General features: G+C 70.0%; 83 protein-coding genes (2 of these 83 running past the window's edge). 58 read left to right on the forward strand and 25 right to left on the reverse strand.

All coding sequences use genetic code 11. The annotated features are described in order from the left end of the window. Positions 1 to 1,063, reverse strand: the 5' portion of a protein-coding gene (locus ABT061_RS15600) for a tyrosine-type recombinase/integrase (protein ID WP_350917168.1). Its footprint begins 122 nt before the window's first position; the window shows 1,063 of its 1,185 coding nt (coding positions 1-1,063); its start codon is at positions 1,061 to 1,063; its stop codon lies beyond the left edge, outside the window. Between the two features lie 115 nt (positions 1,064 to 1,178). On the opposite strand from ABT061_RS15600, the gene ABT061_RS15605 reads away from it, so the two are divergent. Continuing rightward, positions 1,179 to 1,574 (forward strand): hypothetical protein, encoded by a 396-nt coding sequence (locus ABT061_RS15605; protein ID WP_350917171.1) that lies wholly within the window; start codon positions 1,179 to 1,181, stop codon positions 1,572 to 1,574. A gap of 22 nt (positions 1,575 to 1,596) precedes the next feature. Here the strand turns inward: ABT061_RS15605 and ABT061_RS15610 are convergent, their stop codons facing one another. Beyond that, a complete protein-coding gene (locus tag ABT061_RS15610) occupies positions 1,597 to 2,082 on the reverse strand; it encodes a hypothetical protein (RefSeq protein WP_350917174.1) in 486 nt (161 codons plus the stop codon). Between the two features lie 205 nt (positions 2,083 to 2,287). Here ABT061_RS15610 and ABT061_RS15615 point away from each other — a divergent pair, with 205 nt between their 5' ends. From ABT061_RS15615 to ABT061_RS15875, 52 genes are all read left to right on the forward strand, one after another. After that, on the forward strand, positions 2,288 to 2,749 hold the full coding sequence (locus ABT061_RS15615) for a helix-turn-helix domain-containing protein (protein WP_350917177.1): 462 nt from the start codon (positions 2,288 to 2,290) through the stop codon (positions 2,747 to 2,749). Positions 2,750 to 2,768: 19 nt separating this feature from the next. Further along, the gene (locus ABT061_RS15620) at positions 2,769 to 2,963 is read left to right on the forward strand and encodes a BldC family transcriptional regulator (protein WP_350917180.1); all 195 of its coding nucleotides are present in this window, start codon (positions 2,769 to 2,771) and stop codon (positions 2,961 to 2,963) included. Further along, a complete protein-coding gene (locus ABT061_RS15625) occupies positions 2,960 to 3,364 on the forward strand; it encodes a hypothetical protein (RefSeq protein ID WP_350917183.1) in 405 nt (134 codons plus the stop codon). The genes ABT061_RS15620 and ABT061_RS15625 overlap by 4 nt, the downstream gene beginning before the upstream one ends. Further along, the gene (locus ABT061_RS15630; protein ID WP_350917186.1) at positions 3,361 to 3,708 is read left to right on the forward strand and encodes a hypothetical protein; all 348 of its coding nucleotides are present in this window, start codon (positions 3,361 to 3,363) and stop codon (positions 3,706 to 3,708) included. The genes ABT061_RS15625 and ABT061_RS15630 overlap by 4 nt, the downstream gene beginning before the upstream one ends. Continuing rightward, entirely contained in the window at positions 3,705 to 4,085 is a 381-nt protein-coding gene (locus ABT061_RS15635) for a hypothetical protein (protein WP_350917189.1), read from the forward strand. The genes ABT061_RS15630 and ABT061_RS15635 overlap by 4 nt, the downstream gene beginning before the upstream one ends. Further along, positions 4,078 to 4,413 (forward strand): hypothetical protein, encoded by a 336-nt coding sequence (locus tag ABT061_RS15640; RefSeq protein WP_350917191.1) that lies wholly within the window; start codon positions 4,078 to 4,080, stop codon positions 4,411 to 4,413. The genes ABT061_RS15635 and ABT061_RS15640 overlap by 8 nt, the downstream gene beginning before the upstream one ends. Then, complete coding sequence (locus ABT061_RS15645) at positions 4,410 to 4,586, forward strand: hypothetical protein (RefSeq protein WP_350917194.1); 177 nt, start codon at positions 4,410 to 4,412, stop codon at positions 4,584 to 4,586. Before ABT061_RS15640 ends, ABT061_RS15645 begins: the two co-directional genes overlap by 4 nt. Next, positions 4,583 to 5,596: a YqaJ viral recombinase family nuclease gene (locus ABT061_RS15650; protein ID WP_350917197.1), complete on the forward strand. Its 1,014-nt coding sequence runs from the start codon at positions 4,583 to 4,585 to the stop codon at positions 5,594 to 5,596. Before ABT061_RS15645 ends, ABT061_RS15650 begins: the two co-directional genes overlap by 4 nt. Beyond that, the gene (locus ABT061_RS15655; RefSeq protein ID WP_350917200.1) at positions 5,593 to 6,375 is read left to right on the forward strand and encodes an ERF family protein; all 783 of its coding nucleotides are present in this window, start codon (positions 5,593 to 5,595) and stop codon (positions 6,373 to 6,375) included. The genes ABT061_RS15650 and ABT061_RS15655 overlap by 4 nt, the downstream gene beginning before the upstream one ends. Beyond that, the gene (locus ABT061_RS15660) at positions 6,372 to 6,614 is read left to right on the forward strand and encodes a hypothetical protein (protein WP_350917203.1); all 243 of its coding nucleotides are present in this window, start codon (positions 6,372 to 6,374) and stop codon (positions 6,612 to 6,614) included. Before ABT061_RS15655 ends, ABT061_RS15660 begins: the two co-directional genes overlap by 4 nt. Continuing rightward, positions 6,604 to 6,891 (forward strand): hypothetical protein, encoded by a 288-nt coding sequence (locus tag ABT061_RS15665; protein WP_350917206.1) that lies wholly within the window; start codon positions 6,604 to 6,606, stop codon positions 6,889 to 6,891. The genes ABT061_RS15660 and ABT061_RS15665 overlap by 11 nt, the downstream gene beginning before the upstream one ends. After that, positions 6,891 to 7,022 carry a hypothetical protein gene (locus tag ABT061_RS15670; protein WP_350917209.1) on the forward strand — a complete coding sequence of 44 codons (132 nt, stop codon included), beginning with the start codon at positions 6,891 to 6,893 and terminating at the stop codon, positions 7,020 to 7,022. Before ABT061_RS15665 ends, ABT061_RS15670 begins: the two co-directional genes overlap by 1 nt. A gap of 49 nt (positions 7,023 to 7,071) precedes the next feature. Then, positions 7,072 to 7,344 carry a hypothetical protein gene (locus ABT061_RS15675; RefSeq protein WP_350917212.1) on the forward strand — a complete coding sequence of 91 codons (273 nt, stop codon included), beginning with the start codon at positions 7,072 to 7,074 and terminating at the stop codon, positions 7,342 to 7,344. Then, positions 7,344 to 7,616 (forward strand): hypothetical protein, encoded by a 273-nt coding sequence (locus ABT061_RS15680; RefSeq protein ID WP_350917215.1) that lies wholly within the window; start codon positions 7,344 to 7,346, stop codon positions 7,614 to 7,616. Before ABT061_RS15675 ends, ABT061_RS15680 begins: the two co-directional genes overlap by 1 nt. Continuing rightward, positions 7,613 to 8,065, forward strand: a complete 453-nt coding sequence (locus ABT061_RS15685) for a hypothetical protein (RefSeq protein ID WP_350917218.1) — start codon at positions 7,613 to 7,615, stop codon at positions 8,063 to 8,065. The genes ABT061_RS15680 and ABT061_RS15685 overlap by 4 nt, the downstream gene beginning before the upstream one ends. After that, positions 8,049 to 8,555 (forward strand): VVA0879 family protein, encoded by a 507-nt coding sequence (locus tag ABT061_RS15690; protein WP_350917221.1) that lies wholly within the window; start codon positions 8,049 to 8,051, stop codon positions 8,553 to 8,555. The genes ABT061_RS15685 and ABT061_RS15690 overlap by 17 nt, the downstream gene beginning before the upstream one ends. Positions 8,556 to 8,703: 148 nt before the next feature. Beyond that, entirely contained in the window at positions 8,704 to 9,918 is a 1,215-nt protein-coding gene (locus ABT061_RS15695) for a DNA-methyltransferase (protein WP_350917224.1), read from the forward strand. Beyond that, on the forward strand, positions 9,915 to 10,130 hold the full coding sequence (locus ABT061_RS15700) for a hypothetical protein (RefSeq protein ID WP_350917227.1): 216 nt from the start codon (positions 9,915 to 9,917) through the stop codon (positions 10,128 to 10,130). The genes ABT061_RS15695 and ABT061_RS15700 overlap by 4 nt, the downstream gene beginning before the upstream one ends. Before the next feature lie 193 nt (positions 10,131 to 10,323). Continuing rightward, on the forward strand, positions 10,324 to 11,496 hold the full coding sequence (locus tag ABT061_RS15705; RefSeq protein WP_350917230.1) for a hypothetical protein: 1,173 nt from the start codon (positions 10,324 to 10,326) through the stop codon (positions 11,494 to 11,496). Beyond that, positions 11,493 to 12,101, forward strand: coding sequence for a zinc finger domain-containing protein (locus tag ABT061_RS15710; protein ID WP_350917232.1), 609 nt, complete (start codon positions 11,493 to 11,495; stop codon positions 12,099 to 12,101). Before ABT061_RS15705 ends, ABT061_RS15710 begins: the two co-directional genes overlap by 4 nt. Further along, positions 12,101 to 12,331 carry a hypothetical protein gene (locus ABT061_RS15715; protein WP_350917235.1) on the forward strand — a complete coding sequence of 77 codons (231 nt, stop codon included), beginning with the start codon at positions 12,101 to 12,103 and terminating at the stop codon, positions 12,329 to 12,331. Before ABT061_RS15710 ends, ABT061_RS15715 begins: the two co-directional genes overlap by 1 nt. Further along, positions 12,328 to 12,846 (forward strand): hypothetical protein, encoded by a 519-nt coding sequence (locus ABT061_RS15720; RefSeq protein WP_350917238.1) that lies wholly within the window; start codon positions 12,328 to 12,330, stop codon positions 12,844 to 12,846. Before ABT061_RS15715 ends, ABT061_RS15720 begins: the two co-directional genes overlap by 4 nt. Before the next feature lie 253 nt (positions 12,847 to 13,099). Further along, the gene (locus ABT061_RS15725) at positions 13,100 to 13,492 is read left to right on the forward strand and encodes a DUF7694 domain-containing protein (protein WP_350917241.1); all 393 of its coding nucleotides are present in this window, start codon (positions 13,100 to 13,102) and stop codon (positions 13,490 to 13,492) included. A 57-nt stretch (positions 13,493 to 13,549) separates the two neighbouring features. Then, positions 13,550 to 13,810, forward strand: a complete 261-nt coding sequence (locus ABT061_RS15730; protein ID WP_350917244.1) for a hypothetical protein — start codon at positions 13,550 to 13,552, stop codon at positions 13,808 to 13,810. Continuing rightward, a complete protein-coding gene (locus ABT061_RS15735) occupies positions 13,807 to 14,904 on the forward strand; it encodes a DNA cytosine methyltransferase (protein ID WP_350917247.1) in 1,098 nt (365 codons plus the stop codon). The genes ABT061_RS15730 and ABT061_RS15735 overlap by 4 nt, the downstream gene beginning before the upstream one ends. A 63-nt stretch (positions 14,905 to 14,967) precedes the next feature. Beyond that, positions 14,968 to 15,888, forward strand: a complete 921-nt coding sequence (locus tag ABT061_RS15740) for a hypothetical protein (RefSeq protein WP_350917250.1) — start codon at positions 14,968 to 14,970, stop codon at positions 15,886 to 15,888. A gap of 158 nt (positions 15,889 to 16,046) precedes the next feature. After that, positions 16,047 to 16,313: a hypothetical protein gene (locus tag ABT061_RS15745; protein WP_350917253.1), complete on the forward strand. Its 267-nt coding sequence runs from the start codon at positions 16,047 to 16,049 to the stop codon at positions 16,311 to 16,313. Positions 16,314 to 16,743: 430 nt separating this feature from the next. Next, entirely contained in the window at positions 16,744 to 16,986 is a 243-nt protein-coding gene (locus ABT061_RS15755; RefSeq protein ID WP_350917259.1) for a hypothetical protein, read from the forward strand. After that, entirely contained in the window at positions 16,931 to 18,430 is a 1,500-nt protein-coding gene (locus ABT061_RS15760; RefSeq protein WP_350917262.1) for a terminase large subunit domain-containing protein, read from the forward strand. The genes ABT061_RS15755 and ABT061_RS15760 overlap by 56 nt, the downstream gene beginning before the upstream one ends. Then, positions 18,430 to 18,627: a hypothetical protein gene (locus ABT061_RS15765; RefSeq protein ID WP_350917265.1), complete on the forward strand. Its 198-nt coding sequence runs from the start codon at positions 18,430 to 18,432 to the stop codon at positions 18,625 to 18,627. The genes ABT061_RS15760 and ABT061_RS15765 overlap by 1 nt, the downstream gene beginning before the upstream one ends. Then, positions 18,624 to 19,802: a phage portal protein gene (locus ABT061_RS15770; protein ID WP_350917268.1), complete on the forward strand. Its 1,179-nt coding sequence runs from the start codon at positions 18,624 to 18,626 to the stop codon at positions 19,800 to 19,802. The genes ABT061_RS15765 and ABT061_RS15770 overlap by 4 nt, the downstream gene beginning before the upstream one ends. Further along, the gene (locus ABT061_RS15775) at positions 19,799 to 20,587 is read left to right on the forward strand and encodes an HK97 family phage prohead protease (RefSeq protein ID WP_350917271.1); all 789 of its coding nucleotides are present in this window, start codon (positions 19,799 to 19,801) and stop codon (positions 20,585 to 20,587) included. The genes ABT061_RS15770 and ABT061_RS15775 overlap by 4 nt, the downstream gene beginning before the upstream one ends. A 156-nt stretch (positions 20,588 to 20,743) precedes the next feature. Then, on the forward strand, positions 20,744 to 22,165 hold the full coding sequence (locus ABT061_RS15780) for a phage major capsid family protein (RefSeq protein WP_350917274.1): 1,422 nt from the start codon (positions 20,744 to 20,746) through the stop codon (positions 22,163 to 22,165). Positions 22,166 to 22,174: 9 nt separating this feature from the next. Next, positions 22,175 to 22,525 (forward strand): hypothetical protein, encoded by a 351-nt coding sequence (locus ABT061_RS15785; RefSeq protein ID WP_350917277.1) that lies wholly within the window; start codon positions 22,175 to 22,177, stop codon positions 22,523 to 22,525. Positions 22,526 to 22,538: 13 nt separating this feature from the next. Further along, entirely contained in the window at positions 22,539 to 22,814 is a 276-nt protein-coding gene (locus ABT061_RS15790) for a hypothetical protein (protein WP_350917280.1), read from the forward strand. Then, positions 22,814 to 23,356: a head-tail connector protein gene (locus ABT061_RS15795; RefSeq protein ID WP_350917283.1), complete on the forward strand. Its 543-nt coding sequence runs from the start codon at positions 22,814 to 22,816 to the stop codon at positions 23,354 to 23,356. The genes ABT061_RS15790 and ABT061_RS15795 overlap by 1 nt, the downstream gene beginning before the upstream one ends. Beyond that, a complete protein-coding gene (locus tag ABT061_RS15800) occupies positions 23,356 to 23,796 on the forward strand; it encodes a hypothetical protein (RefSeq protein ID WP_350917286.1) in 441 nt (146 codons plus the stop codon). Before ABT061_RS15795 ends, ABT061_RS15800 begins: the two co-directional genes overlap by 1 nt. 3 nt (positions 23,797 to 23,799) lie before the next feature. Beyond that, on the forward strand, positions 23,800 to 24,210 hold the full coding sequence (locus ABT061_RS15805) for an HK97 gp10 family phage protein (protein WP_350917289.1): 411 nt from the start codon (positions 23,800 to 23,802) through the stop codon (positions 24,208 to 24,210). 8 nt (positions 24,211 to 24,218) lie between these two features. Further along, positions 24,219 to 24,566, forward strand: coding sequence for a hypothetical protein (locus ABT061_RS15810; RefSeq protein ID WP_350917292.1), 348 nt, complete (start codon positions 24,219 to 24,221; stop codon positions 24,564 to 24,566). Further along, a complete protein-coding gene (locus ABT061_RS15815; protein ID WP_350917295.1) occupies positions 24,563 to 24,799 on the forward strand; it encodes a hypothetical protein in 237 nt (78 codons plus the stop codon). The genes ABT061_RS15810 and ABT061_RS15815 overlap by 4 nt, the downstream gene beginning before the upstream one ends. Beyond that, positions 24,799 to 25,284: a phage tail tube protein gene (locus tag ABT061_RS15820; RefSeq protein WP_350917298.1), complete on the forward strand. Its 486-nt coding sequence runs from the start codon at positions 24,799 to 24,801 to the stop codon at positions 25,282 to 25,284. Before ABT061_RS15815 ends, ABT061_RS15820 begins: the two co-directional genes overlap by 1 nt. Beyond that, entirely contained in the window at positions 25,281 to 25,766 is a 486-nt protein-coding gene (locus tag ABT061_RS15825) for a hypothetical protein (protein ID WP_350917301.1), read from the forward strand. Before ABT061_RS15820 ends, ABT061_RS15825 begins: the two co-directional genes overlap by 4 nt. A gap of 447 nt (positions 25,767 to 26,213) precedes the next feature. Further along, positions 26,214 to 29,633 carry a phage tail tape measure protein gene (locus ABT061_RS15830; RefSeq protein ID WP_350917304.1) on the forward strand — a complete coding sequence of 1,140 codons (3,420 nt, stop codon included), beginning with the start codon at positions 26,214 to 26,216 and terminating at the stop codon, positions 29,631 to 29,633. A 7-nt stretch (positions 29,634 to 29,640) separates the two neighbouring features. Then, on the forward strand, positions 29,641 to 31,953 hold the full coding sequence (locus ABT061_RS15835; protein ID WP_350917307.1) for a carbohydrate binding domain-containing protein: 2,313 nt from the start codon (positions 29,641 to 29,643) through the stop codon (positions 31,951 to 31,953). Between the two features lie 11 nt (positions 31,954 to 31,964). Next, positions 31,965 to 32,198, forward strand: a complete 234-nt coding sequence (locus tag ABT061_RS15840; RefSeq protein WP_350917310.1) for a hypothetical protein — start codon at positions 31,965 to 31,967, stop codon at positions 32,196 to 32,198. Positions 32,199 to 32,207: 9 nt separating this feature from the next. Continuing rightward, positions 32,208 to 32,693, forward strand: a complete 486-nt coding sequence (locus tag ABT061_RS15845) for a hypothetical protein (protein WP_350917313.1) — start codon at positions 32,208 to 32,210, stop codon at positions 32,691 to 32,693. A 2-nt stretch (positions 32,694 to 32,695) separates the two neighbouring features. Further along, positions 32,696 to 33,103, forward strand: coding sequence for a hypothetical protein (locus ABT061_RS15850; protein WP_350917316.1), 408 nt, complete (start codon positions 32,696 to 32,698; stop codon positions 33,101 to 33,103). Next, the gene (locus ABT061_RS15855; RefSeq protein WP_350917319.1) at positions 33,103 to 33,420 is read left to right on the forward strand and encodes a hypothetical protein; all 318 of its coding nucleotides are present in this window, start codon (positions 33,103 to 33,105) and stop codon (positions 33,418 to 33,420) included. Before ABT061_RS15850 ends, ABT061_RS15855 begins: the two co-directional genes overlap by 1 nt. 15 nt (positions 33,421 to 33,435) lie before the next feature. Then, positions 33,436 to 35,097, forward strand: coding sequence for a hypothetical protein (locus tag ABT061_RS15860; protein WP_350917322.1), 1,662 nt, complete (start codon positions 33,436 to 33,438; stop codon positions 35,095 to 35,097). 13 nt (positions 35,098 to 35,110) lie between these two features. Next, positions 35,111 to 35,956 carry a peptidoglycan recognition protein family protein gene (locus ABT061_RS15865; protein WP_350917325.1) on the forward strand — a complete coding sequence of 282 codons (846 nt, stop codon included), beginning with the start codon at positions 35,111 to 35,113 and terminating at the stop codon, positions 35,954 to 35,956. Between the two features lie 131 nt (positions 35,957 to 36,087). Next, positions 36,088 to 36,324: a hypothetical protein gene (locus ABT061_RS15870; RefSeq protein WP_350917328.1), complete on the forward strand. Its 237-nt coding sequence runs from the start codon at positions 36,088 to 36,090 to the stop codon at positions 36,322 to 36,324. A gap of 85 nt (positions 36,325 to 36,409) precedes the next feature. Then, positions 36,410 to 36,676: a DUF8825 domain-containing protein gene (locus ABT061_RS15875; protein WP_350917331.1), complete on the forward strand. Its 267-nt coding sequence runs from the start codon at positions 36,410 to 36,412 to the stop codon at positions 36,674 to 36,676. Between the two features lie 61 nt (positions 36,677 to 36,737). Here ABT061_RS15875 and ABT061_RS15880 read toward each other — a convergent pair whose 3' ends face one another. Beyond that, positions 36,738 to 37,292 carry a hypothetical protein gene (locus ABT061_RS15880; protein ID WP_350917334.1) on the reverse strand — a complete coding sequence of 185 codons (555 nt, stop codon included), beginning with the start codon at positions 37,290 to 37,292 and terminating at the stop codon, positions 36,738 to 36,740. Between the two features lie 376 nt (positions 37,293 to 37,668). Between ABT061_RS15880 and ABT061_RS15885 the strand changes: the two genes are divergently transcribed. Continuing rightward, on the forward strand, positions 37,669 to 38,010 hold the full coding sequence (locus ABT061_RS15885) for a hypothetical protein (RefSeq protein WP_350917336.1): 342 nt from the start codon (positions 37,669 to 37,671) through the stop codon (positions 38,008 to 38,010). A gap of 98 nt (positions 38,011 to 38,108) precedes the next feature. Here ABT061_RS15885 and ABT061_RS15890 read toward each other — a convergent pair whose 3' ends face one another. The 20 genes from ABT061_RS15890 to ABT061_RS15985 form a co-directional block, all read right to left on the reverse strand. Then, positions 38,109 to 39,125: a tyrosine-type recombinase/integrase gene (locus tag ABT061_RS15890; protein WP_350917339.1), complete on the reverse strand. Its 1,017-nt coding sequence runs from the start codon at positions 39,123 to 39,125 to the stop codon at positions 38,109 to 38,111. A 123-nt stretch (positions 39,126 to 39,248) separates the two neighbouring features. After that, positions 39,249 to 39,491, reverse strand: a complete 243-nt coding sequence (locus ABT061_RS15895; protein WP_350917342.1) for a hypothetical protein — start codon at positions 39,489 to 39,491, stop codon at positions 39,249 to 39,251. A 26-nt stretch (positions 39,492 to 39,517) separates the two neighbouring features. Then, positions 39,518 to 40,162, reverse strand: a complete 645-nt coding sequence (locus tag ABT061_RS15900; RefSeq protein WP_350917345.1) for an NUDIX domain-containing protein — start codon at positions 40,160 to 40,162, stop codon at positions 39,518 to 39,520. Further along, entirely contained in the window at positions 40,162 to 40,419 is a 258-nt protein-coding gene (locus ABT061_RS15905; RefSeq protein ID WP_350917348.1) for a hypothetical protein, read from the reverse strand. Before ABT061_RS15905 ends, ABT061_RS15900 begins: the two co-directional genes overlap by 1 nt. 29 nt (positions 40,420 to 40,448) lie before the next feature. After that, a complete protein-coding gene (locus ABT061_RS15910) occupies positions 40,449 to 40,631 on the reverse strand; it encodes a hypothetical protein (protein ID WP_350917351.1) in 183 nt (60 codons plus the stop codon). Positions 40,632 to 40,685: 54 nt separating this feature from the next. Then, a complete protein-coding gene (locus tag ABT061_RS15915) occupies positions 40,686 to 41,066 on the reverse strand; it encodes a RapZ C-terminal domain-containing protein (RefSeq protein ID WP_350917354.1) in 381 nt (126 codons plus the stop codon). Continuing rightward, complete coding sequence (locus ABT061_RS15920; protein ID WP_350917357.1) at positions 41,063 to 41,218, reverse strand: hypothetical protein; 156 nt, start codon at positions 41,216 to 41,218, stop codon at positions 41,063 to 41,065. The genes ABT061_RS15915 and ABT061_RS15920 overlap by 4 nt, the downstream gene beginning before the upstream one ends. Positions 41,219 to 41,318: 100 nt before the next feature. Beyond that, positions 41,319 to 41,615, reverse strand: coding sequence for a DUF7739 domain-containing protein (locus ABT061_RS15925; protein ID WP_350917360.1), 297 nt, complete (start codon positions 41,613 to 41,615; stop codon positions 41,319 to 41,321). A 19-nt stretch (positions 41,616 to 41,634) separates the two neighbouring features. Then, positions 41,635 to 41,994 carry a hypothetical protein gene (locus ABT061_RS15930; RefSeq protein WP_350917363.1) on the reverse strand — a complete coding sequence of 120 codons (360 nt, stop codon included), beginning with the start codon at positions 41,992 to 41,994 and terminating at the stop codon, positions 41,635 to 41,637. A gap of 170 nt (positions 41,995 to 42,164) precedes the next feature. Next, the gene (locus tag ABT061_RS15935) at positions 42,165 to 44,096 is read right to left on the reverse strand and encodes an FtsK/SpoIIIE domain-containing protein (protein WP_350917366.1); all 1,932 of its coding nucleotides are present in this window, start codon (positions 44,094 to 44,096) and stop codon (positions 42,165 to 42,167) included. Further along, entirely contained in the window at positions 44,093 to 44,404 is a 312-nt protein-coding gene (locus ABT061_RS15940; RefSeq protein WP_350917369.1) for a hypothetical protein, read from the reverse strand. Before ABT061_RS15940 ends, ABT061_RS15935 begins: the two co-directional genes overlap by 4 nt. Next, complete coding sequence (locus tag ABT061_RS15945) at positions 44,404 to 44,553, reverse strand: hypothetical protein (protein ID WP_350917372.1); 150 nt, start codon at positions 44,551 to 44,553, stop codon at positions 44,404 to 44,406. Before ABT061_RS15945 ends, ABT061_RS15940 begins: the two co-directional genes overlap by 1 nt. Next, positions 44,550 to 45,548, reverse strand: coding sequence for a hypothetical protein (locus ABT061_RS15950; protein ID WP_350917375.1), 999 nt, complete (start codon positions 45,546 to 45,548; stop codon positions 44,550 to 44,552). The genes ABT061_RS15945 and ABT061_RS15950 overlap by 4 nt, the downstream gene beginning before the upstream one ends. A 91-nt stretch (positions 45,549 to 45,639) precedes the next feature. Next, a complete protein-coding gene (locus tag ABT061_RS15955; RefSeq protein ID WP_350917378.1) occupies positions 45,640 to 45,939 on the reverse strand; it encodes an HU family DNA-binding protein in 300 nt (99 codons plus the stop codon). Between the two features lie 74 nt (positions 45,940 to 46,013). Continuing rightward, a complete protein-coding gene (locus tag ABT061_RS15960; RefSeq protein WP_350917381.1) occupies positions 46,014 to 46,169 on the reverse strand; it encodes a hypothetical protein in 156 nt (51 codons plus the stop codon). A gap of 12 nt (positions 46,170 to 46,181) precedes the next feature. After that, a complete protein-coding gene (locus ABT061_RS15965) occupies positions 46,182 to 46,490 on the reverse strand; it encodes a hypothetical protein (protein ID WP_350917384.1) in 309 nt (102 codons plus the stop codon). Beyond that, positions 46,487 to 46,618, reverse strand: a complete 132-nt coding sequence (locus ABT061_RS15970; RefSeq protein WP_350917387.1) for a hypothetical protein — start codon at positions 46,616 to 46,618, stop codon at positions 46,487 to 46,489. The genes ABT061_RS15965 and ABT061_RS15970 overlap by 4 nt, the downstream gene beginning before the upstream one ends. Next, positions 46,615 to 46,740 carry a hypothetical protein gene (locus ABT061_RS15975; protein ID WP_350917390.1) on the reverse strand — a complete coding sequence of 42 codons (126 nt, stop codon included), beginning with the start codon at positions 46,738 to 46,740 and terminating at the stop codon, positions 46,615 to 46,617. The genes ABT061_RS15970 and ABT061_RS15975 overlap by 4 nt, the downstream gene beginning before the upstream one ends. Beyond that, on the reverse strand, positions 46,737 to 46,991 hold the full coding sequence (locus ABT061_RS15980) for a hypothetical protein (RefSeq protein WP_350917393.1): 255 nt from the start codon (positions 46,989 to 46,991) through the stop codon (positions 46,737 to 46,739). Before ABT061_RS15980 ends, ABT061_RS15975 begins: the two co-directional genes overlap by 4 nt. Before the next feature lie 48 nt (positions 46,992 to 47,039). Further along, entirely contained in the window at positions 47,040 to 47,294 is a 255-nt protein-coding gene (locus ABT061_RS15985) for a helix-turn-helix domain-containing protein (protein ID WP_350917396.1), read from the reverse strand. 176 nt (positions 47,295 to 47,470) lie between these two features. On the opposite strand from ABT061_RS15985, the gene ABT061_RS15990 reads away from it, so the two are divergent. Next, positions 47,471 to 48,220 (forward strand): GntR family transcriptional regulator, encoded by a 750-nt coding sequence (locus ABT061_RS15990; protein ID WP_350917399.1) that lies wholly within the window; start codon positions 47,471 to 47,473, stop codon positions 48,218 to 48,220. Positions 48,221 to 48,248: 28 nt separating this feature from the next. Then, positions 48,249 to 49,004 (forward strand): protein phosphatase 2C domain-containing protein, encoded by a 756-nt coding sequence (locus ABT061_RS15995; RefSeq protein WP_350917402.1) that lies wholly within the window; start codon positions 48,249 to 48,251, stop codon positions 49,002 to 49,004. Positions 49,005 to 49,135: 131 nt separating this feature from the next. On the opposite strand, the gene ABT061_RS16000 is transcribed toward ABT061_RS15995, so the two are convergent. Next, positions 49,136 to 49,342, reverse strand: a complete 207-nt coding sequence (locus tag ABT061_RS16000) for a hypothetical protein (protein WP_350917405.1) — start codon at positions 49,340 to 49,342, stop codon at positions 49,136 to 49,138. A gap of 97 nt (positions 49,343 to 49,439) precedes the next feature. On the opposite strand from ABT061_RS16000, the gene ABT061_RS16005 reads away from it, so the two are divergent. Further along, positions 49,440 to 49,676: a GntR family transcriptional regulator gene (locus ABT061_RS16005; RefSeq protein ID WP_350917408.1), complete on the forward strand. Its 237-nt coding sequence runs from the start codon at positions 49,440 to 49,442 to the stop codon at positions 49,674 to 49,676. Positions 49,677 to 49,733: 57 nt separating this feature from the next. Here the strand turns inward: ABT061_RS16005 and ABT061_RS16010 are convergent, their stop codons facing one another. Beyond that, positions 49,734 to 50,252 (reverse strand): hypothetical protein, encoded by a 519-nt coding sequence (locus ABT061_RS16010; protein ID WP_350917411.1) that lies wholly within the window; start codon positions 50,250 to 50,252, stop codon positions 49,734 to 49,736. 214 nt (positions 50,253 to 50,466) lie between these two features. Between ABT061_RS16010 and ABT061_RS16015 the strand changes: the two genes are divergently transcribed. Next, positions 50,467 to 50,690, forward strand: partial view of a GntR family transcriptional regulator gene (locus ABT061_RS16015; RefSeq protein WP_350917414.1) — the 5' portion only. The gene runs 184 nt beyond the window's last position; only the first 224 of its 408 coding nucleotides appear in the window; the start codon lies at positions 50,467 to 50,469; the stop codon falls past the right edge of the window.

Below are 50,690 nucleotides of genomic sequence, written 5' to 3' on the forward strand. Positions count from 1 at the left end.
ACGAAGCGTGACCGAGCAGGTCCTTCACCCGATACAGGTCGACCCCCTGCTGCACGAGCCAGCTGGCCGCCGTGTGCCGGCAGTCGTGCGGGTCGTAGCGCGGCACTGGCTCGACCCGCTGTTCCTTCGGCACCCCCCGGTTCGCCTCACGGATCTTCTCGTTCGCGCTATCGATCGCCTCGTACCAGACGACCCGCCAGTTCGCCCCCGACAACAACGCCCGCTCCTCAGCCCCCGGCGACCGACGCCGGGTGACGAAGAGAAACGCGTCCCGGCCCCGCTCTCCCAGCAGGGGCGCCATCCGGTCCAGCACCCATCGCGGCACCGGCACCTCCCGGCGCGAAGAGGAGTTCTTCGGATACTCCTTCCACTTCCCGTGCTGGCTGACCACGCCGCGGATCGAGACCTTTCCTCGAAGCCAGTCGACCGGGTTACCCGTGTCGTCGGCGCGCTCAGCCCCGCAGACGCCAGCGGCCTCGCCCCACCGAGGTCCGGCGTAGCACATGAGGTCGGTCATCACCCCGTGTCCCTCGGGCAGCTGCTCGACGATCGCGGCAACCTGTGCGGGAGTGAACCACGACGGCAGCTTGGCCACCGTCGCGGGCAGGACCACCCGCTGGCACGGCGACGCCGGGATGACCCCCTCCAAGGCAGCGTCCCCGAGCATGCTCGCCAGCAGGTTGTAACTCCGTCGGATCGCATACCGGCCGTCACCCCGCTTCTCCATCTTCCGCACCCACTCCTGGACGTTGATGCGGCCGATGTCGCCCATCCGCCACTCCTTCCAGTGCGGCAGGATCCGCAGCCGGAACTGAGCGTCGTCTCCGCGGCGGGTCTCATCCTCTACAACGCGGGCCGCCCACCAGGTGTCGTACCACTCCCCCACCGTGATCCGACCAGCGCGCGGGTTGACCTTGTGGCCTTGAGCAATCTTCGCTTCCTGCTCCTTCGCCCAGTTCTGGACGACGGACTTCAGCTTGTGGGATTCGGTGATGCGTCTACCGCCCGGCAGGTCCACGGTGGCCTGCCACAGACCAGAGGGCAGACGTCGATATCTGGCCATGTCGGCCTCCAGCTATCGGGAGTGAGGGAGGGGAGGACATCGATTATGCGAAATTGCGGCCGATCTCGTCGGAGGCCCGCATGAGCAGGGCGGGCAGCTCAGGCCGCATCAGGGAATGATCCACGAGCAGGTCTACGACATTGCCGCGAACATCGGCATACAGGAGGTCACGGCCCGCCCCGATGTCCGAGACTCGGTGGATACGGAGATCGAACACGGGGCGACGGTTGGGTTGGGTGAACCATTGCCGCCCCGTGAGGAGCCTCTCGCCCACGCGGCCGAGCTCGGCCGCGAGAGGCTCCTCAAGGAGACCATCATCCACGAATACGGTGATATCTCCCTTTACGGCATGAACTATTACTGGCTGCACGCCAGGAATAATTTTGCGCGACAAAAGACAATACGTAACTTTTCCGGGCACTCGCGTCACCGCCACGACATTGTGGTTGAACTGAATGTCCAATCTGTCGCGCAACACAATGTGTTGTCTGCCAGAGCAGCCACCGAGTAAGCGGAATGTATCCAACAAGTTACTAACTGTCCTTGTTAGCCAGACGCCGAGCCATCTCCGCCGCCATCTCCGCGACCAGCCGCCGACCCGCCTCATCCAGCCCCGCCGGAGCCGGAATCACGATCACATCCCCGCCGGCCAGCTCGACACGAGCCGCCTCACCCTCCAGACCGGGCCACCGCGCCGCGGCCAGGCGGCGGATGCTGGTCAGGTGCCGGCGGTAGGCGTCCTCGTACGCTTCCGTGCCGTCCTCGGCCTCGCCGCGCGCCATCCCCGCAGCCAGAGCGCGTAGACGCCACTCCTCTGGCCGTCCGGTGCGCTCCTCGGTCAGGTCGATCAGCCACTGTCTGCGCAGCCGGCCATCGCTCTGCGGATCGCGGGAACGCAGCTCCAGCTGGCGGAAAGACTCAGGCCCCCCGCCCCGGCCTGGCCTGCTCTCCAGGTAGCTCAACACGTAGGTGGCGAGGCTCTCTCGAGCCTCGCCTGACTGCTGTGGTTGCGACGGCATCTCGTCGCCTCTCTGTCGCCCTCGCCTGGTCTGTCGTCCGTCTCGGACACCAGATGTCAACTGCCTGTGTAGTCCTGAGACAGCCAGACAACAATATGAAGCAATGAAAGCAGATCGAGTAAGCCACATACGGAATCGCTGGACAACCGAATCCGGCAGCACCTAAAGTGTCTGCGTGCCCAGACAACACTAGGAGCGTCAAGACATGGCACGACGACCCACGATGATCCTCCGCAGCAGCGCCGCCCTCCGGCAGGCCATGCAGGCGGCAGGTCACGACACCGTGAGCCTCGCATCCCAGGTCAAGAGGTCCAAGTCGCTGATCGGGTACCTGTACTCCGGCACCCGAACCTCCACCAGCGAGGAGACAGCCCACGCGATCGAGGACACCCTCAGCGTGGACCGAGAGACACTTTTCCGCCCATTTATGTCTGCGTCTTCAGACACCAAAGGAGAGGACATGGAGACCCTGCTCAAGCCCAAGGACGCCGCCGGCCAGCTCGGCTGTTCCGAGTCGCACGTCCGCCGCCTCATGGCCGCTGGCGAGCTCGCCTTCAGCGACATCGCCATGCCCGGCGCCCGCAGATCGAAGATGCGCGTCCCGTCGACCTCCGTCCTCGACTACATGCGCCGCCAGGCCCAGCCTCACCCGACCCGCACCGCCTAACCCGAACAGAAGGAATCCCATGTCCCACCAGCCCACTCCCCTCCTCACCGGCGCGGAAGTCGCCCGGATGTTCCGCGTCGATCCCAAGACCGTAACCAGGTGGGCCGACCGCGGCCGCCTCAGCTTCATCCGCACCCTCGGCGGACACCGCCGGTACCGGGAGCCCGAGGTGCAGGCGCTGCTCCGCGGCGAGCAGCCCGGAGGCCAGGCATGAGCACCTCCCTAATCACCGTGCGCCTGCCGCGCCTCATGCTCGACCTGCTCGTGCCCGAGGGCTCGACCTTCGCCGAGGCGTGGGTCGTCCTGCTGGGTGACCGCGAGCAGACCGGCACCACGTCCGACGGGCGGCCGGTGTACGGCGCCGTCACCAGCTGGTCCCCGGTCCTGCCGCTGCCTGATGAGGCCGAGGCGACCGCGTTCGCCCTGCGGATGGGCGAGTCGTCGCTCGGTGGCATCGAGCCCGACGATTGGATCTGGTCGCCGGTCAGCGACGAGTGCCCCGCCCTGGTGGAGCTCTACGGCGTCGTCGACGGGCACGACGAGCAGACCGAGGTGGCCATCGCGCCGCTGACGGCGCTGCTCGCCGGCGAGCCCCAGGACGGGGGCCAGTCGTGAGCGCCCCCGCCCTGGAGGCCGTCACGAAGCTGGCCGCCCGCCAGGTCCTGGCCGGCGCCGCCGACGTGCTGGACCGCGACTACCCGGCCGCCCGGCTGACGGCGGTGACGCTGACCGGAGCTCTCCGCCAGGCCGCGCTGCACCTGCTGCCCGACGCGGCCATGAGCGACATCTACCAGCTGGCGTACGACGCCGGCGACGTGCTGGGCGCACACCTCCGCAGCCGGGGCGCCGACCCGGCCTTGCTGCTGGAGCGGTGGTCGACGCCGCACGCGACCGCCGAGGTCATCGAGGACCTGCGCGCCGCCGCCAACACCACCACCGAGAGCGGAGACCAGGCATGACCACCACCGCCACCCTCACCGTGACCGCCCTGCAGCAGTGCGCCACCCGCGTCCTGGCCACCCTGCTCGGCGAGGAACTGCCCGCCGCAAGCTGGACCGTGACGCCGTACATCATCGACGCGCCTGAGCTTTCCGGGCAGCTCGACAGTTACCACCGCTCGCTCGCCGACAGGCGCACCGAGATCGAGGCGTGGGGCAACGCCCTGGGGACACCCCCCGTGCTGCGGCGGCTCCAGGCCCCCTCGTCGACGCACGCCGGGAGCCTCCGGGTCCTCGCCGAGCGCGCCGGCGTACAGGTCGACGTGTGGGTTGCCCTCACCGCTGAGGACCTCGCCGAGCTCGACACCGAGCAGGTCCCGGCGGTGTCCGGTGGCTGAGATCCGCATCCCCACCGGCCCTATCGAGCACGAGCCGTGGGACGCGATCCGCACCTCCCCCGGTGAGTCCCTGACCGCCGCCTGCCGCACCGCCCTGCTGGTCGAGATGGGCGGCATGGAGGTCGGCAGCTGGGATGACGAGCTTCTGGGCTGGCTCGCGAACCAGGACCCGTCCGTCGTCGCCACGGTGTGCTCCTGGCTGCGGCGGGTTCGCACCCTCCCGCCCCCGAGCGCACCGACCGTGCGCGGCGGCCCCGAGCTCGACGACGCCACCGAGGCCGAGTACCGCGCCGAGCAGGCCGACTACACCCCCAAGGAGCAGTCGTGAGCACGTACCCCTACCAGGTCGGCGAGACCATCGACCTCACTCTCCGCGGCGCCCGGATCACCGAGGTCGGCACCAACTACGTCGACATCGAGCTGGCCGACGGCGAGGAGATGTGTATCCAGCCGCACGCCGAGGGCGTCGAGATCCGCCGTCTCGCGGACGGTGCCCAGTGACCATCACCGCACCTGCTGCCCGCCGCGTCACCCCGACCGCCCGCCTCATCCTCCCCGCCTCCGCCGACCGCGCCGACTGGCTCGCCGCCCGCCGCCTCGGCATCGGCAGCTCCGACGTCGCCGACCTCCTCGAAGTCGGCTACAAGACCCCCTCGCACGTCTACTACGACAAGCGCGGCATGCCCCTCGAAGACGAGGCAGGCGAGCCCGCCCTGTGGGGCAACCTGCACGAGGAGACCGTCGCCCGCGAGTGGGCCCGCCGCAACCGCTCGGTGGTGCGCCGGGTCGGCCTGGTCGCCCACGACGAGCAGCCGTGGATGATGTGCACCCTCGACCGCCGCGTCACCGAGTGCCCGCTGAACCGCGACCAGCACGAGCAGTGCGCTCTCGAGGTCAAGACCCGCAACGCCTGGGTCGCCTCGAAGTGGCGCCGCGCCGTCCCTGACGACGTCCTGGCCCAGACCCTCTGGCAGATCCGCGTCACCGGCTACGACCACATCCACGTCGCCGTCCTGATCGGCGGGTCCGATTACCGGCAGTCCGTCGTGCGTCGCAAGGGCAACGAGCAGTTGATCGCCGACATCGCCACGGTGGCCGGCCAGATGTGGCAGCGCATCAAGGACGGCACCCCGCCGCCGCCGTCGGGCAACCCTGACCGGCTGGTCGAGCTGTGGGACCAGCTCAACCCGACCCGCGAGGGCGTGGCCGACCTGGACGCCACCGACGCTCACGAGCAGCTGCTGGCCTACGAGTCCGGGCGCCTGCGCGAGAAGGCCGGCAAGGCCGAGAAGGACGCAGCCAAGGCCAACCTCGTGGCCCTGCTCGGCGGCGCCGAGATGGGCGCGTTCGGCAACGACTACGCCTACGGCTACAAGGCCAACTCCAGGCAGTCGGTCGACATGAACCGGCTGGCCGAGGAGTTCCCCGACGCCTACGAGGCGTGCGTGAGGGAGACGACCTCGCGCCGCCTGGACATCGCCAAGGACTACCGCCTGACGGAGGCACTGTGACCAGCCTGCAGGAGCGCGCCGCACAGATGGCCCGCACCACCGACCAGCCCGCCGAGCCGCCGTCGGCCGCGCGGCCGGACTACGACGAGCCGCGCGTGGACGAGCCACTGCCCGACATCGACGTCGAGGTGCCCGAGGGCGGCCCCGCCCAGGTGCCCGTGCACGTCGCATGGGCGAACGTGATGGGCCAGGTCCGCGCGGTGGCCAAGGAGGACAAGGTTACCGAGGGCCCCCGCTTCGTTTATCGCGGCGTGGACCGCGCACTGAACGTCTTCGGCCCCGTCTGCCGGGCGCACGGCGTGCTCGTACTGCCCCACCGAGTGGAAGCGGCCTATCGGGACACGAAGACGTCCACGGGTAAGCCCACCCGCGAGTGCACCGTGCTGGTCACCTACCGGATCTACGGGCCGATGGGCGACCACCTGGAGACGCAGGCCGCAGGCGAGTCGCTGGACACCGGCGATAAAGGCTCGGCGAAAGCGCAGGCGGTCGCGCTGCGGACGCTGCTGTTCCACGCCGGGCTGGTGCCGACGCAGGACCCGGACCCGGACTCTCACAACATCGAGCGCGGCGAGGCCGTAGTGCGGTCAGCGGCCTCCTACGTCGAGGAGATCTGCAACCCGCGCACCAGCGTGCAGCGCCTGCTCCAGATCAAGTACGAGCTGACACAGACCGGCCAGATGGGCGCGCTCGTCACGAACGAGACCGGCGATGACGAGCAGATCGGCGCGATGGTCAACCGCATCGGCAAGGAACGATCCACGGGCGGTGCCCAGTGACCGGCCCCGACCTGTACCGGGAGGCGCTCCGGCTCCGGCAGGAGGCGCGCGACCACTTCGAGTTCCCGTCCGAGGCGTACGCCCAGGCCATGGCCGAGGCACAGATGCTCATGACGGGCGCCCTGGCCGCCGCGACCGCGCTGACCGGCGACCGGGCCTCCTACACCGACGAGCCGGAGATCCGGGCATGGCACGCCGCCGCCGGGACTAAGGGCGGTGAGGTGCCCGATGCCTCATGACCTGCGGGCCCGGACGCTGGCCTACCTGCGATCCGGCGCCGTCCGGGTCTACCGCGCCGAACCGCCGCGCGGCATGGGTCCGGTGCCTCCGGAGTACGTCGAGGCGCTCGTCGTCGGTTTCAAGTCCGACTACCGGGTCCGGCTGGAGCGGGGCCGTTGGGTCTGCTCTTGCCAGGAGGCGCAGTGCCCGCACATCGCCAGCGTGCAGATGTGCACCGGCCATGACTCGCCGGTCCGGCCCGCCGCGAAGACCACCGCCGCCCATGGGAGGGCCTGATGGCGCATCGCAAGAGCCGCACCCGCGCGAGGCACGGCAAGCGGCCATCCCTGAACCCGGCCGAGGTGGCGCTGGTCGCCCTGGCCGTGCTGGTCACCGTCGTCGTCCTGATCGCCTACTACGCCCGCTGAGCAGTCCCCGCCGTCGCTTACACGGCGGGGACCACCCGAGGAGGATCCCATGCAGCACGATCACATCCCTACCCGGCTCGCCTTCCGCGGGCGCCCCGAAGTGCGGCCCGCAAGGCTGCGGATCGGCGACGACCCGATCGGCGGCCTCGCCCTGGTCGGCGAGGCGCTGACCGTGGAGACCGACCTCACCCTCGACGCCGCCCGGGACGTTCGCGCGGCGCTGGACGAGCTGATCGCCGACCTGGAGCGGGCGGCGGCGCGGGGCATCGCCCGCGAGCCCAAGCCGCTGCACACCGACGCGTCGCGGGCGGTGCCGCAGTGATGGCCACCACCGCACAGATCGAGGCGGCAGCCCGCGGCGACCGCTTCCAGACGTGGGGCGTCCCGCGCACCACCGACGCCCGCGGCACCGCCCTCCTGTCCCTGCTGCACGGTGGCGCCACCTACGCCGCGATCGAGCGGGAGGAGCGCTGGCACGCCGCCCGTCTCGCCCGCCCGCACGGCGTGGACGTCCTCGACGCGCTCGACCTCACCGATGTCCCCGCCAGCCCCGAGGGCTGGTGCACCTGCCCGACCCCCATGGAGACCTCATGATCCACATCACCGCTCGCCTGCACCAGGACGACAACGGTGCCGCGCACGTCGCGATCTACGCCACCGACCCCGACCACGCCGCCAGCTCCGAGCCCAGCCCGTTCCCCTGCGGCGTCCTCACCATGAGCCCGGCGGCCGGCGCCGAGCTCGTCGCCCGCGTCCAGGCCGGGGAGTCGGAGCAGACCATCACTCCCGAGCAGGCCGCCCACGTGCTCTGGCACTTCGACGCGACGGGCGGCATGGAGCCCGGCAGCTTCACGCAGGCGCTCATCACCACGATCGCCTCCGCCGACCGCACCAACATGCTCCGGATGGCCGCGATCTACCCCGGCTACGTCGGCGCCTGCAACCTCGCCCAGAACCACGAGGACGGCATCCGCGTCCTGCAAGGGCTGGCCCGGCAGATGCTCGTGCCAGCACCCCAGGACGGCGGTGAGCACCGTGGCTGACCACCGCAAGCTCACCCAGGCCGAGCTCCTCACCGAGGCCGCCGAGCGCTTCGGCAAGGACCCGATGGGCTGGGCGTTCCAGTGCCCGAACTGCGATGACATCGCCACCGGCCAGGACTTCAAGACCGCGCTGGCCGAACACCCGCGCAAGCACCGCGGCGGGGACAAGGCCGTGGCGTCCGACCTGATCGGTCAGGAGTGCATCGGCCGCACCCTCCCCAAGGATGGGCGGGGCTGCGACTGGGCGGCGTACGGCCTGCTTCGCGGGCCGTGGGAGATCGCCCTGCCGGACGGCCGGAGCATGTGGTGCTTCCCGCTCGCGCCCGCCGCAGCCGTGAAGTCCCCCTGCTGCCGCTGCGACCCCGCCAGGTGCGCCACGGACGACAGCGGCGAGCACTGCGCAGACCAGGCGTGCGGCCGGTGCCTCCACGGCTGTCCCGCGGCCGACGAGGCTCAGTGCTGCCTCGCCGCTGAGGGGGGCGCCCCGTGAAGCGCCTGATCGCGTGCCTGCGCCGGGGGCACTGGCCGCAGCTCCACCGGGGCCTCGGGATCGTCCTGTGCCTCCGGTGTGAGCCCTGCCTGGTCTGCACGTCGACCCGGCTGTCCTGCATCGGACACTGCACCTCGGAGCGGCTCTCATGACGCGGCGACCACACGACGCGATCGTGCTCCGCGGCGATGCCCGCCAGCTCCCGCTCCCCGACGCGAGTGTGGACCTCATCGTCACCTCGCCGCCCTACTGGAGCCTCCGCGACTACCGCGACGGCGAGGCCTCGCTCGCCGGCCAGATCGGCAACGAACCCACCCCGCAGGAGTACATTGCCGCCCTGCTCGACTGCACCGCCGAGTGGGCGCGCGTCCTCAAGCCCGAGGGGTCGATCTTCGTCAACCTCGGCGACAAGTACGCCAACCGCACCCGCGGCGCCTGGCGCGGCTCCTCCGATGGGCACACCTGGCGAGCCGACAGCCCCCGCTACATCCGACCGAAGGACTTCCCCGAGAAGTCCCTCCTGCTGTTGCCCGAGCGGTACCGCATCGGCGCCGTCGACCAGCTCGGCCTGATCGCCCGCGCGGTCATCATCTGGGACAAGCCCAACGGTCTTCCCGAGTCCGTCACCGACCGGGTCCGGCGCTCCCATGAGGACTGGGTGCACCTGACCAAGCTGCCCCGCTACTACTCCGCGATCGACGAGATCCGCAACCCGGTCAGCGACTACACCCGCAAGCCGGGCGCCCGCCGATCCACTCCGCCCGGGCAGCGCCGGCGGGCCATGGCCGACACCGTCAACCCGCTCGGCTCCCTGCCCAGCAGCGTGTGGGAAATCCCCACCGAGCCATTCAAGGTTCCGGCCGCGCTCGGCGTCGACCACTTCGCCGCGTTCCCCACCGCATGGCCACGCCGCATCATCCGCGGCTGGTCCCCGACCGGCATCTGTACCGAATGCGGCGAAGGCCGACGGCCGGTCAGCGCTGTCACAGCTATCGATGACCGTCCTGGGCGAGTCCAGGGCCGTGCCCATGACGCCCTCGTCGGCGCTCATGGCAGCGACGGGCGAGCAGGCAGCCGACGCTCCCGGGTCTCCACCGTCACTGGCTACGCCTGCGCCTGCCCCGAACCGACCGCGCCCACCCGGCCCGCGGTCGTGCTCGACCCGTTCGGCGGCACCGGCACCACGGCTCTGGTCGCCTCGACGCTCGGACGCCGCGGCGTCACCGTCGACCGGTCCGCGGCCTACTGCCGCATCGCGACCTGGCGCACCACCAACCGCGGGGAACGTGCGCGAGCGCTCGGACTCCCCAGGCCGCCAGCCGAACCCGAAGGTCACCCGCGTCTCTTCGAGGCGACGTCATGACCGAGGAGCAGCTGGCCGCCCAGCTCGCCGCCGTCGTCACCCCGCAGCGCCTGTGGGACGAGCTCGACACCCGCCGGCGGGCGCTGCGCCTGGCCTGGTGGCAGGTCGCCGTCCAGGCCGACGTGAGCGAGCCGTCCCTGCGGGCCCTGAAGTACGGCCAGCGGAGCGCGTACGAGCGGGCGCGGGCCTGGCTGGAGCGGTCGCGCGAGTGAAAGACGCCGCGTCAGGAGGCGGTGGGCTGCCGAGCGGCGGCCCGCCCCTCCCCGACGGGCGAAAACAGGCCCCGCTTCCGGAGGCCCAGCAAGAGCACTACCAGCACAAGGGAGACGCCGTCGTGGCGCAGAGAACGATCAAGCCGGGGACCCCGGCACGCCAGTGGTACACCCACCGCTCGGCGGTGAAGTGATGGCGCGCAACCACGGGCGGATCTTCTCGTCCATCTGGACCGACGACGACTTCCGCCAGCTGACACCCGACCCGCAGCGCTTCTACATGTTCCTGATCAGCCAGCCCAACCTCAACCATGCCGGGCTCATCCCGATGACCCTGCGCCGGTGGGCCGGTTCGGCGTCCGGCCTCACTGTGCCCGACGTCCAGCACTCCCTGAAGCAGCTGGAGGTCGCCCGGTTCGTCGTCGTCGACGAAGACGTGGAAGAGGTCCTCGTTCGCAGCCTGGTGCGCAATGACGGCATCTGGAAGCAGCCGAAGGTCATGCTCGCGATGGAGAGCGCCGCCCGGGAGATCACTTCTCCGGTGCTCCAGGCCGCTCTCGTGGCCGAGCTGGACCGGATCGACGTGACGCTGCTGTCCGACGAGCCGCCAAAGTCGGGAGAGTCCGCGAGGGTCGTCGTCTCGGGGGTGATCGAGCGGCTACGGGAAGCCTTCGCGAAGGCTACGGCAGGGGTATCGGGAAGGGTATCGGGAACCCTTTCCGAACCCTCTGCGGATGCCTCTTCGGACCCTTTTCCCGACCCTCCTTCTGGGGCTCCAGGTCCGGAGGGTTCCGTCACCACCGACCCCACCGCCGATCGCACCCCCAATAAGGGAGAAGCCCCAGGTCAGGACGGATTCTGTCCCTCCTGCGGGAAGGGTATCGGGAAGGGTATCGGGAACCCCCATGCGTGCGCGCACGCGCGTTCCCCTGCCCCTACCCCTACCCCTGCCCCTATTCCGCCTTCGGCGGGCGCTGTCGCGCCGCGCCCCGCCGCCGACGCCCCGGTCACCGCGCAGACCCTCATCGGCGAGTGGATCGACCGGTGCCCCAAGCGGCCACCCGGCACCGTCATCGGCCAGGTCTCCAAACACGTCAAGGCGATGCTCGACGAAGGCATCGCACCCGACGACATACGCCGCGGCTTCGCCCTCTGGATGTCGAAGGGGCTCAACCCCTCGACCCTGCCCAGCGTGGTCAACGAGGTCATGAACTCCGCCCTGGCCACCTCCGGCCCAGCTCAGCCCTCCCGCAACAAAAAGATCATCAGCGCCGCCATGGAGCGCGCCATGGCCGCCGAAGCCGCCCAAGCCGCCGGGCGCGCGCCCGCCGAGCGAACGATCGTCAGAGGAGAAATCGCATCATGATGCCCACCGAAGCGGTCCTCGTGACCAACCGCGTCACCGACCTCTGGCCCCAACAGCGCATGGAGGACGGCACCCCCGACGCCTGGTACGCCGCCGCCCTGCACGCCGTCGACCTCCACGACGCGCTCACGGCCCTCAACAACCTCGCGGGTGTGAACACCTTTGTGTCCCTCGCCGAGATCCTCGCCGAGGTCCGCCGCATCCGAGAACTGCGCATCGCCCGCCACCCGATGCCCGCGCCGCCGGCCGAACTCACCGACAACGAGGGCGCCTACCGCGACCGTGTGAAGGAGTCCACGAAGCAGCTGGCGGACGGCCTCGATGTCGGCAAGGTGCTCGCCATCGGCTCCGGCGCCCAGCCCGGCGAGGAGTACAACCGGGCGCGCGGCCTCGACCGCCACCCGCTTCGCCTCGCCGCGAAGAAGGTCGTCTGCCCCTGGCCCGCCTGCCGCGCCGCCATCGGCAGCGCCTGCGTCAGCGCCTCCGGCCGCCGCCTCGACCAGCCCGCCCACGACGCCCGCCTGGTCGCCGCTGAGCTGGCCGACTGGGTCGAGGTCTCCGACGGCGTCTCCCGGGCCGTGCTGCGTGGCGAGGACGTCGCGTGATGACCGCCGATCCCGACATCAGCGCCGAGTGGACCACCCTCCGCACCGGCCTGACCCGCATGCTCCAACCCCACGTCCAAGATGCCGTCCGCGACGACCTCGTGAAGCGCATCGTCGCCGAACTGGTGAACGGACCCGGCTGGAGACCGCCGATCAAGGCGCTGCCCGCCGTGATCCGCGACGCCCGCGTCCACCGCTACCTCACCGCCGACCAGGAGAACCCGTCATGACCGACTTCACGCCCTGCGGAAACCCCGACCACCCCCGCCCGACACGCGCCATCGTCCGCATGTCCTGGCCCGACAGCCGGTTCCGGCCCACCACCGCCTGCATCGGCGACATGGAGGTCCACGTCCGCGCCTCGATCGACGAAGGGCACGCCGTGCTCGTCCAGCCCGTCACGCCCAGGCCGCGCAGGCGCCAGGGCAGCACCTACCTGGTCTGGTCGAACGAGCAGCGCTCCTGGTGGGGGCCGGGCGGGGCCAACTACACCGGCGACGTCTGGGCCGCCGGCCGCTACGACGAGGCCGAAGCGACCAAGGCGTGCGGCATGCGGACCTGGTCTCAGGGATCCCCGCCGCCCGAGGTGATGGTCCTCGCCCCGGAGAACGACTGCAGCGCGTTCACCCTTGACGACATCCGCGCCGTGCCGGACCTGATGCGGGATCGCATCGCCGAGGCAACCCGTAGCGCCGTCGCTGAGCGCGAGGCCGCCCAGCAGGCGCCCGCCGAGGACGGGCCGTGAGGTGCCTGCTCCGCCACCGCTGGCTCACCGTCGAGGCGATCGGCCGAGTGATCACCCAGCGGTGCAGCCGCTGCGGCACCACCCGAACCCGAGTCACCTGACCAGCGGAACCCCTGACCAGCCGAACGCCACACAGGCCCCACACGGCCCCCAGAGCCCCCAGGACGCTCCAGCGCCCCACCGCCGATATCCCGGGCATCCCCCACACCGCACAAGCCATCTCAGAGCCTCGCCGACAAGGAGAGCCGCCACCGTGACCACGTACCTCGCCCACCTCAACTGCAACCCGCTCCACCTCGCCCGAACCCTCCACCGCGCCGGACTCAACCCCAGCCCGCCACGAGCGCACGGACCCGCTGGCATCGCCGTCGTCCTCGGCAACCGGGCCGGGTCCGTCATCGTCACCCAGGCCCACACCGACGGCGCCGACTGGCTGCACGCCTCCATCGCCTGGGCCGACCACATCCCCACCTACGACGACCTCGTCACCCTCAAGACCGGCGTGTTCGGCGACCGCCGCGAGGCATACCAGGTCTTCCCGGCCAAGCAGCGGCACATCAGCATCCACGCCCACGCCCTGCACCTGTGGGGCCGCGCCGACGGCGCACCTGTCCTGCCCGACTTCGGCGCCGCAGGAACGATCTGAGCCCGCCGCGCGACCTACGACCTCACCGGTCGCCGACCCCGATAGGAGAACCACCCGATGATCGAGACCTACACCATGAACGAGGACGGCGAGGTCAAGCGTCTCCGCCGCGAACTGGCCGCCTCCCTCAACCGCCAGGTCAACCTCGGCAAGGGCATGGACGCCGCCGCCGACATCATCCGCGCCGCCCTCCTCGCCGGCCACCACCACGGCGCCGCGGCCGGGCTGCGCGTCCTGTACGAGCGGGCCGCCGACGTCGAGGACGTCGACCTCACCGACGGCCTGCCCCACCCCGACCAAGAGGCGGTGTCGGGGTGACCCCCAAGGATGCCGAGATTCTCGACCTGTTCGCCGGGGGTGGGGGCTGGTCCGAAGGCCTGCGCATGCTCGGTCTCCGCGATGTCGGCCTGGAATGGGACGCTGCCGCGTGCGCCACCAGCGCCGCCGCCAGGCACACCACCATCCGCTGCGACGTCAGCCAATACCCGACCGAGCCGTTCAAGGGCCGTATCAAGGGAAAGATCAGCTCCCCGCCCTGCCAGGGATGGTCCCGCGCTGGCCTCGGCCTGAGTCTCCTTGACCAGCCACTCGTCCACCAAGCCGTCGAAGACCTCGCCCGCGGCCACGACACCCGTGCTGACCTGGCCGCCGCGTGCCGCGACAAGCGGAGCATCCTGGCGGCCGAACCGATGCGGTGGCTGTACGACCTCCGCCCCGAATGGGTGGCGATGGAGCAGGTACCCGATGTGCTCCCACTGTGGCGGCAGTACGCCGAGATCCTTCGCGGCTGGGGCTACAGCGTTTGGTACGGGCTCCTGAACGCCGCCGACTACGGGGTGTCGCAGACTCGCACCCGGGCCATCCTCGCCGCATCCCGGGCCCGAGGGGTCGCCCCGCCCATGCCGACGCACAGCGAGCACGGCCTCGGCCCGGACCTGTTCGGCGAGCATCGGCCCGCCTGGGTGTCCATGGAGGACGCGCTCAACCTGCCTTCTGGGATGCGCGTCAACACCCGCGGCAACCGGCGCACGTCCGGCGGCAACGAGTTCCCCTGCGACCGCCCGTCCTGGGCGTTGACGGAGAAGGCCCGCTCCTGGTGGGTGCTACGGCACAGCAAGCGGTCGAACGCCACGGTGCGACGCACCGACCAGCCCGCCGCCACACTCGTCGCCGGCCACGCCCGCCTCGACTATCAGTGGATCAAGGTGGGCGGGCAGGGCGACCTGGAGAAGCGGCCCCTGCTGCTGTCGGAAGCTGCGGTCCTGCAGGGTTTCCCACCCGACTACCCGTTCCAGGGCAGCGAGTCCCGCCGGTTCCTGCAGATCGCCAACGCCGTGCCACCGCTGCTGGCCGCACACGTCATCGCCGCCGCCACGGGCGTCCCCGTCCGGGAATCCCAGAAGGCGGCGTGACCCTCGACCTCGGCCACATCGCCCGCCCGTCCTGACCCCTCACCGACCACCAGGGAGCCGCCCGTGAGCCTGACCTGCCCCGTCCCGAGCTGCGTCCGCACCATGCCCGGCCACCTGCGCGTGTGCCGGGCCTGCTCCACCGACCTGCTCCGCGACCTGCGCGACGTGCCCAGCCTCGCCCGGCACCTGGAGGAAGCCGCGACCCGGCAGGTCCGGCTCGGCACCCCCGGCGGCGGCCCAAGGCGCGAGGAGCCCGTGCCCTGGGACGACCGCGCCCGCACCGCCCAGCACGCCCTGCGCACCGTCCTGGTCGGCTGGGTCCGCGTCCTCCAACACGGCGTACGCCCTTACGAGGGGCCGACGTGCCAAGACTGCGCGCACCGGTCCTGCATCTACATCAGCCTCGGCCGCAGCCCCGCCGACACGATGCCCGCCATGGCCGTGTGGCTCATCCGCCACCGCGCCATCCTCCTCGGCCGGCACTCCGCCCCCGAGGCCATCGACGGCATCCGCGAAGCGATCCGCCAAGCCCGCCGCGCCATCGACCGGCCCGCGGACCGCATCTACGCCGGCCCCTGCAACGAGTGCGGCGCCGACCTGCTCGCCAAGCCCGGCGCGCGCACCATCGTGTGCCGCCCCTGCGCCATGATCTACGACATCGGGCCCCGCCTCGAATGGATGCGGCGCCAGGTCGAGACCACGCGGGGCACCGCAACCTGGGTCGCCACCGCCGCAACCACCCTCGGCTACGACGCCACCCCCGCCGGCGTGCGCGGCCTCGCCCACCGCCTCCGCCTCTTCGCCTACGGCGTCGACCAGCTTGGCCGCCCGCTCTACCGGGTGGGCCACGTGCTCGACCTCCTCGACGGGGAGACCGGCGAGCGCCTGGCGGGTCCGGCGTGCGCGGCCTGCCACCACGCGACCTGCCGCCGCGTCCGTCAGCTTGACGCCGAACAGGGCGAACGCCATCCTGTGATCAGCTGAGACGAGAAGGCCCGCCACCGAGCGGGCCTTTCGCATGTCCAGCGACCTCCTGGATGAGGGTCCAGGTCGGGTAGGTCGGGTGAGGGGCGGCGGGACTTGGGGAAGGCCCGCCGCCCGCCCGAACCATCAACTCTGAGTTGATACATCGAAGGAGCACCGTGCGCCTGACCGACATCGTCTCGACCCTGGTCGACACCGCTCTCGCCAACCAGCTCAACCCCGGCGAGACCGTGGACCACGAGGTCATGATGGCCATCGTGTCCATCCCCGGCGGCCGGCGCCCCGAGCTCACCGTGCAGCTGGTCGGGTACAACGGCACCACCCCGCTGTCGGCCCCGGCCGCCATCATCGCCGGACCCACCACCACGCAGACCGCGATCGACGCGCACGTGGCAACCGCGCTCACCTGGATCAGGGCACAGTAGGACAGCAGTGCCTCGGAGTAAGGGCCGCACAGGCAGGCCATGGCGTCGCCTCACTCAGCGCCTGCGCACCAGCCCAGGCGGTGACGTGTGCTGGCTGTGCGGACAGCAGATCGACCTGACTCTGCCTCGTGAGCACCGCATGAGCTGGACTGCTGACCACCTGGATCCGATCAGCCTCGGTGGTGCACCTCGTGATGCATCCCTGCTTCGGCCGGCACATCGGGCATGCAACAGCAGCAGAGGCAACCGGATGACGTCGCAGGTGCGTCGGCAGGGGGTCCAGACGTCCGAGGTGTGGTGATCGCGAACACCACCGAGAGAACCGGACATCCTGACGTTTGCGCAGGTCAGAGACTTTTTAATTTTGATCTTTGGGCGACCCGCGCCCCCTCTCCCTTTTCTCTCCCCGCATCGATTCCCGGGGGTGATCATGGCTGTGGACCTCGCTGAGGGCGTCGGCTCGGGTGACCGACGCCAGGCCCTGACCGCGATCCGCGACAAGCTCACCGGCGAACTCAGGACCGCCCAGGGGCGTGATGCGGCGGTCCTCGCCAAGGAGCTGCGGGCCACCCTCGCCGAGCTCGACGCGCTCCCAGGCGGCAAGGAGGTCTCGGCCGTTGACCAGCTCGCTGCACGACGTGCGAATCGGCGCACAGACGCCGCGGGTGGGTAGGTGGCCCGCCTACACCTCCTCGGCTGCAGCGGAGTTCATCGACCTGGCCGAGTCGGCTGGCCTGGTGCTGGACCCGTGGCAACGGTTCGTACTCACCCATGGTCTGGGCGAACTACCGACTGGGCATTGGGCGGCCTTCATGGTGGCCGTCTGGTTGGCGCGGCAGAACGGCAAGGGCGGCGTGATCGAAGGCCTAGAGCTCGGCTGGCTGTTCTTGCTGCGAGAACGTCTCATTCTGCACTCGGCGCATGAGTACAAGACGGCCCAAGAGGCGTACCTGCGGATCAAGAGTCTGTGCGAGAGCACTCCAGACCTGGACCGGCGGGTGAACCGCTACTGGCAGGCCAACGGCGAGCAGGGCATCGAGCTGACCAAGAGCGCCGGCGGGGCGCGGCTGCGGTTCGTGGCCCGCTCGCGCACCTCGGGCCGCGGGTTCTCCGGCGACAAGAACGTGCTCGATGAGGCCCAGGAGCTCACCGCTCAACAGATGGCCGCGACCCTGCCCACCCTGTCGGCCCGGCCGAACCCACAGCTGTGGTTCTTCGGCACGCCACCGGAGGAGCCGGATGCCTGGGTGTACGGCCTGCGCGAAGACGGCGAGGCTGGCGCCCCGAGGATGGCGCACTTCGACTGGGGCGCCGACCTCGATCCGACCGACGCGGCCGACAGGCGGCGCGCGGCGACCGACCGGGACCTCTGGTACGCGTGCAACCCGGCGCTGGGCCTGCGGATCACCGAGGAGACGGTCGCTGCCGAGGCGCGGCCATCCGGCCTGGGGGACCTGTTCGCCGTCGAGCGCTTGGGCGCGTGGCGACCGCGGGCGTCGGCCGGGCCGGGCGTGCTGGACATCGCCGCGTGGGAGAAGCTGGTCGACCCCGCCTCGCGCCGCCAGGGCGATGTCGCGTTCGCCCTGGACATCACGCCGTCGCGGGATGCGGCCTGCATCGCGGTCTACGGGCTCCGCGAGGACGGCCTGGGCCACGCCGAGGTGATCGACCACCGACCGGGCACCGACTGGCTGGTGGATCGGGTGGTGGAGCTGCGTGAGCGGCACAACCCGGTGGCGATCGGTATGGACGTCAAGGGTCCGGCGGGTTCGCTGCTGGTCGACTTCGAGAAGGCGGGCGTCGTCCGGCCGGAGGATCCCGAGCATCCGAAGTACGGGCAGCTGGCGATCCCCAGCGCGGCGGAGGTCGCCGCCGGGTGCGGGCAGCTGGCCGACGCAGTCCGGCAGGGCACGCTGCGCCACATCGACCAGGACCTGATGACCACGGCCATCGTCGGCGCCAAGACCCGCCCGCTCGGGGACGCGTGGGGCTGGGGCCGGCGGGTCTCCACCGTGGACATCTCGCCGCTGGTGGCGGTGACGCTGGCCCGGTGGGCGTGGGAGACGCGCGCGCACCTGGTGGCCGCCGACTACGACGTACTGGATTCGGTCTACTGATGGGGGGCGGCGTGCGGGAGCTGGTGACGACCCTGCTGGACGTGCTGGGGCTGCTGCTGCTCGCGGCCGGGGTCGGTGCTGCGCTGCTGCCGTGGATCGGCTGGGGCGCGCTGACCGTCTCGGGTGCCGTCGTGCTGGCGGGGTCGTGGTGGGCGGCCCGTGCGGCGCGGCCGGCGGTTCGGGCCGGTGACCGGTGAGTCTGTTCTCTCGCCGGGCCTGGCCGGGGCAGACGGCCGCCGAGCTGATCCCGCAGCGGCCGGAGGCGCGGGCCGGGTCGGTGTCGGTGACGAACGAGACGGCGCTGCGGCACTCGGCGGTGTGGGCGTGCCTGCGGTTGCGGGCGAACCTGCTGTCGACGATGCCGGTGGACCTGTACCGGCGGGTGAGTGGCGTGCAGGTCGAGGTGTCGAAACCGGTCGTGCTGGTCACGCCCGGAGGCGACCGGGTCGACATGCAGGAGTGGCTGTACAGCAGCCAGTTCGACCTGGACCGGGCGGGTAACGTCTTCGGTCTGATCACCGCGAAGGACGGGCTCGGTCTGCCCGCGCGGATCGATCTGGTGCCGCTGGCCGAGGTGAGCGTGATCATCCGTAAGGGTGTGCTGGCGAAGTACCGGATCGCCGGGATCGAGTACGACCCCGCGCAGGTCTGGCACGAGCGGCAGTACACCGTGGCCGGCATGCACGTCGGCCTGTCGCCGATCGCCTACGCCGCCTGGTCGATCGGCGAGTACCTGAGCGTGCAGGAGTTCGCCCTGGACTGGTTCGGCAACGGCGCGATCCCGTCCGGGCACCTGCGCAACACCGCCAAGACAATCGATCCGAAGGACGCCGGGATCGCCAAGCAGCGGTTCAAGGCGGCCACCGCGAACCGGGACGTCTTCGTGACCGGCGCGGACTGGGAGTACTCCATGATCCAGGCGGAGGCGGCGGGCGCCGACTGGATCGAGGCCAAGCGGTTCGGCGTCGGCGACATCGCCCGGTTCTTCGACTGCCCCGGTGACCTGATCGACGCTGCGGTCTCCACCGGGTCGATCACCTACGCCAGCGTGACCCAGCGGAACCTGCAGCTGCTGGTGATGCACCTGGGGCCCGCCGTGGCCCGGCGGGAGAACGCGCTCAACCGGCTCACGCCGCGGCCGCGGTACGTGAAGCTCAACACCGACGCGCTGCTGCGCATGGATCCGCAGGGCCGGGCGCTGGCGCTGAAGACGCAGATCGACGCGCGCACGCTGACGCCCAACGAGGCGCGCGAGCTGGAGGACCGGCCGCCGTTGACGGCCGACCAGCTGGCGGAGTTCGACCGGCTGTTCGGCAGCCCCAATAAGCAGCCCGCCACCGCATCCACCGCGACCCCTGGAGCATCGTCATGACCGATCTGTCCGCTCTCCGGTCCGCCGCGGCGGCCGATCGCGCCGCCGCCGCCCGCGGCACCTCGATGGCGCTGCCTCGGGACCGGCCCGAGTCGCCCGAGGTGCGCTTCGCCTCCGCCTTGCGTGCGAAGAAGGTCGAGCGCGACGGCCAGCAGTGGTTCGAGGTCGAGGGCTACGCGTCGGTGTTCGAGCGCGGCTACGAGATGTGGGACATGTTCGGCCCCTACACCGAGGTGGTGTCGGTCGGCGCGGCCGACACCACCTTGGCCGCCGCCCCCGAGGTGGTGTTCCGGTTCAACCACACCGGCACCCCGATGGCCGGGACGAAGAACGGTCGCCTGGAGCTGTGGGCCGACGAGACCGGCCTGGGGCAACGCGCCTGGCTCAACCCGAAGCGCTCCGATGTCGCGCTGCTGGTGCAGGCGATCGAGGACAACGACGTGCGCGAGCAGTCGTTCATGTTCCGGATCACGAGCGGGCGCTGGTCTCCGGACTACACCGAATACCGGATCGACGCCTTCGACCTCGAGAGAGGGGACGTCGGCCCGGTCACGTTCGGGGCGAACCCGCACACCTCGATCTCGGCCCGCTCGGGTGAGTTCCTGGCGTCGATCCCAGAGCTGCCGCTGCTGGCCGCGCGGGAGGCATACGAGCGACTCGGCCAGCGGCTGGACGTGTCCGCCTCGCTACGGATGGCGCCGCCTCCCCCGCCGGTGCCCACTGGGCCGTCGGTGTCTCTGCTCCAGGCCCAGTTGCTCGTCGAGAAGGCCAGCGACGACCTGTAACACCCTGCGGTGACGTCCGGCAGATCGCCCGGACTGCCGCTCAACATCAGTACGCCGTCCGGCAGATCGCCCGGAGGCGAGAGACCCGACCGCCTGGCAGATCGCTCAGCCGCGGGTCGCACATCCCGTCATCGGATCTACCGGAAGGACAGCCTCATGGCTGCGACGCTTGACGACCTGATCGCTTCGATCGAGGTCGAGCTGGAGGCCGCGCAGAAGCGGGCCGCCAAGACCATCAAGGAAACCGAGCTGATCCTGGCCCGCGCGCAGCAGGAGGGCCGCTCCCACCTCAGCGAGGAAGAGGCCGCCCGGGTCGAGGAGCTCAAGGAGAACCGGACCAAGGCCAAGAGCGACATCGAGGGCGCCAAGCGCAAGCTGGCCGAGGCCAACGAGGTCAAGGCCGAGGAGATGGAGCGCACCGAGAAGCAGCACGAGATCACTCCGAGCAGCGTCCGTAGGCCCGCCTACGACCAGGTCGCGCGGATCGGCCACGAGGAGCGCACCTACAGGAAGGACACCGACCCGTACGGCAAGGGCTTCCTGCTGGACGTCTCCCGCCAGTTCCTGTTCCAGGACGTCGAGGCCAGCTCTCGCCTTTCGCGGCATATGGCCGAGGAGCGGGTCGAGCGGGCCGAGTACCTGCAGCGCGCGGTCGGCACCGGCGCCTGGGCGGGCCTGACGGTGCCGCAGTACCTGACCGACATGTACGCGCCGGCCACCGCGGCGCTGAGGCCGTTCGCCGACGTGTGCAACCAGCACCCGCTGCCCGAAAGCGGCATGAGCGTGAACATCTCGCGTGTCACCACCGCGAGCTCCGCGGCGCTGCAGGCGTCGGAGAACTCCGCGGTGTCCGAGGCGGACATGGACGACACGCTGCTGACCGTTCCGGTGCAGACCGCGGCCGGCCAGCAGACGGTGTCGCGGCAGGCGATCGACCGGGGGACGGGCATCGAGGACGTCACGATGCAGGACCTGTTCAACCGGGTGGCGACCGTGCTGGACAACACGCTGATCAACCAGGCCACTACGGGGCTGTCGGCCGTCGCGCAGGCCGTCGCCTACACCGATGCGAGCCCCACCGGCGCCGAGATGTACCCGAAGATCCTGGGGGCGGCGGCCGGGGTGGAGGCGGCGCTGCTGGCGATGGGCCGTCCAACGCACGCGGTGATGAACTCCCGCCGCTGGTACTGGCTGTCGGCGCAGATGTCGGCGGTCTGGCCGATGATCAACTGGTCGAACCTTCCAGTGCAGGCCGCTGGTGTCGCCAACGCGAACAGCTCCTATGCCTCGGGCCCGCGCGGCGTGCTGCCGTGTGGCCTGGAGGTCGTGGTCGACAACAACGTCGCCACGAACCTGGGCGCGGGTACCAACGAGGACGAGCTGTACGTCGTCCCGAAGGACGAGTGCCACCTGTGGGAGGACCCGGGTGCGCCGATGTTCATCCGCGCCGAGCAGGCCAAGGCCGCCTCCCTCGGTGTGCTGCTGGTGGCCTACTCCTACTTCGCCTACACCTTCGGCCGGTACGCCAACGGCATGCAGAAGGTCAGCGGCACGGGCCTGGTCACCCCGGCGTTCTGAGGAGCCTGCATGGGTCTGCGGAACGTCCTCGGCGACGTCGCACTGCCGGGTGCGGCGCGTACCGCCGGCACTTACACCAGCGGTCCGGTGGCCAATGCCGGAATGGCGGCCGACGTGCTGCTGATGGTGCACGTCACCGCCGTGTCCGGGACGCCGACGCTGAACTGCTCGCTGGAGGAGTCGGCGGACGGCTCTTCCTGGTCGGCGGTGCCGGGCAGCTCGACGGCGCAGCTGACGGCCGCGGGGAACGCGGTGGCGGTGGCGGCCATCACCAAGTCGTACGTCCGGGTCACCTCGACGGTGGCCGGGACGACGCCCAGCGTGACCTATCGGGCCACGCTGCTGATCGTCCCTGAGTAACGAGGAGGAAGCGATGGCCAGAGACGAGAACATGATCGCCGCGCTCAAGCGTGAGCGGGCGACGTACGTCAGCCGCGGCGAGGACGACCGTGTGGCCCAGGTCGACGAGCAGCTGAAGCACTACGGCTACGAGGGGACGCAGGACGCGGACCCGGGCGCCGTGGTCGAGCCGCAGGGCCGCACGAGCACGGCCGGTCAGCGGACCGCGGAGTCGGGCACGCCCGCCGAGGGTGAGCAGGCCGCGCAGACCGGTGCGACCAGCAGCAAGGCCAGCAAGAAGAGCAGCTGATGGTCGCACTGGTCACGCTGGCCGAGGCCAAGGCGCACCTGAACATCACCAGTGGCTCCGATGACGCGGAGATCATGGGGATGGTTGAGGCGGTCACCGAGCCGATCGAGCGGATCGTCGGCTCGGTGCTGCCGCAGGCGTACACCGAGCGGCACGACGGGCACCGGCCGATGATCGCGCTGTCGCATCGGCCGGTGCTGTCGGTGACGTCGGTGACGCTGCCGGGCGGCGGCACGCTGGTGCCGCCCGGCTACGAGCTCGACGCCGACGCCGCGGTGCTCACCCGGATGACCGGCATCCACCGGCGGGCGTGGGAGACGGGCCGGATCGCGGTCTCCTACACGGCGGGCCTGGCGGCAGTGCCGGCGCATGTGCGGCTGGCGGCGCTGATCGTGGTGCAGCACCTGTGGGAGACGCAGCGCGGCGGCCCGAGGGATCAGCGGTTCACCGGCGGGAGCGAGGACTGGAGTCCTGGCATGGGGTTTGCCTTGCCGCGCCGGGCGCTGGAACTGCTGGGTGATCAGACGGCAGGGATCGCCTGATGGCCTCGACGATCCCGGCCGTCCTGGACGCGCTGCTGGAGTCTTGGGCGGTGGCGCTGCCCGGCGTGCAGGTGGTCGAGGGCCAGCCACTCACACCGGAGCCGGACATCGTCTGTGTGGCCTTCACCGGCTTACCGGGCGAGCCTGCGATCGAGGCGACCGAGGACCGTGGCCAACTCGCTACGTCGCCGGACCGGGAGCGCTACGACATCGCCTGTTTGGCGTCGACGCAGCGGGGTGAGACCGATGCGCGGGCCGTGCGGGAGCGCGCGTTCGAGCTGCTGGAGATGGTCCGGGCCGAACTGCAGCGTGACCCGCAGTTGGGCGGGCTGGTGATGTCGGCGCGGCTGGCGGTGATGTCGCTGGTGGCCGCGCAGACCAGCGCGGGCGCGGAGTCGACGGTGCTGTTCCGGGTCCGCATCGACGCCTGGGCGAGGTGAGTCGTGTCCGAGATCAGGAAGCTCATCGCGGATCTGGGTCGGGTGCCAGCGGAGCTGCGTCAGGAGCTGCGGCCCGCGATCCAGGCGGCCGCTCAGGAGGTTCTGCAGGAGGCGCGTAGCCGGTCGTCCTGGTCGTCGCGCATCCCAGGTGCGACGCGGGTCGCGGTTCGGTTCACCGGCCGGGCGGCGGGGGCCTCCGTGGTGGTCAGTGCGGGCCGGGCCCCACATGGGCGGCCGTATGAGCATCTCGGCGCGGGGGGGACGTTCCGGCACCCCGTGTACGGCCGGGACACCTGGGTGACTCAGGCGGCGCGGCCGTTCCTTTTCCCTGCGGCGCGCGCGAAACGGGAGCAGGTCGCCCGAGAGATCGACAGAGCGGTGGAGCAGGCGCTGCGCCGTACCGGATGGAGATAGGAGGAAACGTGGCAGCACTGGCGACCACTGTGGTCGGCAACACCGGCTTGAGGATCGACAACCTGTTCACCGCGGCGGCGGGAGGCGGGGATACCTGCGAGACCGGCGCCGGAGTCGAACTGCACGTCAAGAATGCGGGTGCCTCACCGGTGACGGTGACGCTGGCCTACCCGGGCAAGTACGACGGCGACCAGACCGTGAGCGGCCGTACGTTCGTCGTGCCGATCACCACGGGGCACACCGTGATCCCGGTGCGGGACGTCTACCGCGATCCGGCGACCGGCCGGGCGGCCATCACCTACTCGGGTGTCACGTCGGTGACGGTGGCTGTGATCCGGGGCCAGGTGACGGGATGACGCAGATCACGCACCCCCAGATCCCCGGTAGCGAGGTCGACGTGCCGGAGTCGTCGCTGCCGTTCCACCAGGCGGCCGGGTGGGTCATCCGGGGCAGCCAGGACGACCCCGAGGTGACCGCGGCCGAGAAAGCTCGGGACCTGGCGTTGAACGGCCCAGGCGAGCAGGCGGAGCCTCCGGCCGAGCAGGACCAGACGCCGAAGAAGCGCTCGACCAAGAAGGACGGTGAGTGATGGCGGCCACGCCGATCGCTGCGGCAACCAGGTACATCAATCCCGAGACCACGAAGGTGTTGTGGCTCCCGTCGGTAGCGAACAAGAACGCGCCAACCCGGGCGGAGATCAACGCGGGCACCGACCTGTCGGGAGATGTCGCCGACAACTCGGGCTGGGTGGTCACCTCCAACCAGTCCGACGCCCCGGACATGGGCAGCCGGTTCACCGGTAAGGTCGCGGGCCGCATTACGGCGGACGACTCGTCGCTGTCGCTATACGCGAGCAAGGACTCCATCGACAGCCGGTCACTGATGCCGCGCGACACCAGCGCGTACGTCATGTGGATGGACGGCGGCGACGTTCCGGGCCGCAAGGGTGACGTGTTCCCGGTCACCGTGTCGAGCGTGGGCAAGCCCAGGTCAGTGGGCGACGAGCCTGCCCGGATCAACTTCCAGTACGCCATCACGTCCGCCCCGGCGGAGAACGTGACGATCCCGGCGTGAGCCTGCGGGAGAGGTTGCAGCAGCGGGCCAGGCCAACCGCGACCTGGCCGCTGCGGATCGACGACCCTGCTGCGGCGAAGCAGGAGCTGGAACAGGCCGAGACCGAGGAGCGGATCGCGTCCGTCGGTCTCGCCGAGGGCGTCGAGCAGGAGGCGGCGCGGGCCCGGGTGGCGGCGGCGCGTGCCGCACTGGCGGCCTGCTTCGAGCCAATCACCCTGGAAGCGCTGCCCCCGCCGGAGTTCGAGGCGCTGGCCGCCGAATACCCACCCGGCCCCGATGACGACGCGTGGAACAAGGACTTCCCGCCCGCGCTGTTCCTAGCATGCGTGCGGTCGGAGCTGGATCGCGAGGAGTGGGTTTCGATCTTCGCGAGTCAGCTGTCCCAAGGGGAGAAGATCGCGGCCTGCAATGCGGCGATCCAGGTGAACCTGAGGACGCCGGACGCCGGGCTCCCAAAAGACTGGATGCCGACCCCCAGCTAGAGCTGGAGCTGGACGTCTGCGCTGCCTACCGGATCTCGCACAGCGAGTTTCTGTCCTGGTCGGCTGATGACCGGGACAAGGCGATCTGGCAGCACGTCCGCGCCCGGCAGACCTGCTCGCACTGCGGTACCCGGGCGGCCGAATGGGATGAGCGGCGCGGCGGTCACCGGCACGCCTACGTCGCCCACGCGGCCCGCTGCCGGGGTTGTGAGCTGGTCGAGGCCAAGAAGGCGTCCATGTCGGGTGATGAGGGCCGGGGCGTGTACATCGAGCTGAGACCGAGGGGGGCGAATGGCCAACCGTCGTGACCTCAAGGTCAACATCGACGCCGACCCGTCCGGCTTTAACCGCGGCATGAAGTCGGCGGAGGCCTCGGCGAAGGTCTTCGAGCGTGAGCTGCAGAAGATCGAGGACGCTCGGCATTCGGCGATGACCGAGGTCGGTGGCATGGCGGCCGGAATCGGCGCTGGCATGCTGGCCGGGTTCGGCGTGGCGGTCAAGGCCACGATGGACTTCGACAAGGCCCTGTCCGGGGTGGCGGCGGCATCCAATGCCAGCGCCAAGGAGCTGTCCGCTCTGCGGGAGGCGGCGATCAAGGCGGGCGCCGACACCGCGTTCAGCGCGACCGAGGCAGCCCAGGCGGAGACGGAGCTGGCCAAGGTCGGTATCAGCACCTCCGACATCTTGAGCGGCGCCCTGAAGGGGTCGCTGGACCTGGCGGCGGCCGGCCAGCTCGACCTGGCCACCGCGGCGAAGGTCAGCGGTCAGGCGATGACCATCTTCGGGAAGAGCGGTAAGGACGTCGGGCACATCGCTGACGTGCTGACCGCTGGCGCGACCGCGTCGTCGGCGTCGGTCGAGTCGATGGCCGAGAGCATGGAGCAGGTCGGCCTGGTGGCCGCGCAGACCGGCCTGACATTGGAGGACACGGTCGGCACCCTGACGGCGTTCAGCAAGGCCGGGCTCAACGGCTCGGATGCGGGAACGTCGCTGAAGGTCATGCTGCAGCGCTTGTCAGCGCCGACGAACATCGCCGCGGCTCTCATGGATGATCTCGGGATCGCCGCCTTCGACGCTCGGGGGCAGTTCGTCGGCATCGACAAGGTGGCCGGCCAACTGCGCGCCTCCTTGGGCCAGCTGACTCCGGAGCAGCGCCAGTCCGCCCTCGCCACGATCTTCGGCGCGGATGCGATCCGGGCGGCCACCGTGCTGTACGCCGATGGCGAGGCCGGGATTCGCAGCTACATCAACACGGTGAACGACCAGGGTGCCGCCAGCAGGCAGGCCGGGATGCTGATGGACAACCTGGCTGGGGACCTGGAGAAGTTGAAGGGGTCGCTGGAGACAGCGCTGATCACCGGCGGGTCCGGGGCGACCGACATGCTGCGCGGCCTGGTGCAGGCCGCCGACGGCGCCGTCGACACCTTCAACTCGTTACCGGGGCCAGTGCAGGCCGGGCTGACCGCCGTGGGTGGCATCGCCGGGGCGGCGACGCTGGCGGGTGGTGGTCTGCTGCTGCTGATCCCGAAGATCGCCGAGACGAAGGCCGCGATGGCTGCCCTGGGCTGGACCGCCGACACGACCAAAGGCAAGATGATCGGGCTCGGCAAGGGCGTGCTCGGGGTCATGGCGGCGTGGGCGGCGTCGGAGGCGACCGGGGCGCTGACCTCGGGCCTGCGGGGCAGTAGCGCCGGGGCTGATGACCTGTCGCGGTCCATGAAGCGCCTGGCCGAGACGGGGCGCTTCATGGGCGACCTGGGCGACCAGTGGGGCGGCATGTTTTTTGAGGGCGCCGATGCCGCGAAGCGGTTCGGCGAGGCAACCCGCGAGACTCTGTCGCCGTCCTTCTGGGAGGAGTACTGGTTTCACCCGCTGTCGTCGGTCACCTCGATCCTTCCCGGCTTCACCTCGACGATCACCGGCTTCACTGAGAACTTCAAGCAGATGGACTCCGTCTTGGCTGGCATGGTCCAGGCGGGCAACGCAGACCAGGCCAAGGCCGCGTTCGCGAACCTGGCCACCCAGGCGAAGGCCGCCGGGGTGGACGTGTCGCAGCTGTCGACGCTGTTTCCGAAGTACGGGGAGGCGCTGAAGGCGGTGCCGGGTCCGGCGTCAGCCGCGGCGGGCGCGACGGGCCAGGTGGCCGACGCTGCCGAGGAGGCCACGGACGCGCTGGGTGACCTGAAGGCGGCCCTGGATGGCACCTTCAATCCGTCGATCTCGGCGTATGAGGCGCAGACAGCTCTGGAGCGCTCTTTCCAGTCGGCCAGCGCGGCGATCCTCAAGTCCAAGGGGGCTCTTGGCCTGAACAGTGCCGCCGCTCTGGACGCCCGTGATGCTTTCTCTGGGCTGCTCAGCAGCGTCGTGAGCGCAGCCACGGCGAACGGCACCTTGAAGCAGTCCAGCGACGTCGCCCGTAACTCGTTCCTGCGGCAGCTCCCAGCGCTGTACCAGCTGGCCGGCAACAGCAGCAGCGCCAAGGCGCAGATCGCCGCGCTGGCGTCCTCGTTCAGTATCAGCGGGCGGCAGGCCGCCGAGGCGAAGCGGATGGCCGACAGTTTCCGCGGGTCGGTCAGTCAGTTGCGTAGCAAGAGCATCACGCTCAAGGCGGACGCCGCGCAGGCGCAGGGGGCTATCAGTCGGATCAAGAGCGACCTGGCCGGTATCCCCAGGTACATCAACGTGCACGTCAACACCACGCGGGGTGGCGGTAAGCCGCTGGCTGGTGGCGGCCCGGTGATCGGTCCGGGTGGTCCGCGCGAGGACCGGGTGCCGATCATGGCGTCCAACGGCGAGTACGTGGTCAACGCTCGCGCGACCTCCCGTCACCGGGATCTACTGGAGGCGATCAACGCCGGGCGGTTCGCTGACGGCGGACTGGTCGGCGGGGTGCGTGGCTACGCCTCGGGTGGCCAGGTCGCCACCGTGCCGATCAGTGAGTTCGTCTCCCGGTTCATGGGTAAGACCGCGACCCGGGCCGATGTTGCGCGGGACGTCAGGGCGCGTAAGGACGCGGTCGACCAGTTGCTCAAGGCAGAGCGAAAGCTGGCCGAGGATCGGCGCAAGCACAGGAGCGCTCGCACGATCGCCGACGATGAGGCCAGGGTTCGGAAGGAACGGCGAGACTTGTCGGCGGCGACCGACAAGCTGACGCTGACCGAGGGCCGCTATCGGAAGTCCAAGCTGACCGCCGCGCAGAAGCTCTCGTACGGGCTGACGCTGGGCATCAAGAACACCGGCGCATTCATGCGGAACATCGAGAAACTGGCCGCCGCGGGCTATGGCGAGCTCGCCCAGCAGCTGCTCGCGGCGGGCGGCCCGGAGGCCGAGGCGATGGCCGCCTCTGCGGTGAAGCTCTCCGCGTCCAAGCTGAAGAGCCTGAACGCGAAGGTCGTCACGGCCTCGAAGCAGCAGGCCCGACTGGATCAGCTGCCGAACATCCTCAAGATCAAGGCGGCGCAGAAGGGCGGCGCCAAGACGGTGGCCGCGCTCATGCGCGCCACAGGCCTGTCCGAGGATGAGCTGGCCGAGGCGAACGCGGCCGGCCACCTGTTCGAGGCGGGCGGCATCATGCGCTACGCCTCGGGCGGATGGCGGCCAGGCCCAGGGATCGCCACCAAGCCGATGGTCCTCTTCGGTGAGGGCAAGGGGCCGGAGGCGTACATCCCCTACGACCCTGCGCACCGGCGCCGTGCGGCGGGCCTGGTGCAGCGCGTCGCGTCGGACTTCGGAATGGGCGGCGGAGGCGGCACGGTGATCCACCTGACGGTGCAGGGTGCGATCGACCCCATCGGTACGGCCCGCACGGTGGAGACGGCGCTGCGCAAGCTCGTGCGCACCAACGGCCGCGTGGCCCTGAACCTGTGAGGACCTGATGCCGCACGCGCCGATCGTCGAAGTCGACTGGCCCAACAACGACACCTGGACCGACGTCACCCGCTACGTCCGCGACGAGTCCGGGATCCGCATCAGCCGCGGCCGAGGTGATGAGCAGGACGAGATCCAGCCCGGCACGATGAGTCTCACCCTGCACAACGACGGCCGATTCACGCCTGGCCTGGCCTCCGGTGCGTACTACCCGAACGTCAGGAAGGGCCGGCCGATCCGGTGCCGCCTGATCCGGTGGACCACGAACATGCTGACCAACAGCTCGTTCGAGACCGACACCGCGGGCTGGAGTGCGGCGGGCACGGTGCTGCCGGCCCTGACCCGGTCAACGACCAGGGCGCAGTCCGGGGCAGCGAGCCTGCTTGTCGCCTGGGGCACGGGTGGCACTGGCCCGGCCGCGCGGATCATCGTGTACGGCTTCGAGATCGGCGAGGTCTACACGGTCAGCGCGTACGTCTACGTGCCGTCTGGCGGATCCCCAGCCGTGCGGCTCGGCGTGGTCGGCCTGAGCACCGGCACGGCCAGCTCGACGACGAACGCGTTTCAGCGGATCAGCTACACCTTCACCGCCACCGACACCTGGCACGTCGTCCAGGTGACTCCGAACACCGCGCCGACGTCGGGTCATCAGGTGTGGGTTGACGCGGTCCAAGTGGAGCGTGGCTCGGGGGCCACGACCTACAGCGGCAGCGACGCCACGATCAGCGCGCGCTTCCTCGGCCGGGTGGGCGAGTGGCCCGTGCAGTGGGCCGACGGGCCTGGCCTCGCTCTGTCGTCGATCACCGCCACTGACCTGTTCCGGCGGCTCGGCGGCCTTGCCCCCATGCGCAGCCTGTTGGAAGAGGAGATGCTGTACCTGCAGCCGGACGCGTACTACACGCTGGGCGAGCAGTCGGGGGCGACCAGCGGCGGGGATACCTCGGGCAAGGGCCAGCGCTCCATGGCGATCTATCAGATCGCTGGCGCGGGCGGCTCGGTCGGGTTTGGGACGGCTGACGGTCCGGGCACCGATGACCTCCCGGCGCCGACCTTCGCGCCATTCAGCTCCAGCCAGGGCAAGGGGATTCGCGCCAACCTGGACGGCCCAACCGCTGGGGCGTTCGTAATGGGCTGCTGGCTGTCCACCTCGACAGTGGGCCGGGACTTCCTGGTGATCCAGACACGGGCGGGCGGTCCGGCCGGGGTGTCGCTGTCGGCGGGCATCGAGGGTGACGGGACGCTGCGGCTGACCAGCGTGCGGGCCGGTGACTACCTGGTCGGCGGCTTCAACGCCATCTTGGGGACGCCGCTGGCCGACGGGAAGAACCATTTCGTGGCGCTGCTGATCTCGGCCAGTGGTAATGCGACGCCGCGGATCGACGACACGACGGCGGGGCTGTCCCTGTCGTACGGCTCGACGATCCGCACGGACCTGTACGACCGGCTCGCGGCCGGCGGATTCCGGGACGCAGGCAGCGGGTTCGCGTCGCTGTTCGACGGGGTCTTGTCGCACGTCTGGTTCAAGCGGGTCGCCTCGATGCCTGCCTGGGCCGATGTGTGGTCGGCGGGTAACGGTCTGACCGAGAGCACCACGGCCCGCTTCGCTCGCCTGTGTCGCCTGCTGGGCCTCACCGGTACGACGCTCGGCTCCAGCAGCACGCAGATCGACCCGCAGGCCGCTGGCGGCAAAGCGCCGCTCCAGGCGTTGCGGGACGTCGCCGGGGTCGAGGCGGGCCTGGTGTACGCCTCGCGGAGCGCCGCCGAGGTGGTGTTGGAGTGCCGGGCCTGGCGCTACAACAAGGTGCCATCGATCAGCCTGACCGCCTCCGACATCTGGGACGACCTGCAGTGGTCCGATGACGACCAGCCGTTGGCCAACGATGTCACCAACCGGCGGGACGGCGGGGCCGACCAGCGGGTCACCGACGCCGTGTCCATCGCCGAGTATGGCGCCTGCGACGGCGGCTCTTCCCAGCCCTGGGCGTCTGACGATGACGCCCTGGCCGACGCGCAGTGGCGGGTCTACAAGGGTGCCGACCCGCCACCGCGGATCACCCAGGTCACGCTGGCGGCCAGCATCCTGTCGTCGTACGCCACGGTGCTCGGCTTGGACCTGTCGGACGTGGTGCGGCTGACGGGCCTGCCGTCCCCGTCGCCGGTGTCGACGATGGATCTGCACATCGAGGGCTACGACGAGACGATCTCGCTGACCCTGCACATGATCAGCTTCAACACCAGCCCGGCGGCGCCTAACCGGGTCTGGCTGCTCGGCACCGCCGGGTTCGGCGAGCTCGGCACCAACACCCGTCTGGCCTTGTAGAGGAGCAGCCCATGCCCATCGAATCACCGAACCTCGACACCTACGGAGCCGTTGCCGAGGCGTCCTTCGAGCACGTCGCCACGGGCGTGAGATTCACCATCACCGTGGCCGGCGACATCCCGGTCGTGGATCGGGACGCCGCTTTCCAGGCGGTCATCGACGACCTAGTGGCGCACCCCGGTTACACGTTCGTCGGAGCCCATCAGATCTACCAGGCGTACGCCAGCGTGACCCCGACCGCGTAGGAGGAGTAGGTGGCAGTCACTCCTGTCAGCCCGTCCGCCGGGCAGCTGATCGACAAGACGTTCTGGGACGCGCAGGTGTTCCAGCAGTTCACTGACTTGTATGCCTCGTGGACGCCGTTCACGAGCGTCTGGAGCGGCGCTACGACCAACCCGGTGCTGGGTAACGGCACGCTGGACTCGGCCTACATGAAGATCGGCAAGACAGCCTTCGTCCGGCTGCGGCTGGTGTTCGGCACCACGACGACCGTCGGCAATGGCCTGTGGGGCTTTACTTTCCCGGCGGCCATCACTCCTGCGTATGTGCAGAGCTTGGCCGGGTTCTGCTCCAACCAGCTCGGCACGATCCGCTACGTACTGGGCGCCTACCTCACCGCAGGGTCCGGGATCTTTCGTGTTGCCAACAGCGCCAACAGCAGCGGCGTTTCGCACAACAGCCCTCTGGCGTGGGCCAACGGCGATCAGCTGGTGCTCAGCGGCAGCTTCGAGTGCTCCTGACGATGCGCCGACGTCTACGCCAGCTCGACGCGCTGATCGGCTACCGCGGTTCGGTGCTGCTCTTCTTGGCCTTATGGTCCGCCGGTCAGGCACACCGCTTCGCCTGGCCCGACCCTGCTGCCCTGGCGACGCCCACGTACGTCTATCTGGCGTCCGTGGCGCCGCTGGCGGTGCTGGCGGTGCCGTGGGCGGTCTGCGCGGCCCTGTGCGCCGTCCAGTCGGTCATGCTGGTCGACTGGCACGCCTTCGCACTCACGGCGGGCGTGCTGGTCACCTGGGCCATCATCTACCTCGCCGGCGGCCTGCGCGGCGCGATCCCGGACGGTGCGTGGGCGTGCATCGTCCAGGTCACGGTGGCGGGGCTGATCCTGCGGCTGTCCAGGTGGCCGGACCCCCCGCGGGGGGTGTGATGGATCCGGCGATCGTCGTCGGCCTGGTTGGTGGGATCTTCGGTCTCGCCTCGACGGTCTACACCGCGCGGCAGGCTCGCCGGGCGAGTCAGGACCGGGCAGAGCAGGACGCTCGCGCGGCCCGGGTCGCGGCCGAGGAGAGCGCCTACCGGAGGGCTACCGAGTTCGACACGGCGACGCAGGCCCGCATGCAGGCGGAGATCGCGCGGCAGGCGGATCAGATCCGTGTGCTGCAACGGCAGGTGACTCGGCTGACGCGGCAGCTCACCAAGGCCGGCCTGGCGCCGGAGACCACCGAGGAGGACTCTCTTGCCTGAGATCGTGGGGTTGTCGTGACGGCCGTTTACGGGAGTCTGGTCACGCCGGGCGGTGACCGGCCATCCGGGGCGAGCGTCCTGATCAGCCTGGTCGACGGCGTCGGCCGGTCGGCCCTTGGTTTCACCGCCGCCGCCGAGGTCCTCGGCCAGGTCTCCGCGATCGTCGATGTCGACGGTTCGTGGACGGCCGGCCTCACCCCGAACGGGGAGGTGACCGCCGCGGTGGGGCCGACGCTTTATCAGGTCACCGAGCGGGCCGCGGGCAGCTCGGGCTCGTACTTCATCTCGGTGCCGACCTCGCCGGATCCGGTGTGGGTCGGCGATCTGCGGGTGACGCTGCCTGGGTCCGCGGCCGAGGAGCTCGTCGGCTACGTGCCGTTGGCCGGCGGGACGATGACCGGCGAGCTGGTCCTGGAGGACGGCTCCCCCGCGGCGAGCGAGCAGTACGTGGCGGATAACGGCGGTGGTGGAGGCGGAGGTACGCCGTCCGGCACGGTCGTCTCCGGGACCTCGTACGGGCAGGCGGCTGCCGCGGGCGCCTCGGGCACCTATTCCCGGGGTGACCACACCCACGGCACCCCGGCGCTGCCGGCCCCGGGGGCGATCGGTGCGGCGACGTCGGGGCACACGCACGGTGGCGTTTACGATCCGGCCGGTACGGCGGCGTCTGCGGTCGCGGCGCATGAGGCCGACACCACGAACGTGCACGGCATCATCGACACCTCCACGCTGGAGACCTCGAGCGGCGCCGCGGCGAAGGTGTCCGCGCACGCGGTGGCGAGTGACCCGCACGGGGACCGCGCCTACGCGGACGCAGGAGACGCTGCCCGCCTGGCCAAGGCGTCCAACCTGTCGGACCTCCCTAACGCGAGTACGGCCCGCACGAACCTCGGTCTGGGCGGCGCGGCTGTCCTGGCGGTCGGTGCCAGCACGGGCACGGTCGCGGCCGGGGATGACTCGCGCATCACCGGCGCTCAGCAGCGCAGCACCCTCACCACGAAGGGCGACCTGTACGTCGCCACCGGGGTCGGCGCGGTTGCCCGGGTCGGGGTCGGCGCGGACGACCAGGTCCTCACTGCTGACTCGGGGCAGGCGGCCGGGGTGCGGTGGGCGGATCCGCCTGCTGGTGGAGGATCCGATCATCCGGCTTTCCCGTTGTCGGGGTACGGGCTGTTGGCGGCGTCGGGCGATCCGGCGGGGTTCTTGGCCAACTCGAACGCCACCAACAATTCGATCTTCATGGCGCGCGTCTGGATCCCGGCGGGCGTGGTGGTGACGTCCCTGTGGGCTGCGGTCCGTACGGGCGGCACCTACTCGCCCACAGGGACGCCGAACCAGCTGGCCTTGTATGACGCGAGCGGCAATCAGGTGGCCATCACTGCGGACGACCCGACGCTGTGGTCGGCAGCCGGATGGCGAGGCAACGCCCTACCGTCTTCGGTGCCCGCGCAGGGCGCCGGCCGATGGACGTACATCGGTCTCATCGTCGGCGGCTACACGGTGGGCCTGCCCTACCCGACGGGCGTGGACGACGCGAGCGCCACGTGGTTTTCCGGCGGCGTCGGCTCAACACCGAGGCGGGCGATGTACGCCTCTGGCTCGTCGCTGCCCGCGAGCTTCTCGCCGTCCAGCTATGGGACGCCGACCACCTACCTGTCCCTCGTGGGCGTCTCCTGAGAGGAGAGCACCGATGAAGCTCGTCAACCGCGCCGCGTTCGGATGGGGCCCATCCGCCGCATCCGCAGCCAGGCCGCGTGAAGGGCTGGTCATTCACTACGACGGATCGAACCAGGGCCTGGCCAGCAAGGCGCACAGCGCGTGCGTCACCTACTGGCAGAACACCCGGAAGTTCCACATGGGGGCGTCTCGGGGCTGGGCGGACATCGGCTACTCGTTCGGGGCGTGCCCGCACGGCTACGTGTTCGAGGGCCGCGGCCTGGACCGGGTGCAGGCGGCTCAGCCGGGCGGAAACAGCAGCCACTACTCGGTGACCCTCATGTCGGGCCCTGGCGAGGACCCGACCGCCGCGCAGGTCGACGCGGTTCGCCAACTCCGGGCGTGGCTGATGGGCCAGGGCGTGGGCCCGGCCGTGAAGGGCCATCGGGACTTCTTCGCTACCTCGTGTCCTGGGGATCGGCTCTACCGGCTGGTGCGGGACGGGGTTTTCAGTGGATCACCGACCAAGGAGGACGACATGCCGACCGCGAAAGAGATCGCCGACGCTGTGTATGAGCGGCTGTCGCACACCGTCACCGAGGACGTATGGGCGGCCAAGGAAGGGATTTTGGCGCCGGGTCAGAAGGTCGACCCCAGGACGGCGCTCAGACAGATCTGGGCCTACGGCAAGGACGGCTACCACCGCCAGCGGGAAGTCCTCGCGCGGCTCGACGCCCAGAACGCCACCATCCGCGAGCTGGCCGTGGCGCTGGCGGCCCGCGATGACGAGATCGACGTGGACGCCCTGGTGGCGCGGATCGAGGCGGCGATCGAGGGGATCACCGTCCGCCTGGAGGTCAGCAGCCCCGCCGCGCCTTGATCGAGGGCGCGCTCCTCGCTTACCTGGTTGCTGTCGCCCAGCGCGACGAGGAGCCCGATTTCATGCCAGCGAATATGCCACCACCGTCTGACCAGCTCGAACGCGGGCGAGTTCCAAAAATCCGACCTCAGATGAGAGAGATCACCATGCTCAAGATCGGTTCTTACGCCAAGGCGATCACGTCGGCGCTGGCCGCCGGCACCGCCGCGCTCGTCACTGCGATGGGCGACGGGGTGATCGTGCAGGGCGAGTGGGTCACCGTCGCCCTCGCGGTCCTCGGGGCACTCGGCATCACGTACGTGGTGCCGAACGCCGCGCAGTCCGACCCGCCCGCCGGGGCTGCACGCGGCCCGTACCCGATGGCCTGATCCACCTCTTCATGGGCGGGGCGTCCCACTGTCCCTAGTCGGCCCCTCGTAGGATCGCCCCGGTATCGCACGCCCCGGGGGAGACATGGCCGACTACGAGATTCCTGACGATCTGATCGCTGCCCAGCGCGCCTACGACGCGGCCGACGCGCGCGTCCAGGAGGTGACGGACGCGCTGCCGTCCTCGCAGGAGGTTGGAGGGGGCCATGACGGACGAGCAGCGGGCCGAGCTGGTCGAGGTCGCGAGGCTCGGCTGACCGCGCTGGAGACGATGAACCGGCATCCGTGGTGGGCGACGGTAGGCGACCGGCACGCCGCCAAGACGGCCCTGTGGAAAGCGGCCAGAGGCTGACCGAACGCGAGCGCCCCGTCTGGTCTCCGGACCGGGCGGGGCTCTCTTCGTCTCGGCTCGACTACGGCAGCAGCTGCTGAGCCGTGAGCCACTTCTCCCACTCGACGACGACCTCATTGGCCAGGTCGACAGCGTCATATGTCTGACCGTTGGAGGTGACGAACCACCGGTGCTCGCCGGTGGCTCCGGCATGTGCTGGCTGCGGTTCTGATCTGGCTGGAGCACCGCCGACGTACGCCTTGATCTCAATCGTCCCGAGTGTGACGTAGGCATCCTGACGCGTGAAACCGGTCGTCTTGTCGCCCGTCTTGGCGTCCCGCGTCAGACCCAAGTGCTTGACACCGTTGCAGAGATCCGCGCACAACTGGAGACACAGGACGCTCTGCCCCGGCGTATTGAAGAGGCCTTCCACCTTCGGGTGCGCTGTCACCTGAGCTCTCGTCGTGGGGTCGTTCTTGAGCCAGTCCTTCAGGTGGTAGGCGTCCTGGAAGAAGTGATAAAGCCGGTCGCGTGCCTCGGCGGAGCCCATGGAGCTGGGGCCAGCGGCTTCGAGCAGTCGCTGGTGACTGCGGAGCATGCGCTGGTACTGGTCGTGCCAGCCTTCGGAAAACGTCATCGGTTTCCTCTCGGTCGGGGGTGGCTGGCCGGCCCCACCCTCGCGGGGGCCGGATCTCGGGAGCCACTGCGCGTATCGGACGTATCACACGTCACGCCGGTTGCCTCCCATAACGGACCGGCATAACGAGCGCCAGCAGCCGAGCCGATTCGCCCCCGCCTCAGAAGCCCTAGCCGTACGCTGGCCTGGTACGGCCCCCTCCCCTGGGGATGATGCTGCAGCTGACCCGCCCCGGCGGGAACACGGAAGCCCCGCCGCTCTTCTGAGCGGCGGGGCTTCTTGGCGCTTAAGGCGGATCCTTACGCGGTCAATCAGGAACATTTCGACATGATTGTAAATATTGACTCACGTACGCCTTTTATGGTCGATTGCGCGAATGTACGTGTACCACGTTGGCGACTACCGCGTCGCGAAACTCCGCTCTGAACGCGTCCAGGAAGACGGCGAGTGGGTGACGATGGATCACTACGCCGTCCTGGACACGACCGAGGTAAGCCCCCCCATGGAAGTGTCATTTCCTCGCCCTCGCGAGGAGATCGACGACGTCGAGGTACAGGAGATCCTTGAAGCCGTGCTCAGGCAAGTTCGTCAGGCCGAAGCGGGGGCAGATTCGGATCTTGAGCCTCTCCCGCCAGAATCGCCTGCACGTCCTCCTCAGGCGCACCTACGGCTCGTGCGAGACGAGCCCGAGACAGATCCAGATCAAGACGGGCAGTAGCGTGGATGGCGGCGTTCAGCTCAGGGTCCATCCGCTCATGCTGACTCGGCGTAGTGATCGACCGCAGGCAGACGACGGCGCCCCTGCCCTCCAGGCGGTCACTCGTCGGTGGGCAGGTTCTCGATGGCGGCGCGGCGCTCGTCCTCCGACGGCAGCGTGTACCGGCGGGCGGTCTCGATGCTGTGACCGAGCAGCTCGGCGATGACCACGATGTCCTCCCCTTGCCGTCGCAGGTTCGTCCCCAGCGTGTGCCGCAGCACGTGAGGCGTGAAGTCCTCGACTCCGGCGGCGTCCGCCAGGCCGGTGAGGATGTCGTAGATGCCGCGCGTCGTCAGGCGCCGGCCGCGGGCGTTGACGAACAGCGCGACCTCTTCGGCCGCTGGGGTGCGCTGGGCCATCCACGTCTCCAGGGCGGCGCGTAGATGCGAGTGGACGGGCACCTCTCGGTAGCGGCCGTTCTTGCCGTAGCGGACGATCAGCATTCCCTTTCTCGCGGACAGGTGGACGTCGTCGACGTCGAGAGCGGCGAGCTCCGCAATGCGCAGTCCGGCGTAGAAGCCGGTGTAGGCGATGGCGGCCGCCCGGGCGGGTGCGCGTTCGGCCTCGCGTAGGAAGCGGGTCTGGGCGCGCTGGTCGAGGGCGCGCGGGGCGAGCTGGGGCAGGGCGGTGCGTTTGGCTGAGGCGGGGCCGACGCCGATGCGCCGGTTGAAGTCGTCGACGGCGGTCAGGTGGGCGTTGACGGTGGCCGGGCTGCGCTTGGCGACGGTCAGCAGGTAGGCGCGGTAGTCGCGGGCGGCCCAGTCCCGGGTGGCCGGGTCGATGAGGGGGTCGCCGTTCAGGGCGCCGGCCTCCAGCCAGGCGAGGTACTGGCGGATGCGGGACAGGTAGGCGGTGACGGTCTTCGGAGACAGCGGGGTGCCAGGCCGGGTGACGTGGGCGCGGTAGGTGGCGAAGGTGCCGGCGTAGCGGTCAGGCAGCCGGGTCGGCAGGGCCCCGGGAGTTCGTCGTGGAGCGGAGTCATCACCATCGTGATCAAGGTTCGTAATATCGGAAGTCGAAACAGGCTCCTGCGGATCCCCGGAGAGCGAAGTATCGGAAGCTCCCCCCGGGGACAACTTCTGATACTCACAAGTATCGGAAGCTGCTCCAGTGTGCAGACTCATGGCGTCCTCTCAAGATCGGGTTTAGGAATGGGGCGGCCCCGGCGCCGAGGGGGACACCGGGACCGCGGGGTGGGGTCAGGCGGTGAGCATCTCCCGGTAGCCGGGCAGGCCGCGCAGGCGCACGGTCGCGACGACATCCCGGCCGAGCTGGATCATCCGGCTGGTGTCGCCGCCGTGCGCGGTCGCGGTGGCGTAGACCTCGACCAGGACGCGGGTCTGCTCTTCTGGGGTGAGCCGGGCGACCGCCGCGGCGGCCTGGGCCCGCTGCTCGTCCGTGATGAGGCCGGCCACCCACTCGTCGTAGTCCGTGTCCGTCATGTTCGCTCCTCTCATCAGGCGCCCACTCAGCCGAGCAGCTCGGTGAGCAGGGTCTCGTGGGCGGCGAACACCTGGCCGCTGTAGGTCTCCCATAGGTAGGCGACCAGGACGGCGTAGGTGTCGGCCTGCACCCACTCGGCCCGCCGGGCGTCGTCGGCCCCCTTCACCGCGGGCAGCTCGGCGACGGTTCCCAGGTGGACTCTGGCGGGTGTGGTCACCATCCACGCCTCATCGGTCGCCCTCGGGTCCGGCACGACCCGGACGGGGAGCACCTGCCAGGACGCGCCCGGCACGGTCAGGCCGGTCTCCTCGACCAGCTCCCGGATCGCCGCCGTCAGCGGGTCCTCGCCGGGGTCCAGGCACCCGCCCGGGATGGCCCAGCCGTGGTCGTCGTCACGTTCGATCAGCAGCAGCCAGCGGTGGCCGACGGTGCGGGCGGTGACGATGGCGTCAGCGGCCTGGCGCTCGCCCCAGTGGCCCAGCTCGCCGCGGCCGTACCGGATACCGGTCGGCGCGCACGGGTTGACCGGGCGGCCGTCGACCAGTGCGAACGGGATCGCTGCGGCGCGACGGCGGGAAGCCCAGTCGATGCGGGTCGGGTCCATCTCCGGATCCGCCCACCCCTCCTCGATGCCCCGGGTGAACACGTCGGGATGCGTGTACGTGGTCATCAGGTCCACCACTTCCGCTTCCACTCGGCGTCGCTCCGGCAGTCCCGCGCGTTGGCCTCCGCGACCCGGCGGTTACCGTCGTGCTCCCGGATCATGTACCTGTCGGCGGCGGGGTCGGTGCTCTTGCCGGACCTCAGGAGCTCCTTGTGCTTCGCGATCTTTCGGGCTTCCTCGCGAGCTTCTTTGCTGTACGTTTCGGCCTTCTTCTCCCACTCCTCCGCTTCGGCGGCCTTCTTCTTGCTGCTGAACAGACCCATCTCGATCTCCTTCGCGTGGTGGTGGGGGGCTACCTCTTGTGGGTGTGCCGGGTGACGATGTCCCGCTCGTCGGCGAGGTACTGCTGGCGCAGCCGCTCGTGCTTGGCGTCGGCGGTCTCCTTCAGTTCGGCGAGCTCCTTCCGCGCCTCCGGGTCCTTCCGGTAGAGCTTCCGAGCGGCGCGCTCCTGCTTGTCCTGGGCGAACAGACCCATGTCGATCTCCTTCTCGTGGTGGGGCCCCGGCCAGGTTGGCCGGGGCCAGGCGGGTTAGGACTGGATGACGGGTTTGGCCACGTCCCGATGCGTGACGGTGACGTGCATGCCGTGGTCGCTCCGCAGCCCGGCGGCAATCTCCTCGGCGAGCGCCACCGAACGGTGTCGGCCACCGACGCATCCGGTGGCGACGGTGACATCCCGGCCGGTGGCGGCGGCCAGGGCGGCGGTGCACGCCACGGCGTAGCCGACCAGCGCCGAGGCGCCAGGGGTGGCCAGCACGTGCTCGCGCACCGTCCGGTCCAGGCCGGTCAGGGTGCGCATGGCCGGGTCGTGGTGGGGGTTGCGGAGGTTGCGCCGCGCGTCGATCGTCAGGTCCGCCGTCGGCTGCTCGCTGTGGCCGTAGCCAAACGAGGTGATCTGGACGCCGGTCACCTCTTGACCTTGTTTCCGACGCCGTTGCAAGACCAGCACTTGCCGCCACCGAACGGCTTGCCGGTGCCGTTGCAGTAGTCGCACCGCTCGGTCAGCTGACGTGTCGGGACCTCGCCGAACTGCTCGGTCTTCTTCTTGCTGAACAGACCCATCGGTCTCTCCTTCGCTTGGGCGCCTGCTGGTGCCTCGGTGGGGGGAGCGGCTGCTCCGGGCATGTGACCGGCGCGGACGGTCACGCACCCGCAACCTCCGTCAGCCGATGGTCCAAGGCCGGCCAGAGTCGGCTGCGGCCTGCGCGTCCCGGGCGATCTGCTCGGCGATCCGCCGGTCGTTGCCCCGCAGTCGGGGAGCGACCTCGCGCAGGGACCGGGCCGCCTGCTCGGCCTCCTCGCCGCGCAGGGTCCGCGTGTCGCTGCCGTTGCGCATGAACCCGAGCAACTGGGCCGCACCGGTCGAGGACTTCCCGCCCTTGCGCTCCACCTTCTTGGCGAGCTCCTCGGCATAGGTGTAGGAGCGGGTGCCGGTGTTCTTGCCGAAGAAAATGCCCATGGTGATCTCTCCTGGTTGGTCAGGCGCTGCGGTGGGCGCTGGTGTAGGTGGTGGTGACCTGGGTGGCCGGGGCCGCGGGGAGGGCGGGTGCCGGGCGGGTTTCCAGGACGCGGGCCACCTGGGTCCGCGCCGGTGCCCGCATCGGCGCCGCGGCGGCGGCTGGCCGCATCGGGTTGGCCCGGCGGACGAGCAGCAGGATCGTGGTGAGCGCGCTGTAGGCGGTCAGGCCGAGCAGGACCCACGCGGTGATGGTGCTGCCGCCGGCCACCGCGTACAGCGCCGCGGCCGATCCGGCGACGAGCGCGAGGCCACCGCCGACCCGAGTGCAGAGCGCGCTCATGAGCATCGCTCCGGCCGTGACACGAACTTCCTGGCACATGTTGATCTCCTTCGGACGGGATTTACGGGGTCTGGACCACCCTCTGGCGAGGGTCTAGAACTAGACATTTCGCCTCTAGGAACTAGACGGGGCGCCTAGGAAACTAGAGGCCGCCAACCTGGGAAAACACGTTCCTAGAGGGGCTAGACGGGGCCTCCAGAGGAGGCTCATCACCGCCTCTGGAGGCGATTCAGCGCCTCCACGAACTGGGACCGCCGGTAGCCGTTGCGGTTGGTCCCGCCGATGTCTTGACCCTTCGGCGCGACATCGTGCGGACGCAGCAGCCGGGCCAGCTCTCCGGGCTCGTTGGCCAGGTCCTCCCACTCCGGATCCCGGGTGAGCCGCTCCAGCAGATCCGCGGTCCAGATCTTCTCCGCGTCCCCGCAGGAGGCGATGCACGCCTTCAGCAGCAGCACGTCCGGGTCGTTGTCCTGGACCGGCAGCGTCCCGGCCGCCTGCCGTAGCCGGTAGGCGATCTCGACGATGTCGCGCACGTCGTCGTCTCCGGCCTCGCCCTCGTCGGGCTTGTGGAGGTAGCCGGTGCGGATCTGCGCGGGGGCGGATCCTTCGGCGTGCAGCCAGCCGGCGCCCTTGTGGTCCTTGTCGAACTGCGCTCCGGAGTAGCCCTTGCTGGCCATGCCCTGACCGAGGATGGTGTCGGACGCGGCGTTGGTGAAGCACATCATGGCGAGCTTGGTCGTCATGATGTCGCGCAGCCGGGTCGGTACGACCTCGGCGGCCGGGCGCTGGGTGGCGATCGAGGTGAACACCCCGGCGGCCCGCCCGCGTCCGACCAGGTCGGCCAGGCCCACGGTGATCGGCCCGTTCGCACCGCCCAGCTTGGACGTGGTGAAGAACTGCACCTCATCGGTGTGGAAAGCCAGGAACGGGCAGTCCAGGCGCCGCCAGTTCTTCCCAGTGATCTTCACGACCCCGGCCTCTTCCATCACCTCGTAACGGCGATCCATCTCCGCCACCAGGCTCTCGACCAACTCCAGGTACAACTCGGGATCGGGCTTGGTCAGATACTGCTCAGCGATCTTCTTGTAGACCGCGAGCTCCACCCGCTTGGCGTCGGCCAGCACGAGCTTCGCGAACGGGTCCAGAGCGATGGCGCACAACACCTGGTCATCGGCCACGGACTTACCGGACCCCGGCTCACCACCGGTCAGCATCGCCTTGCCCACCGGGGAGAACGTGACGTCCACCCCGCGCGGAGACCTGCCCATGTAGATGCGCTCGGTCCAGATGTCGAACGGCGTCTCACGGCCGATCAGCGGCGACTTGATCGGCGGCCCCGTCAGCGGGTCACGGTCGGGCGACCACAGACGGACACGCCCCTCGTGATCGGGCACCGGGTCCACGTACAGACGGGCGACACCGCGGCCAGATGCCCCGGCCAGCTTCTCCCGCTTCTTGACCACATCGGCGTAGGTCACGTCACCGGGGAGTTCCACCTCGCACATCCACGCGTTCTTGTCGCGGATCACGCCGGGCGTGATGACTTTCACGTCGTCGATGCTCTTGGCGAGCTTGGCGTCGACGAAGACCTTGCGTACCGCCTTGCCGGAGGGGTGGGTGCCGATGTCGCGCGCCGCTTGTGCCTCGCCGTTCTCGGCGCTGCTCCGGCGGATCACGTACTCGGCGATCCCGCCGACCGCCGCAGCCAGGGCGAGCAGCGCGACCGGAGGCAGCCAGAGCGGCCAGCCCGCATTGAGCCACAGCCACAGGTCACCGCCGCCGGCGACGCCTGCGGTCCACAGGGAGATCTTCCGGCGCCGGGCGCGGGTCGTCTCGACCAGCTCGGGCCGGGTGGCGAGGATCTGGTCATGCTCTGCGGCGGTGACCCACCGCCACCAGGCGCCGCCGGTCCGGGCGACTCCCGCGGTGCCGTACCCGGCGCTCGCGCGGGTCGCCTTGGCCGCGATGCGCAGCATTCCACCGCGGTCACGTCGGGCCTGGTCGACCCTGCGCACGACCAGGTCAACGCTGCGGCGGGGCGTCCACACCTGGGTCGGCTCGACGACCTCCTCGACCTCGGCGGCGATGCGGGTCACCGGCAGGCGCAGCACGTTGTCGTAGTCCTCGACGGGCTCGCTCATGCTCGCCCCCCAGCTGCTCGCTGGACGCGCAGGGCACGCCCGTCCATGGCCAGCTTCGTGGCGAGGTAGCAGGTCAGCGCGGTGAGGCCGACCATGGCGGCCCACCCCGACCCGCGGGCGATGGTGTAGATGAGCCAGCCGATTGTGCCGCCGGCGGCGAGGAGGGTGAGCCAGGCGATGCGGCCCCACCCGGCCCGGCGGGCAGCGGCGCTGACCTGGGCGAGAGTACGGGCACCTGGGGTGAGCGGGCACAGGGCGCCAAGGAGGCCAACTCCCAGGCCCAGCAGGATGGTCAGGTCGGTGGACATCACGCCTCCTTCGGGCGCTTGAAGTAGAAGGCGAAGCCAGAGCGATCGGAGTTGTAGGCGGCGGAGATGAGCTCCCAGCCGTCCGCGCCGAGCTCGTTGAGCTCGTCAGCAGAGCAGTTGCCGCGGGCGAGGTACTCCCAGCGGGTCATGACCCACCTCCGGCCACGAGTAGCTTCTGGACCTCACGGGCCTTCTCGACGCCGACGCCGAGAGCCGCACGGATCTTGTGGAGGCCGGGATTCGGGGTGACTTCACCGGCCGCGATCATGTCGCGGATGTGGTCGGCCATCACCTGTACCGGGGCTGTACTGAGGGTGTACCGGTCAGGCGCGTTTTCCCTGTACCGAGGGGGTACCGGGGGTGTACCGGGGGGTGTACCGCGCCACGGCACCGGAAGGTCGGAAAGGATCTTCCAGAGGGTCGGCAGCACCCACACGGCGATCACCGCGGCGACCGGGCCGAGCGAGTGCACGATCAAGTCCAGGAGGTCGAAGTCCATCTTGAACGCCGGCCAGCAGTTGAGGGTCAAGGTGAGGCCGAGAAGCACCAGCTCGACGCGGAACAGCTTCCGGCCCTCCGGGCTCTTGCGGTCCACGACCCGGCCGCGGATCGCTGAGTATGCCTGCACGCCGACCGCGGCAAGCAGCGGCAGCGACAGGACGACCTCGACGCCGAACGCCGCCCACCAGCCGAGGTCACTCGACTTGAGGCTGAGCGCCTTCACCACGGACGCCTGCACGCCGATGGAGGAGACGGCCAGCGCGATCCCGGCGGCGGCCAGTGTCATCGTGGTGGTCACGCGGCGGACCTTGGCGTCCCGGTAGGCGAGCGCCCCGGGGTCCTGCGTGAGCTGGTGCAGGCGGGCGGCCTCCCAGGTGCGGCGCCGGTGCTTGCGGACCTTGGCCGTGTCGAGCAGGAGCGGCGTCTCGTCGTCCTGCAGTTCGGCGAGCAGGTGCGCCTCGGCGACCTCCTGGCGGAGCTGGCGGACGCGCTTGGTTTCACCGTCGACCAGCGCGAGGCTGGTCGACGGTGAGGGGGCGGGGTCAGTGACGTTGGCGAGGCGCTCCAGCTCGGCGAGACCGCTGGTGATGTCCTGCGGCGTCGGCTCGCTGGGCTCGCCGGGTGGCGGGCTTGCGGTCTTCACGGTCGGTTCTCCTGGTCGGTCGGCGGTGGTGGAGCTGTGCTCCGGACACGCGCCCGGTCGGGCCGGGCGCGATCCGCAACGTCAGCTACGGTCAGGCGGAGATGAGCGACTTGCTCGCGGCGACGAGGCTCTTGAAGGCGGAGCCGGGCCGGAACTTCGGCCCCCAGGACGCGGGGATGTCCAGGGGCTCGCCGGTCTGCGGGTTACGGCCGGTACGGGCGGACCTCTCGCTGGCCTCGAACGTGCCGAACCCCTTGACCTCGACCTGCTCGCCGGCGGCGACGGCCATGGGGATGACGTCGAGGAGGCCGTCGAGGACCTTGGTGACGGTCTTCTTGTCGACGCCGTCGATGTGTTCGGCGACGGCGGCGATGAGCTCGGACTTGTTCATGTGGTTCTCCTTCGGTTCGGTGGAGCTGGTGCTCCGGACGCCGTCCGACCGTGGGCCGGGCGGCATCCGCAACATCAGCGGACAACGAGCTGGTCCTTGCCTAGGTGGATGGTCTGTCCTGGGGTGACGGTGTCCGCCTGGTGGCGGAGCTTGGCGGCGGTGTCGCCTGTGGCGGCGTACGACCGGGCGATGAGGAGTTTCGCGGCGGTCTCCCGCGTGATCGTGTCCATGCCGTCCCCCTCTTAGGTCTGGTTCGGCTTGGGCATCGCGCGGCAGCGCTCGGCGTGGTCGCGCGCCCACTGCTGGACCTCGGCTACGGCCTGCTGGAAGTCCTCGTCCTGCTCGGGGTCGTCGTCCAGACTGAAGGTGAAGCGGACGGGGTAGTGGGACTCGCCGCAGCGCTCTCCGGTGCACGCTCCGCGCACCGCGTGCGACTTCGAGAGGTAAGCCGGGCGGTTGTCGATGACGTCGTCGATGACGTCGGCCGTGGCTCCGCCGACGGTGAGGTACCGGGCGATGACACCGGCCGGCCACGCGGTCTCGCTGCTCACTTCGTCCTCCTCGGCGGGTTGGTGCGGGCGGGGTCGTCGTGTCGGGGGCGGGGCTCGGGCTGCGCGGTGGCGGAGTCCAGGGCGTTGAGCGCGGTGAGGGTGGCGGCGAGCCGCTCGGCGGGCGTCACTTCTTGCCGCCCTTCATGCAGCAGGACCCGGTGCAGCTGCTCGTCGACACCGTGGGGCGGCCCGGGTTCTTCATGGCCTTGTCGAGCGCGGCGAGGGTCTGGGTGATCTCCTTGGGGCTCATGCGGCCACCGCCGTCCGTGCCGCGTCGACCAGGCCGAGCAGGGCGCGGGCGTAGGTCTCGGCCTCGGCGAGGGTGAGCTCGTCGCGGTCCCCGCTGTAGGCGAGGACCATAGGGCCGTCGTCGGTGGTGCTCAGGTAGACGCCGGGCACCTCGGTGCGGCGGCGGCAGAAGCTGTCCTCGGCGTTGGTGCCGGTGTAGTGGTCGGTGCACCACGGCGCGTGGCCGGGTGCGGGTGTGAGAGTCTGGAACACGGTTCTTCTCCTAGGCAGGGGCGGGATCACAGGGCCTGTCCGGTGTCATCAGCACCGGGCAGGCCCGCTCTCGTTGAGGGCGGCAATCTCGGACGCAAGATCAGCGCCAGGGTCGTTCAGCAGCGCCTCGACGTCAGCGCCTCGGAATCGGTACTGGCGGCCCGGGGTGCGGGTGAAGGGGATTCGCCCGGCCCGCGCCCAGTCGGTCACCGTCTTGGGCTTGACACCGACGAGGTCAGCAACCTCCTCCGGCTTCATCAGGCGCTCGGCAAGTGCCGGGCGGTCGGACGGGTCGGCGATCACAGATCCTCCAAAACGGACAAGGGCATGGTTGTGCTCAGATCGTTGTGCTATGCATCCGTGCTAGCACGCTCTAAGGGGAAGCCTGCGGTACGGCACGGGCCATGTCAAGGGATTGACCTAGACCGGGCGTCCTAGCACGGTAGATTGGCCGGACAGGAGGCCACAGGAGGAGACGCATGGTCAGCTATCGCCAAATAAGCGATGATCTACGTAAATCGGTCGAGTCAGGCGAGTACGGGCCCCGCGCCCTGCTGCCGTCCCTCACCGAGCTCACGCAGCGATACGGCGTCGCCCGCAACACGGCCACTCAGGCACTCAAGGCCCTGGAGCAGGAGGGACTGATCCAGTCCATCTCCGGTCGCGGCTGGATCGTTCGACCTCGGCCGCGCCCTCGACGGCACGGCATCGATCGCTACTCCCGCAGCCGCTGGAGCAGCGATGGCCAGGCCATCCTCGTCGCCGAGACCGCCCGTCAGGGCCTCACCGCCCGGCAGGAGATCCGCGAGCTCGCCGAGGTGCCCGCTCCGGAGCCCGTCGCCGAACGACTCGGCATCCCCGTTGGCACCGTCGTATGGGTCCGTCGGCGGACCACGATCATCGACGACAGGCCCCACCAGCTCGCTGACTCTTACTACCCGCTCGACCTGGTCGCGGGCACCAGGATCCGCAAGGAGAACACCGGCCCCGGCGGCAGCTACGCCCGTCTGGAGGAGACGGGACTGCGGCTCGGGGAGATCGGGGAGGAGATCGGCGCGCGCATGCCCACCAGTAGGGAGGCGACCGCCCTGGCCCTGCCCGCCGGCACACCCGTGGTCGACCTGACCCGCACGACCTACGACACGACCGGCCGCCCCGTGGAGGTCATGCTGGCTGTGATCGCTGCCGACATGTCGACGTTCGCCTACCGATTCCCTATCCCCGACTAGCCGCTTTCCATCCCCGACTAGGACACCCGTGCACATCACCTACGAGACCGCGGCGGCACCTGGCCGCCCGTACAACGAGGACTACGTGGTCGCAGGCCCCACGTGGGCCGCCGTCCTCGATGGCGCGACCGCTCCGGCCGGGGTCGAGTCGGGCTGCGAGCATGACGTGCCGTGGCTGGTCGCGCAGCTCGGTAGCGCGCTGGCCCGCCAGCTCGCGACGCGACCAAAGGAGAGCCTGCCCGACATCGTGGCCGGCGCCATCCGGGCCACGATGGTGGCCCATGCCGACACCTGCGACCTGGCCAACCCCGACAGCCCGTCGTCCACGGTCGCTGTGCTGCGCGAGCAGGGCGGTCTGGTGGACTACCTGGTGCTGTGCGACTCGCCGATCGTGCTTCAGCGCACGGACGGCACGCTTACCGTGATCGACGACGACCGGACCGATCACCTGCCCGGCGGGCGGCCGTACAGCCGGGAGCTGGTGCGGGCATCGCGTAACCGGCCGGGCGGGTTCTGGGTGGCGTCCACGGCCCCGGATGCTGCGTACGAGGCGCTGACGGGGTCTGTCGAGGCATCCACTGTGAGCGGCGCACTGCTCCTAACCGACGGCGTGACCCGACTGGTGGAGTGGTACGGCCGCTCCTGGGATCAGCTGGTGACCACGGCCGCGACCGCCGGGCCTGCCGAGCTGATCGCCCAGGTGCGGCGAGAAGAGCGGGAGCAGGAGGTTCCGGACTTCGCGAAGCGGCACGACGACGCGACCGCCGCGTGGGTCTCCTGGTGAACTCACGAGAAGAGCCCCCGCCGTACGGCGGGGGCTCTTCGTTTCGGCGACCTCACTCCCCCCTCCGAAGGAGGAGACCACCGCTCCGACCGGACCCCGGGTAACGCCGGGCGCGCGCATGTCCGGCGAAGTCAGCGCCTGCGGAGTGTCTCGTTGTAGACCACCAGCAGGAAGTGAGTGCGGATCACGGCCGGGTCGATGCCCATCTCCTCGGCGAGCTGGAGCGCGGCCGGCGACAACTCGAAGGCGGCGATGTCGCCGCGGCCCAGCACCTTCCGGGCGGCGATGACCATGCGGTCGTACTCGGAGTGAGGGGTCGACTCTGAGGAGTAAGCCACGGGCCGACCGTACGTTGCCTTAACTATGCCTGTCTATAGCTATGAGCTGGTACGGGCTTCTATGAGGACAGCTCAGGTCCTACGTACCGTCATCCTCGTGATCGACTACGACCCGACCCAGCCGAAGTGGCGGCAGATCTACGACGTCGTCCGGGCGCGCATCGAGACGGGCGAGCTGCCGCCGAAGGCGCTCATCTCCGAGGTGAAGCTGGAGGCTGAGTTCGAGGTCGCCCGGGTCACGATCCGCAAGGTCACCGCACAGCTCCGCGAGGACGGGCTGATCATCACGACGCCGGCCATGGGATCATTCGTCACCGAGCGAGCCGACCAGTAGCCCAAACGCGCGAGAGCCCCGGCCCGCTCGGCGCCGGGGCTCTCGCGCATCTGAGGGCTACTTCACACGCCACTCCAGGGCGTTGCCGCTGCCCGGCTGATACACCACCGTCTTCGGCCGGCTCCCCTTCGGCGCCTCGAACGGCACCCACCCCCGCGCGCACGCCCCCACCCGCACGGCCCGGTCCTGCGGGTACAGCGGCACCGACCACCACTGATCCCCCCAGGCGCTCAGCGGGGTCGCCGAGGTGTCGTCGGTGAACTCGATCGACCACGGCGCCCACGACACCGTGATCTGCTCCCCGGAGTTCTCGACGACGCAGACCTTCACCTCCAGCCCGATGTACTCGTAGCCGGCACGCTCGGGGAGACCGGGAACCACGGCGCGCAGGGGCTGACGAACCCGCAGGAGGGTGGCAGTGGCGAGGGAGTCGTCTCGCCGGGTCTCCTGCGTGCTGCCGAGCTTGCTCGGACCGCTTTGGGTCGGGGTGGGCGTGGGCGTCGGGCTCGGCTGCTCCAGAGGGACGGCGGGGGCGACCGACGGCGCCGCGGCTTCCGAACCGGAGCATCCGGTCACGAGGACAGCTAACAGGATGAAGGGGAAGACTCTCCGCATAGTGACTCCTGGTGAGAGATCGGGGGCGGAGAGTAGACGCCGATGGTCAAGGAAGGGTTGTCCGAAGAGCGGCGAACCGGGACAAGCCAAGTACCTGTCTACACACCTGTCCGTGCTAGTCCGTGACCCTGTAGGTCAATATGGAGGCGGAGGGCCGCACCCCTACCGTCAGACCGTGCGCGAGATTGATCATGATGCCGAGACGCCCGTGTACCGCCAGGTCGCTGACACCATCCGGCGGGACATCCAGACCGGCCAGTTCCAGCCGCGCCGCCCCCTACCCTCTGAGATTCACCTGCAGCAGCGCTTCGGAGTGGCCCGCGACACGGTCCGAAAAGCGATCAGCCACCTCGCCTCGCTCGGCCTGGTGCGCACAGTTCCCGGACGGGGAACGTTCGT

This window comes from Streptosporangium sp. NPDC002544 (genome assembly GCF_040295965.1).
Taxonomy (GTDB): Bacteria; Actinomycetota; Actinomycetes; order Streptosporangiales; family Streptosporangiaceae; genus Streptosporangium.

Excerpts from the sequence above, each read along its gene's own strand:
- ABT061_RS15605 (WP_350917171.1), top strand. The coding sequence starts at position 1,179 with ATGATCCACGAGCAGGTCTACGACATTGCCGCGAACATCGGCATACAG.
- ABT061_RS15610 (WP_350917174.1), bottom strand. The coding sequence starts at position 2,082 with ATGCCGTCGCAACCACAGCAGTCAGGCGAGGCTCGAGAGAGCCTCGCC.
- ABT061_RS15615 (WP_350917177.1), top strand. The coding sequence starts at position 2,288 with ATGGCACGACGACCCACGATGATCCTCCGCAGCAGCGCCGCCCTCCGG.
- ABT061_RS15620 (WP_350917180.1), top strand. The coding sequence starts at position 2,769 with ATGTCCCACCAGCCCACTCCCCTCCTCACCGGCGCGGAAGTCGCCCGG.
- ABT061_RS15625 (WP_350917183.1), top strand. The coding sequence starts at position 2,960 with ATGAGCACCTCCCTAATCACCGTGCGCCTGCCGCGCCTCATGCTCGAC.
- ABT061_RS15635 (WP_350917189.1), top strand. The coding sequence starts at position 3,705 with ATGACCACCACCGCCACCCTCACCGTGACCGCCCTGCAGCAGTGCGCC.
- ABT061_RS15665 (WP_350917206.1), top strand. The coding sequence starts at position 6,604 with ATGCCTCATGACCTGCGGGCCCGGACGCTGGCCTACCTGCGATCCGGC.
- ABT061_RS15670 (WP_350917209.1), top strand. The coding sequence starts at position 6,891 with ATGGCGCATCGCAAGAGCCGCACCCGCGCGAGGCACGGCAAGCGGCCA.
- ABT061_RS15675 (WP_350917212.1), top strand. The coding sequence starts at position 7,072 with ATGCAGCACGATCACATCCCTACCCGGCTCGCCTTCCGCGGGCGCCCC.
- ABT061_RS15680 (WP_350917215.1), top strand. The coding sequence starts at position 7,344 with ATGGCCACCACCGCACAGATCGAGGCGGCAGCCCGCGGCGACCGCTTC.
- ABT061_RS15685 (WP_350917218.1), top strand. The coding sequence starts at position 7,613 with ATGATCCACATCACCGCTCGCCTGCACCAGGACGACAACGGTGCCGCG.
- ABT061_RS15695 (WP_350917224.1), top strand. The coding sequence starts at position 8,704 with ATGACGCGGCGACCACACGACGCGATCGTGCTCCGCGGCGATGCCCGC.
- ABT061_RS15700 (WP_350917227.1), top strand. The coding sequence starts at position 9,915 with ATGACCGAGGAGCAGCTGGCCGCCCAGCTCGCCGCCGTCGTCACCCCG.
- ABT061_RS15705 (WP_350917230.1), top strand. The coding sequence starts at position 10,324 with ATGGCGCGCAACCACGGGCGGATCTTCTCGTCCATCTGGACCGACGAC.
- ABT061_RS15710 (WP_350917232.1), top strand. The coding sequence starts at position 11,493 with ATGATGCCCACCGAAGCGGTCCTCGTGACCAACCGCGTCACCGACCTC.
- ABT061_RS15715 (WP_350917235.1), top strand. The coding sequence starts at position 12,101 with ATGACCGCCGATCCCGACATCAGCGCCGAGTGGACCACCCTCCGCACC.
- ABT061_RS15720 (WP_350917238.1), top strand. The coding sequence starts at position 12,328 with ATGACCGACTTCACGCCCTGCGGAAACCCCGACCACCCCCGCCCGACA.
- ABT061_RS15730 (WP_350917244.1), top strand. The coding sequence starts at position 13,550 with ATGATCGAGACCTACACCATGAACGAGGACGGCGAGGTCAAGCGTCTC.
- ABT061_RS15755 (WP_350917259.1), top strand. The coding sequence starts at position 16,744 with ATGGCTGTGGACCTCGCTGAGGGCGTCGGCTCGGGTGACCGACGCCAG.
- ABT061_RS15765 (WP_350917265.1), top strand. The coding sequence starts at position 18,430 with ATGGGGGGCGGCGTGCGGGAGCTGGTGACGACCCTGCTGGACGTGCTG.
- ABT061_RS15775 (WP_350917271.1), top strand. The coding sequence starts at position 19,799 with ATGACCGATCTGTCCGCTCTCCGGTCCGCCGCGGCGGCCGATCGCGCC.
- ABT061_RS15780 (WP_350917274.1), top strand. The coding sequence starts at position 20,744 with ATGGCTGCGACGCTTGACGACCTGATCGCTTCGATCGAGGTCGAGCTG.
- ABT061_RS15785 (WP_350917277.1), top strand. The coding sequence starts at position 22,175 with ATGGGTCTGCGGAACGTCCTCGGCGACGTCGCACTGCCGGGTGCGGCG.
- ABT061_RS15790 (WP_350917280.1), top strand. The coding sequence starts at position 22,539 with ATGGCCAGAGACGAGAACATGATCGCCGCGCTCAAGCGTGAGCGGGCG.
- ABT061_RS15795 (WP_350917283.1), top strand. The coding sequence starts at position 22,814 with ATGGTCGCACTGGTCACGCTGGCCGAGGCCAAGGCGCACCTGAACATC.
- ABT061_RS15800 (WP_350917286.1), top strand. The coding sequence starts at position 23,356 with ATGGCCTCGACGATCCCGGCCGTCCTGGACGCGCTGCTGGAGTCTTGG.
- ABT061_RS15815 (WP_350917295.1), top strand. The coding sequence starts at position 24,563 with ATGACGCAGATCACGCACCCCCAGATCCCCGGTAGCGAGGTCGACGTG.
- ABT061_RS15820 (WP_350917298.1), top strand. The coding sequence starts at position 24,799 with ATGGCGGCCACGCCGATCGCTGCGGCAACCAGGTACATCAATCCCGAG.
- ABT061_RS15830 (WP_350917304.1), top strand. The coding sequence starts at position 26,214 with ATGGCGGCCGGAATCGGCGCTGGCATGCTGGCCGGGTTCGGCGTGGCG.
- ABT061_RS15835 (WP_350917307.1), top strand. The coding sequence starts at position 29,641 with ATGCCGCACGCGCCGATCGTCGAAGTCGACTGGCCCAACAACGACACC.
- ABT061_RS15840 (WP_350917310.1), top strand. The coding sequence starts at position 31,965 with ATGCCCATCGAATCACCGAACCTCGACACCTACGGAGCCGTTGCCGAG.
- ABT061_RS15850 (WP_350917316.1), top strand. The coding sequence starts at position 32,696 with ATGCGCCGACGTCTACGCCAGCTCGACGCGCTGATCGGCTACCGCGGT.
- ABT061_RS15855 (WP_350917319.1), top strand. The coding sequence starts at position 33,103 with ATGGATCCGGCGATCGTCGTCGGCCTGGTTGGTGGGATCTTCGGTCTC.
- ABT061_RS15865 (WP_350917325.1), top strand. The coding sequence starts at position 35,111 with ATGAAGCTCGTCAACCGCGCCGCGTTCGGATGGGGCCCATCCGCCGCA.
- ABT061_RS15870 (WP_350917328.1), top strand. The coding sequence starts at position 36,088 with ATGAGAGAGATCACCATGCTCAAGATCGGTTCTTACGCCAAGGCGATC.
- ABT061_RS15875 (WP_350917331.1), top strand. The coding sequence starts at position 36,410 with ATGGCCGACTACGAGATTCCTGACGATCTGATCGCTGCCCAGCGCGCC.
- ABT061_RS15880 (WP_350917334.1), bottom strand. The coding sequence starts at position 37,292 with ATGACGTTTTCCGAAGGCTGGCACGACCAGTACCAGCGCATGCTCCGC.
- ABT061_RS15885 (WP_350917336.1), top strand. The coding sequence starts at position 37,669 with ATGTACGTGTACCACGTTGGCGACTACCGCGTCGCGAAACTCCGCTCT.
- ABT061_RS15895 (WP_350917342.1), bottom strand. The coding sequence starts at position 39,491 with ATGACGGACACGGACTACGACGAGTGGGTGGCCGGCCTCATCACGGAC.
- ABT061_RS15900 (WP_350917345.1), bottom strand. The coding sequence starts at position 40,162 with ATGACCACGTACACGCATCCCGACGTGTTCACCCGGGGCATCGAGGAG.
- ABT061_RS15905 (WP_350917348.1), bottom strand. The coding sequence starts at position 40,419 with ATGGGTCTGTTCAGCAGCAAGAAGAAGGCCGCCGAAGCGGAGGAGTGG.
- ABT061_RS15910 (WP_350917351.1), bottom strand. The coding sequence starts at position 40,631 with ATGGGTCTGTTCGCCCAGGACAAGCAGGAGCGCGCCGCTCGGAAGCTC.
- ABT061_RS15920 (WP_350917357.1), bottom strand. The coding sequence starts at position 41,218 with ATGGGTCTGTTCAGCAAGAAGAAGACCGAGCAGTTCGGCGAGGTCCCG.
- ABT061_RS15925 (WP_350917360.1), bottom strand. The coding sequence starts at position 41,615 with ATGGGCATTTTCTTCGGCAAGAACACCGGCACCCGCTCCTACACCTAT.
- ABT061_RS15930 (WP_350917363.1), bottom strand. The coding sequence starts at position 41,994 with ATGTGCCAGGAAGTTCGTGTCACGGCCGGAGCGATGCTCATGAGCGCG.
- ABT061_RS15935 (WP_350917366.1), bottom strand. The coding sequence starts at position 44,096 with ATGAGCGAGCCCGTCGAGGACTACGACAACGTGCTGCGCCTGCCGGTG.
- ABT061_RS15940 (WP_350917369.1), bottom strand. The coding sequence starts at position 44,404 with ATGTCCACCGACCTGACCATCCTGCTGGGCCTGGGAGTTGGCCTCCTT.
- ABT061_RS15945 (WP_350917372.1), bottom strand. The coding sequence starts at position 44,553 with ATGACCCGCTGGGAGTACCTCGCCCGCGGCAACTGCTCTGCTGACGAG.
- ABT061_RS15955 (WP_350917378.1), bottom strand. The coding sequence starts at position 45,939 with ATGAACAAGTCCGAGCTCATCGCCGCCGTCGCCGAACACATCGACGGC.
- ABT061_RS15960 (WP_350917381.1), bottom strand. The coding sequence starts at position 46,169 with ATGGACACGATCACGCGGGAGACCGCCGCGAAACTCCTCATCGCCCGG.
- ABT061_RS15975 (WP_350917390.1), bottom strand. The coding sequence starts at position 46,740 with ATGAGCCCCAAGGAGATCACCCAGACCCTCGCCGCGCTCGACAAGGCC.
- ABT061_RS15990 (WP_350917399.1), top strand. The coding sequence starts at position 47,471 with ATGGTCAGCTATCGCCAAATAAGCGATGATCTACGTAAATCGGTCGAG.